49 protein-coding genes and 2 tRNA genes (2 of these 51 running past the window's edge) are annotated in these 57,105 nt (G+C 70.3%); 35 read left to right on the forward strand and 16 right to left on the reverse strand.

Annotation, left to right across the window (positions count from 1 at the left end; genetic code table 11):
* The 3 genes in view from ACIQWX_RS25735 to ACIQWX_RS25745 are tightly spaced (at most 23 nt apart) and all read left to right on the forward strand, a layout consistent with a single transcriptional unit that may run on beyond the window.
* Positions 1–648 carry the 3' portion of an LLM class flavin-dependent oxidoreductase gene (locus ACIQWX_RS25735; protein ID WP_400876058.1) on the forward strand. Its footprint begins 459 nt before the window's first position, so 648 of the gene's 1,107 nt are visible here — the last part of the coding sequence; the start codon falls outside the window, past its left edge; the stop codon is at positions 646–648.
* 7 nt (positions 649–655) lie between these two features.
* Complete coding sequence (locus ACIQWX_RS25740) at positions 656–1,678, forward strand: amidohydrolase family protein (protein WP_400876061.1); 1,023 nt, start codon at positions 656–658, stop codon at positions 1,676–1,678.
* A gap of 23 nt (positions 1,679–1,701) precedes the next feature.
* Positions 1,702–2,169: a flavin reductase family protein gene (locus tag ACIQWX_RS25745; RefSeq protein WP_400876064.1), complete on the forward strand. Its 468-nt coding sequence runs from the start codon at positions 1,702–1,704 to the stop codon at positions 2,167–2,169.
* Between the two features lie 253 nt (positions 2,170–2,422).
* On the opposite strand, the gene ACIQWX_RS25750 is transcribed toward ACIQWX_RS25745, so the two are convergent.
* On the reverse strand, positions 2,423–3,325 hold the full coding sequence (locus ACIQWX_RS25750; protein WP_400876067.1) for a LysR family transcriptional regulator: 903 nt from the start codon (positions 3,323–3,325) through the stop codon (positions 2,423–2,425).
* Positions 3,326–3,429: 104 nt separating this feature from the next.
* Between ACIQWX_RS25750 and ACIQWX_RS25755 the strand changes: the two genes are divergently transcribed.
* The 6 genes from ACIQWX_RS25755 to ACIQWX_RS25780 are packed head-to-tail and all read left to right on the forward strand — an operon-like array spanning position 3,430 to position 9,513.
* Positions 3,430–4,398, forward strand: coding sequence for a cyclase family protein (locus tag ACIQWX_RS25755; protein WP_400876070.1), 969 nt, complete (start codon positions 3,430–3,432; stop codon positions 4,396–4,398).
* Positions 4,399–4,412: 14 nt separating this feature from the next.
* The gene (locus ACIQWX_RS25760; RefSeq protein WP_400876073.1) at positions 4,413–5,537 is read left to right on the forward strand and encodes an FAD-dependent monooxygenase; all 1,125 of its coding nucleotides are present in this window, start codon (positions 4,413–4,415) and stop codon (positions 5,535–5,537) included.
* Between the two features lie 20 nt (positions 5,538–5,557).
* Positions 5,558–6,484, forward strand: coding sequence for a VOC family protein (locus ACIQWX_RS25765; protein ID WP_400876075.1), 927 nt, complete (start codon positions 5,558–5,560; stop codon positions 6,482–6,484).
* Entirely contained in the window at positions 6,484–7,383 is a 900-nt protein-coding gene (locus ACIQWX_RS25770; protein WP_400876077.1) for a fumarylacetoacetate hydrolase family protein, read from the forward strand. The genes ACIQWX_RS25765 and ACIQWX_RS25770 overlap by 1 nt, the downstream gene beginning before the upstream one ends.
* Positions 7,384–7,394: 11 nt before the next feature.
* A complete protein-coding gene (locus ACIQWX_RS25775; protein WP_400876080.1) occupies positions 7,395–8,561 on the forward strand; it encodes an alpha/beta hydrolase family protein in 1,167 nt (388 codons plus the stop codon).
* Positions 8,562–8,565: 4 nt separating this feature from the next.
* On the forward strand, positions 8,566–9,513 hold the full coding sequence (locus ACIQWX_RS25780; protein ID WP_400876082.1) for a LysR family transcriptional regulator: 948 nt from the start codon (positions 8,566–8,568) through the stop codon (positions 9,511–9,513).
* Positions 9,514–9,758: 245 nt separating this feature from the next.
* Here the strand turns inward: ACIQWX_RS25780 and ACIQWX_RS25785 are convergent, their stop codons facing one another.
* Positions 9,759–10,034 carry an ANTAR domain-containing protein gene (locus ACIQWX_RS25785; protein ID WP_400876084.1) on the reverse strand — a complete coding sequence of 92 codons (276 nt, stop codon included), beginning with the start codon at positions 10,032–10,034 and terminating at the stop codon, positions 9,759–9,761.
* Between the two features lie 258 nt (positions 10,035–10,292).
* Between ACIQWX_RS25785 and ACIQWX_RS25790 the strand changes: the two genes are divergently transcribed.
* Positions 10,293–10,727, forward strand: a complete 435-nt coding sequence (locus tag ACIQWX_RS25790; RefSeq protein WP_400876086.1) for an STAS domain-containing protein — start codon at positions 10,293–10,295, stop codon at positions 10,725–10,727.
* A gap of 90 nt (positions 10,728–10,817) precedes the next feature.
* The gene (locus ACIQWX_RS25795) at positions 10,818–11,615 is read left to right on the forward strand and encodes an ANTAR domain-containing protein (RefSeq protein ID WP_400876089.1); all 798 of its coding nucleotides are present in this window, start codon (positions 10,818–10,820) and stop codon (positions 11,613–11,615) included.
* Between the two features lie 149 nt (positions 11,616–11,764).
* Here ACIQWX_RS25795 and ACIQWX_RS25800 read toward each other — a convergent pair whose 3' ends face one another.
* Complete coding sequence (locus ACIQWX_RS25800; protein ID WP_400876092.1) at positions 11,765–12,682, reverse strand: SDR family NAD(P)-dependent oxidoreductase; 918 nt, start codon at positions 12,680–12,682, stop codon at positions 11,765–11,767.
* Positions 12,683–12,781: 99 nt separating this feature from the next.
* On the opposite strand from ACIQWX_RS25800, the gene ACIQWX_RS25805 reads away from it, so the two are divergent.
* On the forward strand, positions 12,782–13,447 hold the full coding sequence (locus ACIQWX_RS25805; RefSeq protein ID WP_400876094.1) for a TetR/AcrR family transcriptional regulator: 666 nt from the start codon (positions 12,782–12,784) through the stop codon (positions 13,445–13,447).
* 509 nt (positions 13,448–13,956) lie between these two features.
* On the opposite strand, the gene ACIQWX_RS25810 is transcribed toward ACIQWX_RS25805, so the two are convergent.
* The 4 genes from ACIQWX_RS25810 to ACIQWX_RS25825 form a co-directional block, all read right to left on the reverse strand.
* Positions 13,957–15,138 (reverse strand): hypothetical protein, encoded by a 1,182-nt coding sequence (locus ACIQWX_RS25810; protein ID WP_400876096.1) that lies wholly within the window; start codon positions 15,136–15,138, stop codon positions 13,957–13,959.
* Positions 15,135–15,896, reverse strand: coding sequence for a TIGR02391 family protein (locus tag ACIQWX_RS25815; RefSeq protein ID WP_400876098.1), 762 nt, complete (start codon positions 15,894–15,896; stop codon positions 15,135–15,137). Before ACIQWX_RS25815 ends, ACIQWX_RS25810 begins: the two co-directional genes overlap by 4 nt.
* 286 nt (positions 15,897–16,182) lie before the next feature.
* Complete coding sequence (xerC, locus tag ACIQWX_RS25820; RefSeq protein ID WP_400876101.1) at positions 16,183–17,178, reverse strand: tyrosine recombinase XerC; 996 nt, start codon at positions 17,176–17,178, stop codon at positions 16,183–16,185.
* Between the two features lie 102 nt (positions 17,179–17,280).
* Positions 17,281–17,354, reverse strand: a tRNA-Pro gene (locus ACIQWX_RS25825).
* Between the two features lie 79 nt (positions 17,355–17,433).
* Between ACIQWX_RS25825 and ACIQWX_RS25830 the strand changes: the two genes are divergently transcribed.
* Positions 17,434–17,507, forward strand: a tRNA-Gly gene (locus tag ACIQWX_RS25830).
* On the opposite strand, the gene ACIQWX_RS25835 is transcribed toward ACIQWX_RS25830, so the two are convergent.
* Positions 17,459–22,120, reverse strand: a complete 4,662-nt coding sequence (locus ACIQWX_RS25835; protein WP_400877575.1) for a HAMP domain-containing protein — start codon at positions 22,118–22,120, stop codon at positions 17,459–17,461. The two genes, ACIQWX_RS25830 and ACIQWX_RS25835, sit on opposite strands and share 49 nt — an antisense overlap.
* 139 nt (positions 22,121–22,259) lie before the next feature.
* On the opposite strand from ACIQWX_RS25835, the gene ACIQWX_RS25840 reads away from it, so the two are divergent.
* The 3 genes from ACIQWX_RS25840 to ACIQWX_RS25850 all read left to right on the forward strand — a co-directional run bounded on the left by ACIQWX_RS25840 (position 22,260) and on the right by ACIQWX_RS25850 (position 24,719).
* Entirely contained in the window at positions 22,260–23,813 is a 1,554-nt protein-coding gene (locus ACIQWX_RS25840; RefSeq protein ID WP_400876104.1) for a SpoIIE family protein phosphatase, read from the forward strand.
* 75 nt (positions 23,814–23,888) lie between these two features.
* Positions 23,889–24,431: a type 1 glutamine amidotransferase domain-containing protein gene (locus ACIQWX_RS25845; RefSeq protein ID WP_400876106.1), complete on the forward strand. Its 543-nt coding sequence runs from the start codon at positions 23,889–23,891 to the stop codon at positions 24,429–24,431.
* 123 nt (positions 24,432–24,554) lie between these two features.
* Positions 24,555–24,719 (forward strand): hypothetical protein, encoded by a 165-nt coding sequence (locus tag ACIQWX_RS25850; RefSeq protein ID WP_400876109.1) that lies wholly within the window; start codon positions 24,555–24,557, stop codon positions 24,717–24,719.
* A gap of 58 nt (positions 24,720–24,777) precedes the next feature.
* Here ACIQWX_RS25850 and ACIQWX_RS25855 read toward each other — a convergent pair whose 3' ends face one another.
* Positions 24,778–25,194 carry a hypothetical protein gene (locus ACIQWX_RS25855; RefSeq protein WP_372666549.1) on the reverse strand — a complete coding sequence of 139 codons (417 nt, stop codon included), beginning with the start codon at positions 25,192–25,194 and terminating at the stop codon, positions 24,778–24,780.
* Between the two features lie 148 nt (positions 25,195–25,342).
* Between ACIQWX_RS25855 and ACIQWX_RS25860 the strand changes: the two genes are divergently transcribed.
* The 3 genes from ACIQWX_RS25860 to ACIQWX_RS25870 all read left to right on the forward strand — a co-directional run bounded on the left by ACIQWX_RS25860 (position 25,343) and on the right by ACIQWX_RS25870 (position 28,195).
* The gene (locus ACIQWX_RS25860; protein WP_400876111.1) at positions 25,343–25,765 is read left to right on the forward strand and encodes a helix-turn-helix domain-containing protein; all 423 of its coding nucleotides are present in this window, start codon (positions 25,343–25,345) and stop codon (positions 25,763–25,765) included.
* Positions 25,766–26,129: 364 nt separating this feature from the next.
* Positions 26,130–27,224 (forward strand): hypothetical protein, encoded by a 1,095-nt coding sequence (locus tag ACIQWX_RS25865; protein ID WP_400877576.1) that lies wholly within the window; start codon positions 26,130–26,132, stop codon positions 27,222–27,224.
* A 131-nt stretch (positions 27,225–27,355) separates the two neighbouring features.
* Positions 27,356–28,195 carry an SAM-dependent methyltransferase gene (locus ACIQWX_RS25870; protein WP_400876113.1) on the forward strand — a complete coding sequence of 280 codons (840 nt, stop codon included), beginning with the start codon at positions 27,356–27,358 and terminating at the stop codon, positions 28,193–28,195.
* Positions 28,196–28,252: 57 nt separating this feature from the next.
* Here the strand turns inward: ACIQWX_RS25870 and ACIQWX_RS25875 are convergent, their stop codons facing one another.
* Both ACIQWX_RS25875 and ACIQWX_RS25880 read right to left on the reverse strand, forming a co-directional pair.
* The gene (locus ACIQWX_RS25875; protein ID WP_400876116.1) at positions 28,253–29,086 is read right to left on the reverse strand and encodes an aldo/keto reductase; all 834 of its coding nucleotides are present in this window, start codon (positions 29,084–29,086) and stop codon (positions 28,253–28,255) included.
* Positions 29,087–29,109: 23 nt separating this feature from the next.
* On the reverse strand, positions 29,110–30,294 hold the full coding sequence (locus tag ACIQWX_RS25880) for an MFS transporter (protein WP_400876118.1): 1,185 nt from the start codon (positions 30,292–30,294) through the stop codon (positions 29,110–29,112).
* Positions 30,295–30,430: 136 nt separating this feature from the next.
* Between ACIQWX_RS25880 and ACIQWX_RS25885 the strand changes: the two genes are divergently transcribed.
* Positions 30,431–30,892 carry a MarR family winged helix-turn-helix transcriptional regulator gene (locus ACIQWX_RS25885; protein ID WP_400876121.1) on the forward strand — a complete coding sequence of 154 codons (462 nt, stop codon included), beginning with the start codon at positions 30,431–30,433 and terminating at the stop codon, positions 30,890–30,892.
* A gap of 140 nt (positions 30,893–31,032) precedes the next feature.
* Here ACIQWX_RS25885 and ACIQWX_RS25890 read toward each other — a convergent pair whose 3' ends face one another.
* The gene (locus ACIQWX_RS25890) at positions 31,033–31,875 is read right to left on the reverse strand and encodes a transposase family protein (RefSeq protein WP_400876124.1); all 843 of its coding nucleotides are present in this window, start codon (positions 31,873–31,875) and stop codon (positions 31,033–31,035) included.
* 374 nt (positions 31,876–32,249) lie between these two features.
* Between ACIQWX_RS25890 and ACIQWX_RS25895 the strand changes: the two genes are divergently transcribed.
* From ACIQWX_RS25895 to ACIQWX_RS25940, 10 genes are all read left to right on the forward strand, one after another.
* Positions 32,250–33,521 (forward strand): ROK family protein, encoded by a 1,272-nt coding sequence (locus ACIQWX_RS25895; protein ID WP_400876126.1) that lies wholly within the window; start codon positions 32,250–32,252, stop codon positions 33,519–33,521.
* Positions 33,522–33,740: 219 nt separating this feature from the next.
* Positions 33,741–34,862 (forward strand): inositol-3-phosphate synthase, encoded by a 1,122-nt coding sequence (locus ACIQWX_RS25900; RefSeq protein WP_400876130.1) that lies wholly within the window; start codon positions 33,741–33,743, stop codon positions 34,860–34,862.
* Complete coding sequence (locus ACIQWX_RS25905; protein WP_400876133.1) at positions 34,847–35,686, forward strand: SCO3242 family prenyltransferase; 840 nt, start codon at positions 34,847–34,849, stop codon at positions 35,684–35,686. Before ACIQWX_RS25900 ends, ACIQWX_RS25905 begins: the two co-directional genes overlap by 16 nt.
* Positions 35,683–36,504, forward strand: coding sequence for a sugar phosphate isomerase/epimerase family protein (locus tag ACIQWX_RS25910; protein WP_400876136.1), 822 nt, complete (start codon positions 35,683–35,685; stop codon positions 36,502–36,504). The genes ACIQWX_RS25905 and ACIQWX_RS25910 overlap by 4 nt, the downstream gene beginning before the upstream one ends.
* On the forward strand, positions 36,501–37,046 hold the full coding sequence (locus ACIQWX_RS25915) for an EboA domain-containing protein (RefSeq protein ID WP_400876139.1): 546 nt from the start codon (positions 36,501–36,503) through the stop codon (positions 37,044–37,046). Before ACIQWX_RS25910 ends, ACIQWX_RS25915 begins: the two co-directional genes overlap by 4 nt.
* The gene (locus ACIQWX_RS25920; RefSeq protein ID WP_400876142.1) at positions 37,046–37,897 is read left to right on the forward strand and encodes a TatD family hydrolase; all 852 of its coding nucleotides are present in this window, start codon (positions 37,046–37,048) and stop codon (positions 37,895–37,897) included. Before ACIQWX_RS25915 ends, ACIQWX_RS25920 begins: the two co-directional genes overlap by 1 nt.
* The gene (gene eboE, locus ACIQWX_RS25925) at positions 37,894–39,021 is read left to right on the forward strand and encodes a metabolite traffic protein EboE (RefSeq protein ID WP_400876145.1); all 1,128 of its coding nucleotides are present in this window, start codon (positions 37,894–37,896) and stop codon (positions 39,019–39,021) included. The genes ACIQWX_RS25920 and eboE overlap by 4 nt, the downstream gene beginning before the upstream one ends.
* Positions 39,018–40,385, forward strand: coding sequence for a nucleotide pyrophosphatase/phosphodiesterase family protein (locus ACIQWX_RS25930; protein ID WP_400876148.1), 1,368 nt, complete (start codon positions 39,018–39,020; stop codon positions 40,383–40,385). Before eboE ends, ACIQWX_RS25930 begins: the two co-directional genes overlap by 4 nt.
* Positions 40,386–40,405: 20 nt before the next feature.
* On the forward strand, positions 40,406–41,407 hold the full coding sequence (locus ACIQWX_RS25935) for a sugar phosphate isomerase/epimerase family protein (RefSeq protein ID WP_400876151.1): 1,002 nt from the start codon (positions 40,406–40,408) through the stop codon (positions 41,405–41,407).
* Positions 41,408–41,510: 103 nt separating this feature from the next.
* The gene (locus ACIQWX_RS25940; RefSeq protein ID WP_400876154.1) at positions 41,511–45,386 is read left to right on the forward strand and encodes a carbohydrate-binding protein; all 3,876 of its coding nucleotides are present in this window, start codon (positions 41,511–41,513) and stop codon (positions 45,384–45,386) included.
* Positions 45,387–45,432: 46 nt separating this feature from the next.
* Here ACIQWX_RS25940 and ACIQWX_RS25945 read toward each other — a convergent pair whose 3' ends face one another.
* The gene (locus ACIQWX_RS25945) at positions 45,433–45,822 is read right to left on the reverse strand and encodes a VOC family protein (protein ID WP_400876157.1); all 390 of its coding nucleotides are present in this window, start codon (positions 45,820–45,822) and stop codon (positions 45,433–45,435) included.
* A gap of 16 nt (positions 45,823–45,838) precedes the next feature.
* Entirely contained in the window at positions 45,839–46,987 is a 1,149-nt protein-coding gene (gene xylA / locus ACIQWX_RS25950) for a xylose isomerase (RefSeq protein WP_400876160.1), read from the reverse strand.
* A 97-nt stretch (positions 46,988–47,084) separates the two neighbouring features.
* Here xylA and ACIQWX_RS25955 point away from each other — a divergent pair, with 97 nt between their 5' ends.
* Entirely contained in the window at positions 47,085–48,248 is a 1,164-nt protein-coding gene (locus tag ACIQWX_RS25955) for an ROK family protein (protein ID WP_400876163.1), read from the forward strand.
* On the opposite strand, the gene ACIQWX_RS25960 is transcribed toward ACIQWX_RS25955, so the two are convergent.
* Both ACIQWX_RS25960 and ACIQWX_RS25965 read right to left on the reverse strand, forming a co-directional pair.
* Positions 48,236–49,633 carry a discoidin domain-containing protein gene (locus tag ACIQWX_RS25960; RefSeq protein ID WP_400876165.1) on the reverse strand — a complete coding sequence of 466 codons (1,398 nt, stop codon included), beginning with the start codon at positions 49,631–49,633 and terminating at the stop codon, positions 48,236–48,238. The two genes, ACIQWX_RS25955 and ACIQWX_RS25960, sit on opposite strands and share 13 nt — an antisense overlap.
* 132 nt (positions 49,634–49,765) lie before the next feature.
* Complete coding sequence (locus ACIQWX_RS25965; RefSeq protein WP_400876167.1) at positions 49,766–52,999, reverse strand: S8 family serine peptidase; 3,234 nt, start codon at positions 52,997–52,999, stop codon at positions 49,766–49,768.
* 268 nt (positions 53,000–53,267) lie between these two features.
* On the opposite strand from ACIQWX_RS25965, the gene ACIQWX_RS25970 reads away from it, so the two are divergent.
* The 4 genes from ACIQWX_RS25970 to ACIQWX_RS25985 form a co-directional block, all read left to right on the forward strand.
* Positions 53,268–53,882, forward strand: a complete 615-nt coding sequence (locus ACIQWX_RS25970; protein ID WP_400876170.1) for a TetR/AcrR family transcriptional regulator — start codon at positions 53,268–53,270, stop codon at positions 53,880–53,882.
* Positions 53,879–54,793 carry an ATP-binding cassette domain-containing protein gene (locus ACIQWX_RS25975; RefSeq protein ID WP_400876173.1) on the forward strand — a complete coding sequence of 305 codons (915 nt, stop codon included), beginning with the start codon at positions 53,879–53,881 and terminating at the stop codon, positions 54,791–54,793. Before ACIQWX_RS25970 ends, ACIQWX_RS25975 begins: the two co-directional genes overlap by 4 nt.
* Entirely contained in the window at positions 54,790–56,343 is a 1,554-nt protein-coding gene (locus ACIQWX_RS25980; protein ID WP_400876176.1) for an ABC transporter permease, read from the forward strand. The genes ACIQWX_RS25975 and ACIQWX_RS25980 overlap by 4 nt, the downstream gene beginning before the upstream one ends.
* Positions 56,344–56,594: 251 nt before the next feature.
* Positions 56,595–57,105, forward strand: the beginning of a protein-coding gene (locus ACIQWX_RS25985) for an amidohydrolase (protein ID WP_400876179.1). It continues 938 nt past the right edge of the window; 511 of the gene's 1,449 nt are visible here — the first part of the coding sequence; it begins with the start codon at positions 56,595–56,597; its stop codon lies off the right edge, out of view.

A 57,105-nucleotide genomic window follows, 5' to 3' on the forward strand; every position in this document is an offset into this window, starting at 1 on the left:
ACTGAATGGGACAAGGGTTCTTTGATCGGCCGGCTCATGCCCGTGTCCTACCGGCGTGACGGCGCCCAGCTCGCCGTCGGCACCAACACCCCCGAGACGGTCCGCGCCACCGGCGAACGCGGCTGGCCGGTGTTCCTCGGCCCGTGCCGCCCCGAAGTCGCCGCCGACCTGCTTCGGCAGCACCGGGAAGCGCTCTCCGCGGCCGGTCACGCAGCTGAGATCGTCGAGGACGCCGCGCGCAAGTCGATGGTGACCCGGCACGTGTTCGTAGGCGCGACCGACAACGAAGCCTGGGAGCTGGCCGAAAAGCTGGCGGGGCGCAACCCGATGATGGACCGTAGTACGGACTCCCGCTCGATGCGGGAGCTCGCGAGCGCCCCGGCCGACGATCCGAACCCGCGGAACACGAACTACGTGGCGTCGTGGATCATGGCGGGCTCGCCGGAGCGGGTCGTCGAGCAGATCCGCCACTACGCCGGCCTGGGTGTGCAGCACCTCAACATCCGCTTCACCGTCGGCGCCTACCAGCCGGAGCTGTGGACCAGTTCCTTCGACCTGTTCGTCAAGGAAGTGCTGCCCCACGTCGACTCCCAGCTGTTTCCCGCGCTGACGGCCGAGCAGATCGCCCCCGAACACCAGGAAGGCTGACCGATCCATGCGCATCGACGTGCACGCCCACTACTGGCCCGCGTCCTACCTGGACAAGCTGGTCGAACTCGGCCGCCGGGACCTCGTCCACGCCGGACGGCAGCGCGACGACTTCGACGATCGGCTGGCCGAGATGGACAGTGTCGGAGTGGACATCCAGCTGCTGTCGGCGATCGGGTTGAACACGGAAGTCGCCGAGCGGACCGGTGCCGTGGAGGCGGCCCGGCACATCAACGACGTCTACGCCGAGGTCGTCGCCCGCTACGGCGGCCGGTTCGGGGCGTTCGGCAGCGTGCCGCTCCCGTTCGTCGACGAGGCGATCGCCGAGAGCACGCGGGTGCTCGACGACCTCGGGTTCGCCGGGATCGCGCTGCCCTGCGTCGTCTACGGCAAACCCCTCGACCACGCCGACTTCGCGCCGTTCTGGGCGCACCTGGCAGAACGCGACGCCGCGATCTACGTGCACCCGGTCGGCTCCGACTCCCGCGGCCACCCGGGTCTCGACGCGTTCGGGCTGGAATTCGCCCTGGGCAGCACTGTGCAGATCGCGATGGCACCACTGCGGGTGGCGCTATCCGGCCTGTCCACCCGGCATCCCTCGCTGCGCTTCGTTTTCGCGCTCTGCGGCGGAGTGTTGCCATATCTGTGGCACCGCTACGAGCGTAACCTCCGCCGTGGCCTGGAAATGAGTGCCGTCGCGGCGGTAGGAGCACACTACTTCGACTGGATCAAGGAGCTGCCGCTCGATCCGGACGACCCGATGAGCCTGCTGCGCCACTTCTGGTACGACACGTCGGTGCAGGACATCCCGCAGGCCGTCCGGTTGTCCAAGGAATCGGTCGGTGTAGAACGAATCCTGCTCGGCAGCGACGCGATCTTCGCCTCCCTCACCGAAGCCGTGCAGATGATCGAGAAGTCGCCGGACCTCACCGACGGTGAGCGAACGGCGGTCCTGGACCGCAACGCCCAGGACATGCTGAACCTGCCGGCGCCGACCGCTCCGCATCCATCTGCCGGGACGCGCCGATGAACCAAAAGCTCTTCTTCGAGGCGATGGCGTCCTTCCCCGCCGGGGTCACCGTCGTCACGACGACCGACGCGAAGGGAACGTGGCACGGGTTCACGGCAACCTCCTTCTGCTCGGTGTCGAAGGAACCGCCCTTGGTCTCGGTGTGCCTGGCACACACGGCGGCGTGCCACGACGTGTTCACCGCCGCCGGGCGGTGGGCGGTGCACGTCCTGCGAAGCGAGGATTCCGGTCTCGCCGTGCTGTTCGCTACCCGGGGCGCCGACAAGTTCGCCGGCGGACGGTTCACGCCCGATCGGAACGGTCTGCCCGTACTCGACAAATCGGTGGCGCGATTGACCTGCCGGACCGACGCCGTGCACCCGGCAGGGGATCACACGATCCTGGTGGGCCGGGTGGAAGACCTCGATACCTCTGCCGGGGAGTCCGCGGTCTATTACCGCCGAGGCTTCTATTCCTTGCGATCGGCGAAGGAGGCGGCGTGTACGTCCTAATCGACAACGGATCCGTGGTGGTGCGGGAAACCGATGACCTCACCAACCTGTCGGTGCAGACGAGCGGCCAAGATCTGCCATCCGGCTTCGCCGAGCCGGACGGCGCCGACCACGTCCTGCTCGACCTCGCGAGGTTACGGAAGTTGGCCGAATCGGCAGGGGTGGGCGTGGGCTGGAACGACAGATGGCACCGCATGATCGCCTACGCCCGCACCCAAGGATGGATCTCAGCGGACGGCCATCGCGTTCGGGCTCACGTAGAGAGGGAGCCAGCGAGCCGGACCAGCAGCTCGCGAAGGTAGACGTGTTCCGGGTCGTGCTCGTACATCGGGTGCCACCAGGCCGCTTCGACTAGCGGGCTCACCTCGAACGGACAGGGCAGCGCCCGCACCAGCCCGGCCGGCGCCCGGTCGGCGAGACGGCGCTGCAGCAGCGCCACGCGGTCGGTGCCCGCGACCAGGGCCGGCACGGTCAGGAAGTTTTCGGTGACGACCTGGACGTGCGGCTCGATGCCGAGCATCCGCATCTGCCGCGTGGCCGGTGTCGATGCCGTGGGGCCGTGGTAGGTCACGACCCACGGCATCGTGCGCAGGCGGTCCACCGTCAGCTCCTCGACGTCGCTGCCGGCCGAGACCAGGCAGACCCAGTCGTCGCGGTAGAGGTCGGCGTGGGGCAGGCCGTCGACGAAGCCGTGCGGCATCACCAGCAGGTCGATCCCGGTCAACGCCTGCGTCGCGTGGTCGACCACGCTCGGGGTGTTGGCGATGAACCGGACGCGCGTGTGAGGCGCCTCGCGCGCGAGCGTCGCGGCGAGATCGGAGCCGAGGACGGCGACGCCGTAGTCGCTCATCACCAGCGAGAACTCGCGCTCGGACACCGCCGGGTCGAAGTCGGGTTCGGCGGCGAAGACGCGCTCGACGCCGTTGACCGCGGTGCGGACCCGCCCGCGGAGCTGAACGGCCAGGGGCGTGAGCCGGTACTGGTTGCCGAACCGGGCCAGCAGCTCGTCGCCGAAGTGGCGGCGCAGCCGTGCGAGCTGCGCGGACACCGCGGGTTGGCTGAGCCCGACCTGCTCGGCGGCCCGGCTCACGCTGCGTTGGTCAAGCAGCGCATCCAGCGTCACCAGGAGGTTGAGGTCGAGGCGTGCAAGGTTCACCGGCTCAGCGTATCCACCACGTCGATACCCCACATCACCGATTTCGTCTTCCCGGATGTCGGCGGGTGCCCGACGGTAGAGGGGTCGCTCAAGGAGGAACCGGCATGCACCTGGACCGCACCAACCCCGAAGGCGCGATCGCCGCCGCGGCGAAGCGCTGCTCGAACTGGGGACGCTGGGGTGAGGACGACGTGCTGGGCACGCTGAACTTCCTTGACGACGCCAAACGCCGCGAGGGTGCGACCCTGGTCAAGCGGGGCGTGAGCTTCTCGCTGGCGCAGTCGTTCGACACCGACGGACCGCAGAACGGCTGGCGGCGGCGCACCAACCCGGTGCACACGATGCTGGACACCGGTTTGGACGCCGAGCGTGGCACACAAGGGTTCCCGCACGGCTTCGGCGGCGCCGACGACGTGGTGTTCATGCCGCTGCAGGCCTCGACCCAGTGGGACGGCCTCGGCCACATCTTCGACCACGGCCGCGCCTGGAACGGCCGCCGCGCCGGCGACGTCGTCACCAGCGAAGGCGACCGGGTCACCGGGATCGAGACCGCCGCCGGCCGGATCGCAGGCCGCGGGGTCCTGCTCGACGTCGGCCGCGTCCTCGGCGACGACGGCGAGCTGCCCGACGGGTTCGCGATCACCACCGAGCACCTCGAAGCCACCATCGCCGCCCACGGTGAGACCGCCCGCGTCGGCCGCGGCGACCTGCTGCTGGTCCGGACCGGCCGGCTCACCCGCGCCCGGCGCGAGGGCTGGGGCGGCTACGCCGGCGGGCCGTCGCCGGGGCTGTCGTTCACCACGGCGGACTGGCTGCACGATACGGAGGTCGCGGCCATCGCGACCGACACGTGGGGTTTCGAAGTGCGGCCCAACGAGTTCGACGACGCCTTCCAGCCCCTGCACCAGGTCGCGATCCCGCACATCGGGCTGTACCTCGGCGAGCTGTGGGACCTCGACGCCCTCGCCGCGGACTGCGCGGAAGACGGCCGCTACGAGTTCTGGTTGACCGCCGACCCGCTGCCCGTCACCGGCGCCGTCGGCGCGCCCGTCGCCCCCATCGCCATCAAGTAGCCGGAGGAGCCCTCATGCCCGCTGTGCACACCGTCCTCGTCGTCGGTGGCGGTCTCGCCGGCACGGCCACCGCGATCCACCTCGCCGCCGGGGGTGTCGCCGTCGACCTGGTCGAGGTCGAACCCGGGATCACCGCCCTCGGTTCCGGTATCACCCTGCAGGGCAACGCCTTGCGGGAACTCCGCGACCTCGGCGTGTGGGAGGAAGTGCGGGGGAACGGGTTCGGGTTCGACAGCCTGGGCCTGCGCGCACCCGACGGCACCTTGCTCGTCGAAATGCCGGACGTCCGGACCGGTGGCTCTGACCTCCCGGCCACGCTCGGTATGCCCCGCCCCGACCTCGCCCTGATCCTCCACGATCGGGCGGCGTCCGCCGGTGCGAAGATCCGCTTCGGCGTCACCGTGGCCGAACTGGCACAAGACGGCGGCCGGGTGGACATCACCTTCACCGACGGGACAGCAGGCCGGTACGACCTCGTGGTCGGCGCCGACGGGATCCGCTCGGCGGTCCGGGGAATGCTCGGCATCGAGCTGAAGACCCGGTCGACGGGCATGGGGATCTGGCGGGCGTTCGGCCCGCGGCCGGCGTCGGTCACCCGCACGGACCTCTTCTACGGCGGACCCTGCTACATCGCGGGCTACTGCCCGACCGGGGAGGACTCGCTGTACGCCTACGTCGTCGAGGACGCGCAGAACCGCAGCTTCCTCACCCCGCAGCGGCGCCTGGGGACGATGCGCAAACTCGCCTCGGCCTACCACGGGCCGTGGGACGACATCCTGCCCACGCTGACCGACCCGGCCCGCGTCAACTACACCTGGTTCCAGACGCACGTGCTGCCTGCGCCCTGGCACCGCGGCCGCGTGGTGCTGATCGGCGACGCCGCCCATGCCTGCCCGCCCACCCTGGCCCAGGGCGGCGCCCAGGCCCTCGAGGACGCCGGCGTCCTCAGTGAACTGCTGCTCGACGCCGACGTCCTCGACGATGCGCTGTGGACCGCCTTCACCGAGCGGCGCGTCGCGCGCGCGACCGCTGTGGTCGACGCCTCGAACCAGCTCGGCCAGTGGCTGCTCGACCGCGAGCAGGGCGACGTCCCCGGCCTGATGGCCCGGGTCGCCGCCCTCGTCAGCCAACCCGCCTGAACCCCGCCCGGAGGAAACCCGTGATCACCCACCTGCGGCACGTCGACCTCGCCGTGCCCGACCTCGCCCGCCAACAGGACTTCTACACCGGCGCGTGGGGCCTGACCACCGAGCACACGGACACCGGCATCGCCTTCCTCGCCGCGGAAGGCTCGCCCGAGCAGTACGTCGTCCGGCTGCGCCAAGCCGAGGACAAGCGGATCGACCTCATCGCCTTCGGCGTGGCGACCGCGGCTGACGTCGACACGCTCGCCGCCCGGCTGGCCACCGCGGACGTCACGCTCGTCCACGAGCCGCGCGCCTTGCACACCCCCGGCGGCGGCTACGGGTTCCGGTTCTTCGACAACGAAGGCCGCACCATCGAGATCAGCGCCGACGTCGCGGCGAGGACCCACCGCAAGGTCGATGCGGGCGAGGCCATCCCCGTCCGCCTCTCCCACGCCGTCATCAACTCGGCCGACCCCGACGGCACCCGGCAGTTCTACGAGCGCCACCTCGGGTTCCGCCTGTCCGACACCCTGATCCACCCGAAGATGGGCGGGATGATGTGGTTCCTGCGCATCAACGCCTGGCACCACAGCCTCGCCATCGCCCGCGGCCCGCACCCGTCGCTGCACCACGCGTCCTTCGAGATGCGCGGGATCGACGAGTACATGCGCGGCACCGGACGCCTTCTGCGCGCCGGCGTCGAAAAGATCTGGGGACCCGGCCGGCACCTGGCCGGCAACAACACCTTCAGCTACTTCCTCGACCCGCACGGCAACACCGTCGAGTACACCACCGAGCTGGAGCTGATCGACGAGGACACCTGGCACCCACAGCTCTACGACTTCACCCGGCCCGAAGTCAGCGACCAGTGGGGGACCGCCAATGCGATGAACGAGTTCGTCGCTTCCCGGTCGTTCAACGACCCCGACCGGGGCCTGTTCGTGGCTCCTCCAGTCTGATGCGCCTCGCCACCTACGAACGCGCCGGGCACGTCCGCGCCGGCGTCGTGTCCGAGGCCGGGATTCACGCCCTGTCCGCGGAGGTCACCGTCCTCGACCTCGTGCGGGCCGGGCTTCCCGCGGCACACGAAGCCGGCCAGGAGGCCTTGGCGAGCCCGGCCGTCCCGCTCGACGACGTCCGGCTGCTGCCGCCGCTCGAGCCACCGAGCGTGCGGGACTTCGTCGCCTTCGAGGAGCACGTCGAGGGCATGGTCGCGCCGGGTCCGGTGCCGCCCGAGTGGTACGAGGCCCCGACGTTCTACTTCACCAACCCCGCCGCGCTCGTCGGCGCGCACGACGACGTCCCGGTCCCGCCCGGCTCTACGCTGTTCGACTTCGAGCTGGAGGTCGCCGCGGTCGTGGGATCCGAGGGGATCTTCGGGTACACGATCTTCAACGACTGGTCCGCCCGCGACCTGCAGCGCCGGGAGATGAAGGTCAACCTCGGCCCGGCCAAGGGCAAGGACTCGGCGACGACGCTGGGCCCGTGGCTGGTCACCGCCGACGAGCTGGAGTCCTACCGGGACGCCGACGGCTTCCTCGCCCTGGACATGCGCGTCTCGGTCAACAGCGTCGAAGTGGGGCACGACCGGCTGTCCAACATGGGCTGGCCGTTCGAGGAACTGGTCGCCTACGCCGCACGCGGCACCCGGGTGCGGCCCGGGGACGTCTTCGGTTCCGGCACGTGCGGCAACGGCGGCTGCCTGGCCGAGCTGTGGGGCCGCGGCGGCACCCACGCGCCCCTGAAGCCGGGCGACGAGGTCGAGATGACCGTCGAAGGCATCGGGACCATCCGCAACACCGTCGTGGCCGGCGAAACCCTGCCGCCGGTGCGCCCGGCGCGTCCCCGACAATCCTGAAAGGACAGACCGTGTTCGAGTACTTCCCCGGCAATTACGTGTGGAACCTCGGCGTCGTCGCCGCGCTCAACTCCGGTGGCCTGATCGACGAGGTCGACCGCGCCTGCCGCCCGATCCGCGAGGCCGCCGCGCAGGGCTCCGACGCGGGCACGCCGGACTTCCTGCGGGCGTGGACGGCGCTGACCGACCAGCTCGTCGCGCAGGCCGAAGAGGCCGAGAAGGCCGGGCATGCGCGGACCGCGGGGCAGCTGTACTTCCGCGCCACCGACTACCTCTGCCAGGCCGAACGCATGCTCGCCCACTCGAACCCCGACCGGATCCCCACTTACCGCCGAGTGCTGGCACTTGCCGAGAAGTCGTTCGAGCTGCGCGATCCGCGCGTGTCGCGGGTGTCGATCCCTTATGGAGAAACGACTCTGCCCGCCTACTTCAGTGCAGGGAGCTCCGTTCCGGCGCCCGTTGTCGTGCTGGTCAACGGCCTTGATTCGACCAAGGAGCACATGTACGGCTCCGCGCACTGGGAAGAGCTGGCCGCCCGCGGCATCTCGTGTCTCATGCTCGACCAACCCGGAACCGGGGAAGCCCTGCGGCTTCAGGGGATCACGGCCCGGATCGACAGCGAGGCGTGGGCCGGCGCCGCCGTAGACTGGCTCGAACAGCGTGACGACGTCGACCCAGCGCGGATCGGCATCGTCGGCTGGTCGCTGGGCGGCTACTACGCGCCCCGGGCCGCCGCCTTCGAGAAGCGCTTTGCGTTGTGCGTGGCCTGGGGTGCCAACCACAACTGGGGTGCGGTGCAGCGCCGCCGTCTCGAACGCGAGGGCGAGCGCCCGGTCCCGCACTACTGGGAGCACGTGCTGTGGGTGTGGGGCCACGACGACCTGGACACGTTCATCGCCTTCGCCGACGACATCCACCTCGACGGCGTCGTCGAGAAGATCACCGTCCCGTTCCTCGTCGCCCACGGTGAGAACGACCGCCAGATCCCCTTGGAATACGCGCACCGCTCCTACGACCAGGCCGTCAACTCACCCCAGCGCGAGCTGCGGGTGTTCACCCCCGAAGAGGGCGCGACCGAGCACATCGGACTCGACCACCTGCCTCACGTGAGCACCTACATCGCCGACTGGGTGGCCGACACGTTCGCCGGGCGCGGCCGCTCGGGAGACCTATCCTGACGAGGTGAACCTCCGCTCGCTCGACCTGAACCTGCTGGTCGCGCTGGACGCGCTGCTCGTCGAGCGGAGCGTCACGCGCGCGGCGACCCGGCTGGCGATCAGCCAGCCGTCTATGTCGGCGTCGCTGTCCCGGCTGCGGCGCCACTTCGGCGACGAGCTGCTGCACCGCGTGGGCAACCAGTACGAGCTGACGCCGCTGGGCGGCCGGCTCAATCGGATGGTCGGCGACGTCCTGCACGGCGCCGAGCGGGTGTTCGGCAGCCAGGCGACCTTCGACCCGGAGACGTCCGAGCGGCAGGTGACGGTCGTCGCGTCCGACTACGCGATGGCGGTGGCGATCCAGGCGCTGTGTGCCGACCTCGACCGGCACGCGCCCGGCATGCACGTCCGGGTCCGGCACATCACCCCGGAGTTCGTCGGCCAGGGTGACGAAGGGTTCCGCGCCGTCGACGGCGTCTTCATGCCCCACGGCTTCCTGCCCGACCTGCCGCACACCGACCTCTACCAGGACCGCTGGGTATGCGTGGTCGCCACGGAGAACCCTGAAGTGGGGGAGCGGCTCACGCTGGCCGACCTCGCCCGGCTGCCTTGGGTGGACGCCTTCGGCGGCCCGCGCGGGTCGACGCCGGCCGCGCGTCAGCTGCAGCTGCTGGGCGTCGAGCCGGTGGTGCAGGTGACGGCGGACAGCTTCCTGGGCGTGCCGTTCCTCGTGGCGGGCACGCGGCGGATCGCGCTGCTGCAGGAACGGCTGGCCCGGCGCATCGCGGATCGTCCGGACCTGCGGATCCTGGACTGCCCGTTCGAGGCGGTGCCGCTGGTGGAGGCGTTCTGGTGGCATCCGGTCTACGAGCACGACATCGAGCACGCGTGGCTGCGCGAGCGGCTCGCCGTGGTGGCGAGGGAACTCGACGGGGAGGTCCTCGACCAGCCGGTGCCCGGCCGATCCGGGTGAGGCCGCGGTCGGTGTCCACCGCACGCAAAGCCGAGCCGGTGACCCGGATTCTGATCGAGTCTGGGCTCTGTACCCGGTATTGGCCCGCTCCCGACCTTAGGCCTGGTGATCGTCGTCGCTGTGACAAGCGAATTTTTTCGGAACTCGGCGACAAGGTGCTGCGCGCAGAGCACACTAGTTTCGTTCTCCGCCGGAGGGCAGCCGGCGGAGAACGACGTTGCCGGTTGACTGTCTTCGACAGAGCGTTACCAGACCGAGGCACTGCCAACGTGAGTGCGGAGTGCGACAAGCACAGCACGCTCGACCTCAAGATCGCCGATCCCGTGCCCGGCGCGGCTGCCGGCGGACACGACAATCTTGGCGACGTCGTGCAGTTTCACGTTGGTGTGTTGCGACACGACGACCAACGCCTCGAACGCTTGGTCGGCGGTCCAGCTGCGCAGCAGCATCAGCATGCCCTTGGCCTGCTCGATCACAGGCTGGGTCGCCAACGCCTCACGCAGCTGCTCGTTCTCAGTCACCGGATCGGCATCACCGGCTGGTTCTCCGGAAGAATCGCACTCCACTGCCGTATCTCAGCACACCGCTTTCCCATTCCTGAAAAGGCCCTCGCAGGAACCTGCTTCATCCTCGTCCTTTATGGAGCTTTCTCCAGCTGCGCGTCGTCGAAGTTACGCCAAATGCGCAAGGTGGGACGTGGCTCGTGAGCGTATCCTCGGCCTGGCTGCAGCCGTTCCCAGACGAGGTCATCGCTGCCGCACACGAACGGGAGTCGGGCGATGACTTTCACCATGCGGCTCCGACCCACCGCCGACCGGCACCTCGAGCTCGATCTGACGGGCGAGATGCTCGGGAACGCACCCGCTCGCCTCCAGTCTCGGATAGCGAGCCTGATCGCCGAGGACCACCCTGAACGCCTGGTGGTCGACTTGGCGGAGTTGACGGCATTGAGCAGCGACGGGATACATGCCTTGCTGTCCGGCTACTCGACCGCGGTCGGCCACGGCGTCCACTACCAAGTCCGCCATGCCCACGGCGAGGTCCGCCGAGTGTTGCAACTGGCGGATGTGCACGACGTGCTGGCCGACAGCAACGACCATGGTGCGCTGGCCGCCGCCGTGCGCCGGCTCGACAAACCGGTTCCACCACCACGCACCTGCTGGGGCTGGGACGGTGACCCCGCCGGCCCTGCTTCTAGAGCCGGCGGGGTCTAGGTCCGCGGCTCTCAGACGAGCCGATCAGACCCGCGCTCTCCCTACCCCGCCCAGGTCTGCTGAAACCTTCCCTCGTCGAGGACTGACGGCATGACCAGTGAGCAGGATTGGCAGCTCGACAGAAAAGCGTTCGCGTCGGACACCGACCGGACCCGGCCCGGTCCCGGACCGCTGGCCGAGCAGTTCGCCAAGCTGACGGCCACGTTGCTCGCCGCTCCCTCGGTCAAAGACGTGCTCCAGCGCGTGCTCGACGCCACGACGTTGATGATCCCGGCGGCCGACCTGGCCAGCTTCACCCTGCTCGACGACGACGGCGGCTTCCACACCCCGGCCGAGACCGACGACGTCGCCACGGACCTCGACGTGCTGCAGTACCGCTTCCGCGAAGGCCCATGCGTCGAAGCAGCCGTCCCCGGCGGCCCTGCCGTAGCCCTGTGCCGCGATTTGGCCGATGAACCGCGTTGGCCGCGGTGGGCGCCGGCCGCGATGGATCTGGGCGTGCGGTCGGTTCTCGCCACCGCGCTGATCCCAGGCCCGCCGGACGGCCGGTCCATCGGGGCTCTCAACGTCTACTCACGGGTCGTCAACGGGCTCGACGAGGCCGATCGCGACGTCTTGCTGCTGCTGGCCACGCACGCCTCGCTGGCCCTGGCCACCACCGACGCCGTGACACGCGCCGAGCTGCAGGCTGCGCACCTGCGCAAGGCGATCGAGAGCCGGGACGTCATCGGCCAGGCCAAGGGCATCATCATGGCTCGCCGCGGCGTGTCGGCCGACGCGGCGTTCGACGTGCTGCGTCGGACGTCGCAAGATCTGAACGTCAAGCTGGCCGAGGTGGCGTCGACGCTGGCAACGCGGCACGCCGAGATCGACCTGCCCACCGGCTAGCCGATGGACGGCGCGTCCGGCCGGGCAATACGAGTTCGGTCCGGTCACCGTCGTGCGCGACTTCCGGGCCGTGGTGCATCGCCGCCGCATCTGCTCGCAGGTCGTCCGGCTAGGTGGCGTGACGAAGTGTGGCGCTCCCTCGGTGCTGCTCAGGCCGTGGCGGCTGCCTGGCCGACGGGGAATCGCACGCCGGTGAGGTCTTCCGAGACGGCCCAAAGGCGTTGCTGCACGGTGAAGTCGTAGGAGTCCGGGCTGGAGGTGACCAGCTTCGGGGCGCCGCGCCGCTCGGCCAGACCGTCGGGCCCGTAGTACTGCCCGCCGAGGACGGACGGGTCGGTGGCGGCCCGCAAAGTTGGGAGCGCGCCCGCCGTCGCGGGCTGGGCGAGCACCGGAGCGAGCCAGGTGATCAGCCGGCGGGCGACCGCTGGGGTGTTGCGGACCAGGTCGGTATTGGAGACGCCGGGGTGTGCGGCCACGGCGGCGGTGGTGCTGCCGTGCGCGGCGAGCCGGCGTTGCAGCTCGTAGGTGAACATCAGGTTGGCGAGCTTGGACTGGCCGTAGGCGGCGGCCCGGCTGTAGGAACGTTCCCACTGCAGGTCGTCGAAGTGGATGGCGGCGCGGATGCGGTGACCGGTGCTGCTGACCGTGACCACCCGCGAGCCGGGCACCGGCAGCAGCGAGTCGAGCAGCAGCCCGGTGAGCGCGAAGTGGCCCAGGTGGTTGGTGCCGAACTGCATCTCGAAGCCGTCGTGGGTGGTCTGTTTCGGGGTGTACATCACGCCGGCGTTGTTGATCAGCAGGTCGATGCGCGGGTGGGTGGTGCGCAGGGCGGCCGCGGCGGCGCGCACCGAGTCCAGGGAAGTCAGGTCCAGTTCCTGCACGGAGACGTCGCCGTCGATCCGGGCTGCGGCCTGCTTGCCTTTGTCGGTGTCGCGCACGGCCAGCACGACCGCCGCCCCGCGCTCGGCGAGCCGCCGGGCGGTCTCGAAGCCCAATCCGGTGTTGGCGCCGGTGATCACGGCGACGCGGCCGTCCTGGCGGGGGATCTGCTGCTCGGTCCAGTTCATCGCAAGCTCCTAATGTACCGTCGGTAACTTATGTGGCGACGGTAATGTACCGCCGGTACCGTGTCAAGGTACCGGCGGTACACAAGTTAGGGTGGGTGCATGACGTTCCAGCGGGCACGCACGGAAGAGCAGCGCGAGGTGCGGCGCCGGGCGATCCTGGAGACGGCCTCGGCGATGCTCGACGAGATGCCGGTCGCCGAGGTGACCTTGAACGAGCTGAGCCGGCGGGTCGGCCTGGCCAAGACGGCGGTGCTGCGCTATTTCGAATCCCGCGAGGCGGTGCTGCTCGACCTGATGGACGAGCGGACGGCGGCCTGGCTGGCCGACCTGGAGCAGGAACTGGCCGGCGGTGTCGACCTGGGGCGGTCCGCGGTGGACCGTGCCGAACAAGCGGCCGACGTGCTCAGCCGGTCACTCGCCGCCCAGGCGGTGCTCTGCGACCTCTACGGCGCGCAGGGGGGAGTGCTCGAGCACAACGTCTCGGTCGAGGTGGTTCGCCGGCACAAGCAGGCTTCATTGGGCAATCTCGCGGTGATGGCCGGCCTTGTCCTTCGATACCTGCCCGAAGTGGGCGACCACGCAGAACAGTTTTGCTTGACTGTTCTGCTGGTGGCCGGCGCATTGTCCGGCTACACCTCGCCGCCGCCCAGCCTGCTGGCCGTCTACGAGTCCGAGCCGGCCCTGGCGGTTCACCGCATCGACCTGCCGGCCGCCCTGCGGCTCGCGATCATCACCTCACTCGTGGGCTTGTTGCCCCGTTCCTGAGTCCGACGTGGGGCAGCCGCTCAAGATCTGCGCGCACTGCCGCCTGTTGTGTTCGCAGCTGAACCCGTCGGCGCGTCGAGCCGGGCGGCGCTGGCGAGGCCGTGCTCGCCGACGTTATCACCGCTCGTACCAAGGTCCCCGATGCGAGCTTGATCGCGGCGCATCGGTGAGTTGGGGCTACGCGGACCGAGACCGAGATCCGCGAACTGCCGCAGGGTTTGCAATTGGTGGAGCCGGAGATCTTGTTGCCGGCGAACTGGCGAACCACGCCTGCTGGGCAGCGACCGAGCCGGATGAGTAGATGTAGACCGGTTCGCCGTTCGTGCTCCACCGCTGGAAAGCCGGTGGAACGTCGTCGTAGACGTGGGCCGTCAGTTCTCCGCGTTCGTAACCTGCCGCCCAGATCATGCCCTGCAAAGTCTTCAACGGGGACCGACTTCCCTTTCCCTCCGGTGAGGAGGTGCTGGTCGATTTAGATGACCCAGCGGTCGCATCGAGGCTGAGTCGGCTCACAGTTCTTCCAGCAACGAGTGAAGGTTTCGATGTACGTGTCCTACGCGCCCCAGTCGGCGAAGGCCGTTGGTGAGGTGGGACGCGTGTGATCGCTCGCCGACCACTTGGTCGCAATAGCCGGCCGCCGCCGTCAGGTACATCATGTCGATTAGGTCGTTCTCTTCCCATCCGAGGCCGGTGCTAACGAGTTTCTCGTGCAGTACCTCACGAAACACGCCGAGTGCCGGCATGCGCCTGACGTCCTCTTCACTGTGCTCGAGCAACCACGCTGAAAAATTTTCAGACGTGATGCCGGATCGGGCGGCCGCCATGGCTATTTCGCCACGCGTGTCCGCCATGAACTTCGCGTGGGTCCGACGCCGCTTCAGTTCCTTCTCGCTAGGATTGTCGTGAAGGAAGTCAGCAAATCCCTGGTGGCTCGCCACCCAAGCAGCCACTGGGTTCATCGCCACGTGCTCGTCGTCCAGCATGGTGTCGGCGATGCTACTGATGCTGCTGACGGCGTGGATCGTCCATCTCGCCTCAGGCGGCAGTTGCGAGTTGATCTTTTCAAGGCGCTCTTCTTGCTCATCCTTTATGGCATTGGGCTCGAGGGTGATCGCTGCAGGAGGAAGGAGGCAGCGGCCTCGAAATCGGGAGGTCATAGCCTGCGTCAGCTCGAAGTTGCGGAGGCTCAGGGGTGCCCGGAGTTGCCAGCCGGCCGATAGCCGCAAGATCGTCAACGCGAGCCAGTATCGATCATTTGAGTCGACTTGCTTGCATGTCTCCGCTACATGCCCAAATGACATCGGCAGAAGCACCTGCCGGTCTGTGACCAGCGCGATGAGCTTCTTCGCAGCCGCACGCTCACGCTCATCGCGCACTCGCTCAGGTGAGTGGAGCGTCTTGGCCAGCGTGCTCCAATGGTTCTGGTCCAGGTAGACGGTCGGGCGGCCGTCCACGGGCGACAGATCGTCAGGCCGCGGCAATTCGACGATGACGTTGTGCCCTCGAAGAGTTTGCAGGTGCAATTGGCGTGAGTGTGGGTGATGTGTAGACGAAGCGAGGGCGCTGGTAGGTGTGAAAACTTCGTGCTTGCCGGCTGCCGCAGCGACGCGACCGTCCTTAAATACGATGGACATCGTTCCGTCCCGATCGAGACGCATCGCCGATATCCGAGCAAACAGCGACCCGGTCACTGGCCCTCGATCGCATCCGCCTGGTCCACGAGGTGGGCGACATAGCTCAACGTGGCCAGCATCTCCAACGCCTCACGAGGACTCGGATCCGGCCATCCTGGGTGCGAAACCAGGTTCCGCACGCCCATGAACGTGCCTCGCACCAGTGCGGCAGCGCCCTCGTGCACCGAGTTCCAGGTCTTCGAGCTAGGGTCCAGCTTTCGGATTCTCAGCCGTGGCGATCCGGCGGCTGGATCCTTCGTCGAGAAGAGGAGGCCGAGGTTCTCGCCGGAAACGTTCGGGCCCGCCACGCTCTGTAGTAAACCCTCAAACGCAGTTGCTGCAGTTTGGACGGCTGCGCGGTGGTGACCATCATCCCAGAGTCGCGCGGCTGCACCCCAGATCACCGGGTGCAGCTCGGATGCCGACAACCGCGGTCCGACCGGACCGACGATCTCAGCGAGTTCGGCACGCTGTGACAGAATTGCCAGTGCTTCGACGATAGCCAAGCGGGCTTGGGTGAAGGGATGCCCGTGCATGCCTTCACTCTTCTCGACAACCTTGTCCGCAAGGGGGGTCTCACCCATCGCGGCGATCACATCGCGCGCCAGCCTGGTTCGCTCTCGTACCTTGTCAACAAGGTCTTCGAGTTGTGGGTCAAGTCCAGGCTGCTCCTCGTATGGATGTCGGTATCCCCAGCGTCGGTCGTACAAGCTTCCCCACCTGTCGATCAAGCCGAGGATTTCGCTGAGGCGTTCATGCGCGAGAGCATCGTTCACATCAGGTACCGTACATCGAGCTACCGACAATCCGAGCCAGTCGGGCCGTGCACCTCGATGGCCTTCCGGCTCCCACTGCTGTGCGACTTCGCTTCGTCTCCGGGATGCGACTGGATTGCGACATCGCGAATAAGTCTATGATCGAAACTTGTCGTCCGCGCTTGCGACCGTCGCACCTGTGGCGGCGGCTATATTTTCCGCGGACACGCTAGCCCGTAAGAGCTGTTGATGCGGCGTTAGGTGGCCGAAGCTCTCACGCTGGCTAGCGTAGTCCATGGCTGTCGTCTTACAATAGGTCGCCGACGCGGATGCGCTGCGCAGACTCATGTGCGCGCGAGGTCGCTGCGCTACGTCCATACCGTCGCGCCATTTGTGGCGTGGTCCAGCCATTCAATAGCATGAGGTCGCCCTCATTGCCGCCCTCGGCGAGGAAATTGTGCGACTGGAAGTGTCGGCCGAGGTGTGCATGCAGATTCCGTCCTAGGGCTTCCGAGGCGCCTGCGGCGCGCCCCCGTCGGCGAAGCATGATTTTTATGCCGTTGTCCGAAAGTGGTGTCCGGCGACGGAACTCGCCGAGCCACAACCGATTTGCGTCGGCGGCGTGAGGATGTCGGGAACGCGCGCGGAGATAGCGAGCCAACGCCTTGCCGGTCATTGGGCTGAACGGCAACCCTCGGCGTTTCCCGCCCTTGCCAACGACCTCGACGACACGCCGTTGCAAATCGACGTCAGCTACATCCAGGTTCGCGATCTCGGCGAGTCGCCCGCCAGTGTCCCAGATCAGCCGAATGATCGCCTCGTCGCGCCGACTCATGAAGTCCTTGCCCTGGCAATCCTTGAGCACGTTCTTCATGAAGTCGACGGGTGTCACGGGCGGCGGCTGATCCGGGACGTGCGGGGGTTTGAGCTTCGCCATCGGGTGCACGTCGAGCTCGTCTTCGTCCATTAGCCAGACCCCCCAAGCGTGGAGCGCGCGGTAATTGTTGTGCGCGTTGCCGGGGCTTGTCGTGGCGATTCGGTAGGCGATCCAGCGCTTGTAGTGGTTCGGCTCGTAGTCGGCCGGTTCGGCAGGCTCCGCCGGGACCAGGGCGAGCCACGCGATGGGGTCCTCAACGTTCGGGGGCGCGACGGGGTCAGCCAGCCAGAGGTGGAAGAACCGGACGGCGTCGGTGTAGCCGCGGATCGTGCGGGGGCTCTTGTTCTCGGCTTCGAGTGTCATAGCCCACTCGTCGATCAGTGCTTGCCATGCTGGCGGGGCTGGCACGAGGACTCGGTTGCGCATGTCCACACCTTCAAATAGGAGTGTCACTGAGCGCTGTGCTAGCTCCCGAGCCGCGTCGGACGGCACGAAAAAGGGCTGAACCCGCAGGTCCAGCCCTGTCCGTCGGGATGACAGGATTTGAACCTGCGACCCTCCGCTCCCAAAGCGGATGCGCTACCAAGCTGCGCCACATCCCGTGACACCCCCAGGGGGGTGTGTGATCAGCCTAGCGGGTCCCGCTAAGCTACCCTCGCACCCGGGTACCGACGGGGGCACGCGGGTGTAGCTCAATGGTAGAGCCCTAGTCTTCCAAACTAGCTACGCGGGTTCGATTCCCGTCACCCGCTCCACCGTACGACGCGGCGTCCGCCTCCAAGGATGCCGCGATGACGTCCAGTAGTTTGTCCGTGTCCACCGGCTTGGTGATGTAGTCGTCCGCGCCGCTGGCCAGGGTCCTGGCTCGGTCCTCCTGTGTTGCCTTGGCTGTGACCGCGATCACCGGCAGGTCCGCGTTGGTCGCTTCCGCCCTGATCGCCGCGATCGTCGCGTTGCCGTCGAGCTCCGGCATCATCACGTCCATCAGGACCAGTGCCGTGTCCTCGTGGCGCTCCAGGGCCCGGATTCCGTCCACGCCCGTCTCCGCGTAGACGACCTCCAAGCCGGCCTGCTCCAGGACCGCGGCCAGTGCGAACACGTTGCGAAGGTCGTCGTCGACGATCAGGACCTTCTCGCCGTGGAAGCGCTTCGGTGTCACGTCCGGCGCTGCCACCAGCACCGTGCTCGGCACAGACGGCAGCCTCGGCGACGACAGCGCTGTCACCGGGTCCACCAGGTTGGCCGCCGCCACCGGGAGGTACAGCGTGAACGTCGAACCCACTCCCGGCTCGCTCACCACCCGCAGCTCGCCGCCGAGCAGCTCCGTCAGCTGCTGGCTGATGTTCAGCCCCAGGCCCGTGCCGCCGTACTTGCGGCTCGTCGTGCCGTCCGCCTGGCGGAACGCCTCGAAGATGACCGCCAGCTTCTCCTCGGGGATGCCGATGCCCGTGTCCTCGACCGCGAACGCGATGATGCCCGGCGCCCCGCGCAGCGACTCCTGCTCCACCTCGGCCGGGTCCGCCGCCCGGATGTGGAGGCGGACGCGGCCCTCGTCGGTGAACTTCGCCGCGTTCGACAGCAGGTTCCTGAGGATCTGCTGGAGGCGGTGCTCGTCCGTGTGGACGCTCCCGGGCACCGGCGGGTCGATGTGGACCGCGAACTCCAGGCCCTTGTCCGCCGTCAGCGGGCGGCACAGCGACTCGACGTAGTCCACCAGCTCCGGCAGCGTGATGTCGGTCATCTGCAGGTCGAGCCGGCCCGCTTCGACCTTCGCCAGGTCGAGGATGTCGTTGATCAGCTGCTGCAGGTCCGACCCGGCCGCGTAGATCGTCTTCGCGAACTGGATCTGCTTCTCCGTCAGGTTCCCTTCCGGGTTCTCCGACAGCAGCTTCGCCAGGATCAACGCGCTGTTCAGCGGCGTCCGCAGCTCGTGCGACATGTTCGCCATGAACTCGGTCTTGTACTGCGACGCCACCGTCAGCTGCCCGGCGCGCTCCTCCAGCTCCTGGCGGGCCTGCTCGATCTCGCTGTTCTTGACCTCGATGTCGCGGTTCTGCTGGGCCAGCAGCGCCGCCTTCTCGGCCAGCTCGGTGTTGGACCGCCGCAGCTCGCCCTGCTGGGCCTGCAGCTGCTCCGACCGCGCCCGCAGCTCCTGCGCCAGGCGCTGCGACTCGGTCAGCAGCGCCTCGGTCCGCGAGTTCGACAGGATCGTGTTCACGTTGACGCCGATGGTGTGCCGCAGCTGCTCCAGCAGGTCCTGGTGGACCGTGCTGAACTCGTTGACCGACGCCAGCTCCAGCACGCCGAGCACCTCGCCCTGGAACAGCACGGGCAACACGATCAGGTTGACCGGCGAGGCCGAGCCGAGCCCGGACGACACCAGCGCGTACTCCGGGGGAGCGTTGTGCACCAGGATCGTGCGGTGGTCGACCGCGGCCTGGCCGATCAGCGACTCGCCGATCGCGAACCGCAGGCCGGCGCGGGACTGGGCGAGCCCGTACGCGGCGATGCACTCGAGCACCGTGCCGTCGCGGTCGTCGTCGCGGGCCAGGAAGAACGCGCCCTGCTGGGCCCGGACCAGCGGCGCCAGCTCGGACAGGATCAGCGCCGCCACCGACGCCAGGTCGCGGTGGCCCTGCATCCGCCCCGACAGCTGCGCGAGGTTCGTCTTCAGCCAGTCCTGCTCGCGGTTGGTCCTCGTCGTCTCCTTGAGGTTCGCGATCATCTGGTTGATGTTGTCCTTGAGGTCGGCGACCTCGCCGGACGCGTCGACCGCGATGTGCCGGGTCAGGTCGCCCGCCGTCACCGCCGTCGCGACCTGCGCGATCGCCCGGACCTGCGTGGTCAGGTTGCCGGCCAGCTGGTTCACGCTCTCGGTGAGCCGCTGCCAGGTGCCCGACACGCCGTCGACCTCGGCCTGGCCGCCCAGCTTGCCCTCGGTGCCGACCTCGCGCGCGACACGCGTGACCTCCGAGGCGAACGCCGAGAGCTGGTCGACCATCGTGTTCATCGTGGTCTTGAGCTCGAGGATCTCGCCTCGGGCGTCGACGTCGATCTTCTTCGTCAAGTCGCCCTTCGCGACCGCAGTGGTCACCTGCGAGATGTTGCGCACCTGGCTGGTCAGGTTGTGCGCCATGAAGTTGACGTTCTCGGTCAGGTCCTTCCAGGTCCCGGCGACGCCCGGCACCCGCGCCTGGCCGCCGAGGATGCCTTCGGTGCCGACCTCGCGCGCCACACGGGTGACCTCGTCGGCGAACGCGCGCAGCGTCTCGACCATCCCGTTCAGCGTCTCGGCCAGCGCCGCGACCTCGCCCTGGGCCTCGATGCGGATCTTCTTCGACAGGTCGCCGTTGGCCACCGCGCTCGCCACGGTGGCGATGTTGCGGACCTGGTCGGTCAGGTTGTCGGCCATGACGTTGACGTTGTCGGTGAGGTCCTTCCACGTGCCCGCGACGCCGCGGACGCGTGCCTGGCCGCCGAGGATGCCTTCGGTGCCGACCTCACGCGCCACTCGGGTGACTTCGTCCGCGAACGCGGACAGCTGATCCACCATCGTGTTCAGCGTGGTCTTGAGCTCGAGGATCTCGCCGCGGGCGTCGACGGTGATCTTCTGCGTCAGGTCGCCCTTCGCGACCGCCGCCGTCACCTGGGCGATGTTCCGGACCTGGTCGGTCAGGTTGTTCGCCATCGAGTTGACGTTGTCGGTCAGGTCCTTCCACGTCCCGGCGACGCCGGGCACGGTGGCCTGGCCGCCGAGCTTCCCCTCGGTACCGACTTCACGCGCCACACGGGTGACTTCGTCCGCGAACGCGGACAGCTGATCCACCATCGTGTTCAGCGTGTCCTTTAGCTCCAGGATTTCGCCACGCGCGTCGACCGCGATCTTCTGCGTCAGGTCGCCCCGCGCGACGGCCGTCGCGACCTGGGCGATGTTGCGGACCTGGGTGGTCAGGTTGTTCGCCATGAAGTTCACGGACCCGGTGAGGTCGCGCCACGTGCCGGCGACGCCGGGCACCTGCGCCTGACCGCCCAGCTGACCCTCGGTGCCGACCTCGCGCGCCACTCGGGTGACCTCGTCCGCGAACGCGGACAGCTGGTCCACCATCGTGTTCATCGTCGTCTTGAGCTCGAGGATCTCGCCGCGCGCGTCGACGGTGATCTTCTGCGTCAGGTCGCCCTTCGCCACGGCCGTGGTCACGTGCGAGATGTTGCGGACCTGGTCGGTGAGGTTGTCGGCCATGCCGTTGACCGAGTCGGTGAGGCTGCGCCACGTCCCGGCCGCGCCGGCCACCTCGGCCTGCCCGCCCAGCTTGCCCTCGCTGCCGACCTCGCGCGCGACACGGGTGACTTCGCCGGCGAACGCCGAGAGCTGGTCGACCATCGTGTTCAGCGTGTTCTTCAGCTGCAGGATCTCGCCGCGGGCGTCGACGTCGATCTTCTTCGTCAGGTCGCCGTTGGCCACTGCGGTCGCCACCTGCGAGATCCCGCGGACCTGGTCGGTCAGGTTGTCGGCCATCAGGTTGACGGAGTCGGTGAGGTCGCGCCACGTCCCGGCGACGCCCGGGACCTGGGCCTGGCCGCCGAGCTTGCCGTCCGAGCCGACCTCGCGGGAGACGCGGGTGACCTCGTCGGCGAACGAAGACAGCTGGTCCACCATGGTGTTGATGGTGTTCTTGAGCTCGAGGATCTCGCCGCGGGCGTCGACGTTGATCTTCTGCGTCAGGTCGCCGCGCGCGACGGCGGTGGTGACCTGCGCGATGTTGCGGACCTGCTCGGTCAGGTTGTCGGCCATGAAGTTGACCGAGTCGGTCAGGTCGCGCCAGGTGCCGGACACGCCCGGGACGACCGCCTGGCCGCCGAGACGTCCCTCACCCGCGATCTCGCGGGAGAGCCGCGTCACTTCGGCGGCGAAGCGCGACAGCTGCGCGATGAGGCCGTTGACCGTCTTGGCCAGGGTCGCGTACGCGCCCTGCAGCGGGCGCCCGTCCAAGGTCAGCGTCATCGGCTGGGAGAGGTCGCCCTCGGCGACGGCGCCGAGCACCCGGTCGAGCTCGATCGTGGGCCGCGTGAGGTCCTCGACCAGGCCGTTCACGCTGTCGACGGCCGTGCTCCAGCCGCCGGGACCGACCTCGGTCTCCAGCCGTTCGCTGAGCCTGCCGTCCTGGCCGACCGCCGCGCGCACCCGCAGCAGCTCGCTGACCAGCCGCTGGTTGCGCTCGGCGATGTCGTTGAACGCAACCGCGAGCTGCGCCGAGATGCCGTCGCCGTGCGGCACGAGCCGCCGGCGGAAGTTGCCGTCCCCGAGATCCCGCACCGCCACGAGCAGCCGCTCCAGCGCCGCCGCCTCGCTCTGGGATTCCGTTGTCATGTGTGCCGACCCTCTCCACCACGCATGCGCCAGCCATGGTCCACGACCCAGCGTGTCATGATTCGCCCTACACTTCGAGCCAGTCCGCCCGCTCACGCGGTAGCCGTGCGATAGCAGTCCGGAGGCAGGAGGTCCGTGCATGGTGTCACGTCCGGCCCCGGCGTCGGCGGCCCTGCCACCGATGTCCGGTGAGGACGCGCCGCCGGGCTTCGACGCCTTCGGGCGGGCCGTCCTCGAAGACGTGCGCGACGCGGTGTTCCTCGCCGACGCCGAGGGCGTGCTGCGCTGGGCGAACCCGGCCGCGCGGACGCTGACCGGCGGCGCCGAACCCCGGCTGCACCCGCTGGCGGAGACTTCCGGCCACGTCGAGGTGGCCGGTAATCGTCGTCCGGCCCGCGTCCGGGCCCTCCCCGGTGGCTGGCACTCCTGGACCGTGCCCGCGGAGGACGTCCCGCAGCGGCACGTCGGCGACTTCCTCGCCGAGGCCGGCCCCCGGCTGGCGGCCGCGCGCGGGCGCCACGGCACCGCGCGGGTGATCGCCGAACTGGCCGCGTCCGCGCTGGCCGAGACCGTCTTCGTGCTGCTGCCGACCACCCGCGGCCGGTGGGAGTGGTGGAGCTGCGAGCGCCCGTCGGCGCACGGCCACGGCCGGATCCGCCGGGTCCCGGCGCAGGTCGCCCCGGTGCTGGCGGCGACGTTCGCGGCCACCGGCAAGCCGGAGTCCGCCCCGGTTCCCGCGCCCGAGCTGGCGACCCTGCCCCCGGTCGTCGCCGACCGCTTCGCCGGGCACGCCGAGGTCGCGGTGGTGTCGCTGGGCCCGAACGCCGGCGCCGGCGTCACCGGGGCGCTGCTGCTGGGCCGCCGCGCCGACCCGGAGTTCGGCGCCGAGCAGGGCCGCGCGGTGGGCGAGTTCGCGAAGGCGGCCGGCACGGCGCTGGCCAACGCGCAGCGCTACGCCCGCCAGGAGGAGGCCACCCGCGGCCTGGAGACCACGCTGCGCCCGGTCGACCCGCCCGAGCTGGACGGCGCGCGGTTCGAGACCTGGTACGAGCCGGCCGGCGGGGTGCTCGCGGTCGGCGGCGACTTCTTCGACGTCCTCGCGCACGACGACGGCAGCGCGTTCCTCGTGCTCGGCGACATCTGCGGCAAGGGCGCCGAAGCCGCGGCGCTGACCGGGCGGGTCCGCCACGCGCTGACCGCGCTCGCCATGGTCGAGCGCGACGGCCGGACGCTGCTGCGGCTGCTCAACGAACTGCTCATCGCCGGCGGCAGCAGCCGGTTCGCGACGCTGGTGCTGGGCTCGGCCCGGCCGTCCGACGGCGGCGTCGACCTGACGCTGGCCTCCGGCGGGCACCCGGCGCCGCTGATCGTGCGCGGCGCCGGCCACGTCGAAGAGGTCACCGTCCCGGGGACGCTGGTCGGCATCTCGCCGCAGGCCCGGTTCGCCGAGGCGCAGGTGCGGCTCGAGCGCGGCGACGTCTGCCTGCTCTACACCGACGGCATCACCGAGGCCCGCAACCGGCACGACCCGACGGAGCTGTTCGGCGACGACCGGCTGCGCGCGGTGCTGGCGACCGCGGCGGGGCAGCCGGCCCGCGAGGTCGTGCGGCGGCTGCGTCAGGCCGTGCGCGACTGGCTGGGGAGTTCGGCCCACGACGACATCGCGGTGCTCGCGGTCGAGTGCTCCGACTGAGTCCATTGTGGACGTGGTTTGGCCCGGTTTCGAGCGGGTAATTCCTCCGTGCATTGATCCCGACGGAGGAGTCCCATGGCGAACTCACTGCAAGGTCGCCGCGTCGCGATCCTGGCCGCGGACGGCGTCGAACAGGTCGAGCTGGAGAAGCCGCGCCAGGCCGTCCTCGACGAGGGCGCGACGGTGGAGCTGGTGTCGCTCGACACCGGCGAGATCCAGGCGATGAACGGCGACATCGACAAGGGTGACCGGTTCCCGGTCGACCGGAAGGTGGCCGACGTCGAGGTCGGCGACTTCGACGCGCTGCTGCTGCCGGGCGGCACGATGAACCCCGACAACCTGCGCACGGACGGCGCGGCGGTCAAGTTCGCCGGCGACTTCGTCCGTTCCGGCAAGCCGGTCGGGGTGATCTGCCACGGTCCGTGGACGCTCGTCGAAGCGGATGTCGTGCGTGGCCGCACGCTGACGTCGTACCCGAGCATCCGCACCGACCTGCGTAACGCCGGCGCGACGGTTGTCGACGAAGAGGTAGTAGTCGACAACGGCCTGGTGTCCAGCCGCAATCCGGACGACCTGCCGGCGTTCTGCCGGACGGTCGTGCGGGAGTTCGCGGGCTGAAGTCCTTTGTAGACGTTCACCCGGCCGTGTGTTAAGTCCCGCTTAAATCTGTTGGCTTTCGGTGCCCCGGCGGAGGACGCTGAGGGTGTGACCAGGATCGCCCGTGGAGAGGAGGTGGACGCGATGACAGTGCAGGCCCGCCGTTACGGCCGCTGGTGCCGGGAGCACTTCGACGTGGTCGCCGCCGCCCAGGGCGTTCCCGCACCGCGGGGTGCCGATTCCGCCGAGGTGCGGCCGGAGCCCGAGGCGCAGCCGGACGAACCGGTCGTCGAACAGCCTCGGAGCTGATTCTCCAGAACTGAAGAAGGCCTCCCCGGTCGTACCGGGGAGGCCTTCTTTTGTACCGTCAGTGGTAGCGGTAACCGCGGCGGTACCAGACCCGCCTCGGGCCCGGCACGCCGATCCGCGTGATCACGTCCGTCAGGATCGCGCCGATGACCAGCCAGATCACCGCCGCGAGGCCGTCGTTCAAGAACGTCGCCAGTTTTTCCGAATCCGGCGTGAACAGGTTGCGCAGGCCGAGGGAAACGCCCGCCGACCATTCGTTGATCAGGTGCGCGAAACCGTTCGCCATGTTCGCTTCGCCCAGCACCAGCACGATGTGGACGGCGAGCACCAGCGCGAACACCGCGCACACGAGGTGGATCAGGGCGTTGACCGTGCGCACGATCCGGATGCGCGGATGGGTGCGTTCCACGACTTCTTCGGCTTGAGCCTCTTCGTACCGCGGTTCGTACGGCTCCTGGGGAGGGGGATACGGCATCGTCGGCGCCGTCCTTTCGACTGTCCGATGTGGACGTATCTGGGCGAGCGGAAGCAACGATGGTGAATACCCGCGACCCGGCCGCGCGAACCCCGTGTTCCGCAAACTGCCCTGACGGGTAGCCTGATAGGGCAATTTGAGGAGGCACATGGAGGTCTACTCCGTCGAACAGGTCGCGGCGAAGCTCGGGCTGCACGTCCGGACGGTCCGCAACTACGTGCGGGACGGGCGGCTCAAGGCCGTCCGGATCGGCAAGCAGTACCGGATCGCCGCCGACGACCTCGAGGCCTTCACCGGGTTGTCGGTGACGGATCCACGGCCGGAGCGGCCGCTTGCCGAACTTTCGAGCGTCGCGGAGGTGTCCGGGGTCGACCGGGCGACCGCCGACCGGATCGCGACCGTGGTCGTGGCCTCGGTGAACGGCCCGCGCGACGCCGGCGAGCGGCCCCTGCGCGTCGAGACGATCTACGACCCGGACCGCGCGACGGTGAAGATCATCGTGCTCGGCGACCTCGCCGCCGGCGCCGACCTGCTGCGGTTCGTCGCGTCGTTCGCCGAGGGGCTGGCGTGACGCGCTGAGCCGCGCGGCGGTTCAGAGCCCGGCTGGGGCGGCGGTCGCTCGCCTCGGTCGCCGAGCCGGCCCGGTGGTATCCGGTGGCTGGGGAGTCTTTGCTTGGTCGCTGAGTCGGCGCGGTGGCGTCCGGTGGCCGGGGAGTCTTTGCTTGGTCGCTGAGTCGGCGGGGCGGTGTCCGGCGGCCGGGAAGTCTTCGCTTGCTTGCCGAGTCGGCGCGGTGGTGTCCGGCGGGCCGGGAAGTCGTCACTCGGTCGCCGAGCCGGCCCGGCGGTGTGCGGCCGGCCGGGGGAACCACCACCCGCTGAGCCGCGCGATGGAACCTCGCGAGACCGCGCAACCCCGCCCCGCGCGACACGTCCAGGTGATCATGAGAATCCCGGCGCTGCTGGCGTCCGTCCTCACCCTCCTGGCCGTGTCCGTCTCGCCCGCGACCGCGGAAACCGCTGTCCCGCAAGGGTTCCGGCCCGCCTCGACGAGCTGGCTCACTCCCGCCACCGGGTACGTCCTGGGCTACTCGCCTTGCGGGAAGACCTGGTGCCCCGCTTTGCTCGGCACCAGCGACGGCGGGACGCACTGGCGACGCCTCGGCGCGCCGCCGATGGCGTTGCCCGACAACCACAACCACGTCGCGCTGACCGTCGCCGGTGACCGCGTCGCCTACGTCAGCGACGGCGTCCACGTCCTCACGACCCGCGACGGCGGCGCGCACTGGCACCCGGTCGGGCTCGTCGGCGCGCGGGAGCCGTACTACCTCTCGAAGATCACCGAAACCGGCGGCCGCGTCTTCGCCGTGCTCACCACCCACGGCGACGGCCGGGGTTCGACGCGGCTGTACTCCGGTGCCGCCGGCTCGCCCGTGCTGGTCCCCGTGCCCGGGTTCGCCGTCACCGGCGGGCTCACCTACGGCGACCTGGCCGTCGGCGGCGGCCTGCAGGTCGCGCTCGGCGCGGACTACGGCACCGAGGAGTACTGGACCTCGCGCGACGGCGTCCGCTTCACCCCGGCCGCGCCGCCGTGTCCGGCCGGGACCGTCGCGTCCCTTTCCGGGGTGCGTGACCGGCAGGTCGTCGCCCTCTGCAGCAGCGGCCCCGGCTCCCCGCAGCCCGGCTCTACCGAACGGCGGCTGCGGCACGCGGCGCAGCTCGGCGCGCCGTTCAGCGGTGAGGACGCCGTGCCCTACCTCGGGATCAACCAGGGTTTCGCCGCGGCGTCGCCGGCGTCCGCGACCGTCGCGGCCGAGGGCGGCGGTACCGGGTTCCTGCACAGCACGACCGACGGCGGCCGCACCTGGACCACGACCGAGCTGCCGGACCGCGGGCTCAGCCTGACCGATTTGGACTTCCCCGGCGGCGGCACCGGTGTGGTCGTCGACGGCCAGCCGGACGCCGACGGCGGCTCGGCTCTGTACCGCACCACGGACGGAGGACACCACTGGCGTGAGCTGTCGTTCGGGTAGTTGTGCCTGGCAGGCAAGGCCCTTCGGCCCGGTTCACTTGGTGCACGGCATGTCGTAGTCTGAGCACGGTCCGTTGCCGGACACACGTGGACGGGCCCGGGCAGGGGCCCCACGACGAGGGAGAACAGCCGATGACGCCTGGCGACCTGCGGTCCGGAACCGAGGGGGGCTCCGCGTCCCTCGATTTCTCCAAGGCGAGCCTGGCCCGGTTGTCGGACGCACTGCTGGGCGGCCACGACCACTACGAGGTCGACCGCGAAGCGATGCGGCGCCTGCTGGCCATCGCGCCCGGCGCGCGCGCGATGGCGAAGGAGCACCGCGACTGGCTGGTGCGCGCGGTGCGGTTCCTGGCCGGGAAACGCGGGATCGACCAGTTCCTCGACCTCGGTTCCGGCATGCCCACGGCGGAAAACACGCACGAGGTGGCGCAGCGGTACAACCCGGACGCGCAGGTGGTGTACGTCGACAACGACCCGGTCGTGCAGGTGCACGGCCGGGCGCTGCTGGAAGAGAACTACCTGACCCACGTGACGGGCGCCGACCTCACCAAGCCGGCGGAAACGCTGACCGACGACGTCGTGACGGAGTACCTCGACTTCACCCGTCCGGTGGCGTTGATCCTGACGTCGATCGTCCACCACATCGACGACTACGAGCGCGCGAAGTCGATCGTCGCGGAGTACGTGGCGGCGCTCGCACCCGGGTCGTACCTGCTGCTCACGCACCACTTCGACCCGGAAGAGGACTCCCCGCGCCAGGAGCTGGCGCGGCTGCTGGAGACGAGCTTCCAGGGCACCGGGCTGGGCAGCGTGCACCGCACGCGCGAGCAGATCACGGCGTTCTTCGACGGCACCGAGCTGCTGCGGCCCGGGCTGGTCTACCTGCACGAGTGGTGGCCCGACGGCCCCCGCATCCACCCGCTGAGCGAGCTGAACTTCCTGACGCTCGGCGGGGTGGCCCGCAAGCAATGACGTGAATGACTCATTCATGTCGTCCGGCGACATGAATGAGTCATTCACGTCATTCGGTCAGGCGGCGTTGAACGTGTCCGGGTCCGGGCCGGTGCGCTCGCCGCGGTCCAGCGGCGACAGCGACTCCAGCTCCTCCTCCGACAGGGTGAAGCCGAACAGGTCGAAGTTCTCCGCGATCCGCGACGGCGTCACGGACTTCGGGATCACCACGTTGCCCAGCTGCAGGTGCCAGCGCAGCACGATCTGCGCGGGCGTCCGGCTGTGCTTGACCGCCAGGTCCGCCACCACCGGGTCGCCCAGCAGCGAGCCGCCCTTGGCGAGCGGGCTCCACGCCTCCGTCGCGATGCCGTGCTTCGCGTCGAACTCGCGGACGTCCTGCTGCTGCAGGTACGGGTGCAGCTCGATCTGGTTGACCGCCGGGACGACGTCGGAGGCGTCCATCAGCCGTTCGAGGTGCGCGGGCTGGAAGTTGGACACGCCGATCGCGCGGACGCGGCCGTCGGCGTACAGCTTCTCGAACGCCTTCCAGGTGTCGAGGTACTTGTCGCGCTCGGGCGTCGGCCAGTGGATCAGGTACAGGTCGAGCTGCTCCAGGCCGAGCTTCTTCATGCTCTCGTCGAACGCCTTGAGCGTCGAGTCGTAGCCCTGGGCCGAGTTCCACAGCTTGGTGGTGACGAACAGTTCGTCGCGGGCGACACCGGCTTCGGCGATGGCCTGGCCGACGCCCTTTTCGTTGCCGTAGACGGCGGCGGTGTCGATGCTGCGGTAGCCCGCTTCGACGGCGGCCTTCACGGCGGCGGTGGTCTCGTCGTCCGGGACCTGGAACACGCCGTAGCCGAGTTGCGGCATCCGCACGCCGTTGTTGAGTTCGATCACGGGCACGCTGGTCACGAGGGTTCCTTTCGGTGGGTGGTTCATCGGGCGGGTACCCGTTCCCCGGCTTCGAAACTAGCCGGGGTCCTGCGGTCGAGCAGGCCGGAGACGAGCGCCACGGCGAGGCCCGCCGCGGCGAGCACGGCGCCGATCCAGTTGGGGGCGGTGTAGCCGAGGCCGGCTTCGATGGCCTGGCCGCCGAGCCACGCGCCGCCGGCGTTGCCGAGGTTGAACGCGGCGATGTTCGCCGCCGAGGCCAGCGCCGGCGCGCCCTCGGCCTTGGCCAGCACGCGGGCCTGCAGCGGCGGCACGGTCGCGAAGCCCGCCGCGCCGAACAACGCGATGGTGATCGCGGCCGGCACCTTCGCGTGCGCCGTGAAGACGAACGCGACCAGCACGATCGCCAGCGCGGCGAGGATGACGTAGAGGCTCGGCATGAGCTTGCGGTCCGCGGCCCGGCCACCGAGCAGGTTGCCGGCGAAGAGGCCGCCGCCGAACAGCACGAGCAGCCAGGTGACGGCCCCGCTGGAGAAGCCGGCGACCTCGGTCATCATCGGCGCGATGTAGGTGAAGGACGCGAACACGCCGGCGAAGCCGAGCGCGGTCATGGCCAGCGCGAGCCACACCTGCGGGCGGCGGAACACGGCCAGTTCGCCGCGCAGGCCGACGTTGCCGCTCGTCGGCTGGTGCGGCACGAGCGCGAGGATGCCGATGGCGCCGACGACGCCGAGCAGGCTGACCACCCAGAACGTCGAGCGCCAGCCGAAGGCCTGGCCGAGCGCGGTGCCGGCCGGGACGCCGAGGACGTTGGCCACGGTCAATCCGGTGAACATCAGCGCGATGGCGCCGGCCTGTTTGGCCGGGGCGACCAGCGACGCGGCGACGACCGAGCCGACGCCGAAGAACGCGCCGTGCGACAGGGCCGCGACGACCCGGCCGGTCATCAGCAGGCCGTAGCTCGGGGCCAGCGCCGAGAGCACGTTGCCCGCGATGAACAGGCCCATCAGGGCGACGAGCACGGTCTTGCGCGGCACCCGCGAAGCGAGCGCGGTGAGCACGGGCGCACCGACGACGACGCCGAGCGCGTAGCCCGAGATGAGCAGGCCTGCGGACGGGATCGAGACACCGAAGTCGGCCGCGACCTCGGGCAGCAGGCCCATGATCACGAACTCGGTGGTGCCGATCCCGAAAGCGCTGATCGCCAGTGCGAGCAGAGCGGCGGGCATGGACTTCCTTCTTCCGGAGGTAGACTGAGGGCGTTGGCAACTACGAGCGTCCGAGATAGTTGCAGACGCCGTATATTGCACAGGCTTGATGGTGCAGCGTGCAAGGGAGTACGCGCAAGCCGGGGAGAGGTGAACCGTGTCACTGGACGACGACGCCGTCGAAGCACGCGCACAGGGCTGGCGCACGCTGGCCGCACTGCACGCGCGGATCGAGGACAGGCTGCAACGCGCGCTGGAGCGCGACCACGAGCTTTCGGTGAGCGAGTACAGCGTGCTGGACGCGCTGGCCCGCCAGGACGGGTTCCACCTGCGGATGAACCAGCTGGCCAACGCGGTGGTGCTGAGCCAGTCGGCGACGACCCGGCTGGTGACGCGGCTGGAGGGTCGCGGGTTGCTGGCGCGGTATCTGTGCGCGGACGACCGCCGGGGGATCTACACGGAGGTCACGCCGGCGGGCCAGGCGTTGCTGACGGAGGCACGTCCGACGCACGACGCCGCGCTGGCGGAGGCTCTCGCGGACGCGGAAGGCTTGCCGGAACTTTCGCCGCTGGTCGCCGCTCTGGGCGCACTGTCTTTCCCGCAGGTGCCCTCGGCCTGACGGAAACTTGCGCAACCCCGCTGCTCTGAGCACTCACTGCCCGCGCTGACCAAGCGCCCCAATGTGGCCTTCGGTGCGTCAGACGCACCGAAGGCGGCCTTGGGTGCGTCTGACGCAACCAAGGCCACATTGAGGTTTTCTCAGTAGCGTCCTTGGTGCTCGTGGTGGGTCAGGACGAGGGCGGCCCGGGTGATGTGGCCGATGCGGTGCGGGCTCAAGCTGATGCGCTGAAGGGCCCGCCAACGGGTCTTGAGGACGGCCACGGCACGTTCACCGAGGGCCCGGGCTCGGGCGTGCAGCAGGTTGTAGACCCGTTGCCGGGCGTTGAGGGGCGGCTGACCAGCGTTTTTCTTGAACGGTGTGCGAATGCCGATGCCGGCGGCGTGGTAGGCCTTGTCCGCCAGCGTCACCAGACCGCGGCCGGCCGCGGCGGTCAACGCACCGGTGATGCCCAGGTCCCGGGCGGCGGAAAGGTCGTTGCGCGAGCCCGGCAGCACCGCAGAGACCCAGAGCGGAAACCCGTCGGCGCTGGCCAGGAACTGCACGTTGCCGCCGAAGCTGCGGTGTTTGCCGGAGTACCACAGATGCACCGTGGCTCCCCGGTTTTTGCCTTTGGTTTTGACCGTGGTCGCCGCGACCCGGGTGGTGTGGATCAGGGTGCCGTCGAGGATGAGGTGGGTGTCTCCGGCGGCGCGGCGTTGGGTCAGGACCTGGTGCAGGTCCGGGGCGCAGGCGGCGAGGGCGGTGATGGCTTCGTGCAGGTAGCGGTAGGCGGTGGCGAGGCTGATGCGGTGGTCGCCGGCGAGGCGGTGGATGGGGGTGGCGTCGCGGAACCAGCGCAGCACCAGCATCGCCTGCCGGTAGGGGGTCAGGGCGCGCCGGCCTCGGCGGGTGCCACGCCGTAGCCGCTCGGCCCGCAGGACACCGGCGACGAACCAGACCAGCTCATGCGCCACATCGAGCGTGGCACCATAATTGATCACGTGGGGCCTCTGGAACCTCGGACTTGATCTTCGCAAATCCAGTCCTACCAGGGGCCCCACGCCTGATCGTGGGTCAACACACGCCCGCCCCGGCCTTACTGAGAAAACCTCATTGGGGCGCACGGCCTGACGGAAACTTGCGCAACCCCCTCGAAACTCCCGCTGAGCGGTACGGGTCCGATCGGCGGGCGGATTACGGCGTCCACCCGCCCGAACCCCTGCTCCATCCGTGGGACACTTTTGCTTCCCGCGTGCGATAGTTTCGCTGGTCAGCACCGTTTGTCCGGCTTTCGTCCGGTCCCCGGCCGCGTTGACCGGATCGTTTCGCCCGCCTTAATTTGTTGTTCCACCAGACGAACCGGGGCGGTGTCGACGTGGACTCCTCCTTCTCCCTCAAGCCGGTGCGCCCGGCCGACCAGGCCGCCGTCCGCCGGAGCAACCTGGCGCTGGTGCTGCGGCACCTGCGGGACGCCGGTCCCCGGTCGCGCGCGGCGATCGCCGCCGACACCGGGCTGAACAAGGGCACCGTCTCGAGCCTCGTCTCCGAACTCGTCGGACGCGGGCTGGCGCGGGAAGGCGAACGGGACCGCGCCGGCGCCGTCGGGCGGCCGGGCACCATCGTCGAACTCGACGGGCGGGGCGTCGGCGGCATTGGGGTCGAGATCAACGTCGACTACCTGACCGCGCTCGCCCTCGACCTCACCGGCACCGTCCTGTTCGAGCAACGCGTGGCGCTCGACGTCCAAGCGCTCCCCGTCGCGAAGGTCCTCGACGCCGGCGCGGAACTGACCGCGCGGGCGCTGCGGGAGTGCCGTCGACTGGGCGTGATGCCGGCCGGGGTGACCGTCGGCATCCCGGCGCTGGTCGACGTCGCGAGCGGCACCGTCGCCTTCGCGCCCAACCTGCACTGGACCGACGTCCCCGTGGTCCGCGGCATCACCGACCGGCTGACCCGGCGGCTCGGCCCGCCGTCGTTCCCCGTCCGCACGGCCAACGACGCCAACCTCGGCGCGCTCGGCGAGTACGCCATGGGCAGCGTCGCCGGCACCGCCGACCTGGTCTACCTGACCGGCGAAATCGGCGTCGGCGGCGGGGTGATCTCCGGCGGGCGGCTGCTCGGCGGCGCCGAGGGGTTCGCCGGTGAGATCGGGCACATCCAGGTCGACCCGGCCGGGCGCCTCTGCGGGTGCGGGCGGCGCGGCTGCTGGGAGACGCTCGTGGGGCTGGCCGGGATGCTGCGGCTGGCCGCGTCGCCCGCCGATCCGGTGCACGACCCGTCGCTCGACCTCGAACAGCGGCTCGACATCATCCGCCGCCGCGCCGAGCGCAAGGACCGGCGGACCCTCGACGCGCTCGCGCGGGTGGGCACCGGCCTCGGCGTCGGCGCGGCCGTGCTGGTCAACGTCTTCAACCCGCGGGTGGTACTGCTCGGGGGGTACTTCGCCCAGCTCGGCCCGTACCTGCTCGGCCCGATGCTGGCCGAGCTCGAGACCCGCGTGATCGCCCCCGGCATCGGGGGCTGCCGCGTCGAGCTGTCGTGGCTCGGGTTCTCCGCGGCTTCGCGCGGCGGGGCGCACGTCGCGCTCCAAGCGGTGTTCGACGACCCGGCGCTGGTGCCGGTGCGAGCGGAAAGGGACAGCGGATGAACGCCCCTCAACCGGCCCGCGAGCTGGAACGTGTCAGGGCCGTACGCGGCAGGCAGACTGGGCCGCGTTCACGGCTGGGTGGAAACACGTGATCGACTCCGGCGATGTAGCTCTGGCGGGCACCCGCACGCGCGGCGACACGAACGCCGCGTGCGGTGCCCCGCCCCGCGGCACCGGAGGAGCTTTCGGCGCGGGCTGAACCGAACAGGTGGAGGAAGCATGGGGAAGATCGGTGTCTGGCTGATCGGGGCCCGCGGGTCGGTGGCCACGACGGCCATCGCCGGGGCGGCCGCGATGCGGGCGGGACTCGCCGCGCGCACGGGGTGCGTGACCGAGCAGCCGGACTTCGCGGGAGCCGAGCTGCCCGGTCTGGGGGACCTGGTCTTCGGGGGCCACGACGTCGTCGACACGCCGCTGGTCAAGCGGGCCGAGCACCTGGTGGCGGCGGGCGTGCTGCCCGCGATGCTGCCCGGCCCGATCGCCGCGGACCTGGAGGCCGCCGAGGCGCGGCTGCGGCCGGCGCCCGACGGCGGTGGCCGCGCGGCGATCGACCGGGTCGTCGCCGACCTGACGGCGTTCGGCGAAGGACTGGACCACGTGGTCGTCGTCAACGTGTCCTCCACCGAGCCGCCCTGCGCGCCGCACCCGGCGCACGCCTCCCTGACGGCGCTGGAAGCCGCGCTGGACGCCGGTGAGGACGTGCTCCCCGCGAGCGCGCTGTACGCCTACGCCGCGTTCCGCGCCGGGTGTGGCTTTGTCGACTTCACCCCGTCCACGGGCGCGCGGCTGCCGGCGCTCGACGAGCTCGCCCGCGCGACCGGGCAGCCGTACGCGGGCCGGGACGGCAAGACCGGCGAGACGCTGCTGCGGGCGGTGCTCGCGCCGATGTTCGCCCAGCGCGCGCTGAACGTCCTCGCCTGGTCGGGCACGAACCTGCTCGGCGGCGGCGACGGCGCCACGCTCGCCGACCCCGGCGCGGCGTCGAGCAAGAACGCGTCGAAGCAGCAGGTGCTGGAGCAGAACCTCGGGCACCCGGTCGACGGCGAGGTCCACATCGACTACGTCCCGGCCCTCGGGGACTGGAAGACCGCCTGGGACCACGTGCTGTTCGAAGGCTTCCTCGGCACGCGGATGACGCTGCAGCTGACCTGGCAGGGCTGCGACTCCGCGCTCGCGGCGCCGCTGGTGCTCGACCTCGCCCGGCTGACCGGCAAGGCGTGCCGCGACGGTGTCGCCGGGCCGGTGGCCGAGTTCGGGTTCTTCTTCAAGGATCCGGTCGGGGACGGCCCGCACGACCTCGCGTCGCAGTACGCCGCGCTGCGTGAGTGGGCGAACCGGTGAAGGCGCTCGTCGAACTCGTCCGCGCGCCCGCCGCGCTGACCGTGCCCGGGGACGCCGTCGCCGGAGCCGCCGCGTCGGGCTGGCCGTTCGGCCGCCGCACGCTCGCCCTGACCGGCGCGTCCGTCTGCATCTACTGGGCGGGCATGGCGCTCAACGACTACGCCGACCGCCACCTCGACGCGATGGAACGGCCCGAGCGGCCGATCCCGTCGGGCCGGATCTCGCCGGGCACCGCGCTCGGCGTCGCGACCGGGCTGACCGCGGGCGGGCTGGGCATCGCCGCGGCGGCGGGCGGCAAGCGGGCCCTGCGCGTCGCCTTGCCGCTGGCCGCGACCGTCTGGGCGTACGACTTCGTGCTCAAGGAGACCGTGTTCGGGCCGGCCGCGATGGCCGCGGCCCGGGCGCTCGACGTCCTGCTCGGCGGCGGCGGGGCCCGGGCGGCCGTGCCCGCCGCTCTGACCGTCGGGGCGCACACCTACGCCGTGACGGCGTTGTCGCGGTCCGAAGTGGACGGTGCGAAGCCGGCGCTGCCGGCGGCCACCCTCGCCGCCACGGCCGGGGTGCGCGTCGCCGCGGGCCGCGTCGGGCCGCTGGCCTCGGCGCTGCTCGGGACGTACGCGCTGACCACCGGGCGGGCGCAGTACGACGCCGTCCGCGACCCGGCCGCGCCGAAGATCCGCCGCGCGGTCGGCGCCGGGATCCACGGCATGATCCCGTTGCAGGCCGGGCTGATCGCCCGCACCGGGGCGTGGCGTTCGGCGCTGGCCGTCGCCGCCGCGTTCCCGATCGCGCGGGCGCTGAGCCGGAAGGTGTCGCCGACATGAGGTTCGGGTACGGCACCAACGGCTTCGCCAACCACCGCCTCGGCGACGCCCTGCGCGTCCTGTCGGACCTCGGCTACGACGGCGTCGCGCTGACGCTCGACCACCAGCACCTCGACCCGTTCGGGCCGGACCTCGCCCGGCAGGTCGCGTCGCTGGCCGCCGAGCTGGACCGGCTCGGGCTGGCCGTCGTCATCGAGACCGGCGCCCGGTTCCTGCTCGACCCGTGGCGCAAGCATTCGCCGACGTTCCTCGACCCCGATCGCGCGCGGCGCGTCGAATTCCTGACGCGAGCGGTCGAGATCGCCGCGGACCTGGGTGCGGAGGCCGTGTCGTTCTGGAGCGGGAACAAGCCCGCGAATCTGTCCACTGAGGACGCGTGGGCGCACCTCGTCGACGGGTGCGCCGAGGTGCTCAAGGCGGCCGACGAACACGACGTCAAGCTCGGCTTCGAGCCGGAGCCGGGGATGCTCGTCGAAGACCTCGACGGGTACTTCGAGCTGTCCCGGCGGCTCGGCGATCCGGAGCGGTTCGGGTTGACGCTGGACATCGGGCACTGCCGGTGCAACGAGTCCGCGTCGGTGCCCGACTGCGTCCGGCGGGCGCTGCCGCGGCTGGTGAACGTCCAGATCGACGACATGCGCCGCGGCACGCACGAGCACCTGGAGTTCGGGCGGGGTGAGATCGACTTCCCGCCGGTGCTGGCGGCGCTGGCGCCGTACACCGGGCTCGTCGCGGTGGAACTGCCGCGGGACAGCCACGCGGCGCCGCGGATCGCCCGCGAGTCCCTCGAATTCCTGCGGAAGGCGGTGACGGCGTGAACGCCTGGCTCGACGAAACCTTGACCAAGGTGGCGGCCGATGCGACCGCGTTGCGCACAGCGTTCCCGGGCGTCGGCCGCCGGGTCGGCCGGGGTCCGTCGGACACTCCCGGGTGGACGGTCGACGACGTGGCGCGCGTGGAGCTGCTGAAGGCGGCTCCCGGGGCCGCGGCGGAGATGCCCGACCTCTACCGCTACGGCGACGCCGCCGAGAAGCGGGCCGTCCTGCGTGGACTGTCCGTTGTGGACACCGGTGACGCCGGGCTGGAGCTGGTCGCGGACGCCCTCCGCACCAACGACACCCGGCTCGTCACCGCGGCGATGGGGGAGTACGCCGCCACGCACCTCGACGACGCCGCGTACCGCCACGGCGTCCTCAAGTGCGTCTTCATGGGCATCCCCCTCGCCGAGGTCGCCGGGCTCGACCGCCGGACCGACGAAGAACTGCTGCGCATGATGCGGTCCTTCGCCGCCGAGCGCACCGCCGCGGGCCGCGACGTCCCCGCCGACCTCCGCCCGCTGCTGAACGAACAGGACGCCTGATGCGCATCTTCGACCCGCACATCCACATGAGCTCCCGGACCACCGACGACTACGCGGCCATGCACGCCGCCGGGGTCCGCGCGCTCGTCGAGCCGGCGTTCTGGCTGGGCCAGCCCCGCACGAACGTCGGCAGCTTCACCGACTACTTCGACGCGCTCGTCGGCTGGGAGCCGTTCCGCGCGAGCCAGTACGGCATCGCCCACCACTGCACGATCGCGTTGAACCCCAAGGAGGCCAACGACCCGCGCTGCGCGCCGGTGCTCGACCTGTTGCCGCGTTACCTGGAGAAGGACGGCGTCGTCGCGGTCGGCGAAATCGGCTACGACTCGATGACCGCCGAGGAGGACAAGGCGTTCGCGGCGCAGCTGGCGCTGGCGATCGACCACGACCTGCCGGCGATGGTGCACACCCCGCACCGCGACAAGGCCGCCGGCACCGAACGCAGCATCGCCGTCGTCCGCGAGTCCGGCATCGCGCCCGGGCGCGTGGTGCTCGACCACCTCAACGAGGTGACCGTCGGGATGGTCAAGGACTCCGGCTGCTGGATGGGATTTTCGATCTACCCGGACACCAAAATGGACGAAGAGCGGATGGTCGCGATCCTGCGCGAGTACGGGACCGAGCGCGTGCTGGTGAACTCGGCCGCCGACTGGGGCAAGAGCGACCCGCTCAAGACCCGCAAGACCGGCGACGCGATGCTGGCCGCCGGGTTCACCGAGGACGACGTCGACCGGGTGCTGTGGCGCAACCCGGTCGAGTTCTACGGCCAGAGCGGGCGGTTGTCCCTCGACGAAACGGCTCCGGAAGCCGAGTTCGCGGGCAACTCCATTCTGCGGGGTGCGCGCAAGTGAGGTTCCGGCACCGCGACGGCTCGCTCGTCCACCTCGCCTACTGCACCAACGTGCACCAGGCCGAGGACCTCGACGGCGTGCTCGCCCAGCTGGCCCGCTTCGGCGAGCCGGTGCGCGAACGCCTGGGCGTCGACCGGCTCGGGCTCGGCCTGTGGCTGGCTCGGCCGGTGGCTGCCGAGCTGACCGCCGACCCGGGGGCCGTTTCCTCGCTCCGCAAGGAACTGGCGGCCCGCGGACTCGAGGTCGTCACGCTCAACGGGTTCCCGTACCAGGGGTTCCACGACCCGGTCGTCAAGCACAAGGTGTACCGGCCGGACTGGTCGACGCCCGAACGGACGCAGTACACCCTCGACCTGGCCCGGCTGCTCGCCGAGCTGATGCCGGACGACGCCGTGCGCGGCAGCGTGTCGACGTTGCCGCTCGGCTGGCGCACCGAATGGCGGGACGACCGCGGTCAGCTCGCCTTGCTCGCCGAAGGGCTGGCGAAGGGGGACCGTCCGGTGCGGGTGGCGTTCGAACCGGAACCCGGGTGCGTCATCGAGACGACCACGCAGGCGGCGACACTGCTGTCCGATGTGGACAAAGAGTGGCTCGGCGTCTGCCTGGACACGTGCCACCTCGCGGTCGGGTTCGAGGAGCCGGCCGCCGCTTTGGCGCGGCTCGAAGCCGCCGGGCTCGACGTCGTCAAGCTCCAGGCGTCCGCGGCCTTGGAGGCTGACTCGCCGAAGGATCCCGCGACCCGGAAGGCGCTGGAATCCTTTGTGGAACCGCGGTTCCTGCACCAGAGCAACGAAGGTGCCCCGCCGGGCGCCGACGACCTCGATGAGGCTCTGGCCGGCGGCCTGCCCGGCGAGGCGCCGTGGCGCGTGCACTTCCACGTCCCGCTGCACGCCGACCCGGCGCCGCCGCTGACGTCGACCCGGCCGGTGCTCGCCGGCACCCTCGCCGAGCTGTTCGGCGGCGCATCCGCGCGCACCGACCACGTCGAGGTAGAGACCTACACCTGGCAGGTGCTCCCGGACGCACCCGCCGACGACGCCGGACTGGTCGCGGGCATCGCGGCCGAACTGGACTGGACCCGGCGTTCCCTGATCGCACTAGGCTTGGAAGAGGTTTCGGAATGAGTTTGCTCGTCCTCGACGTCGTCGGGCTGACCCCGCGGCTGCTGCCGCACATGCCCAACCTGCGCAAGATGGCCGAGCCCGGCTTCACCGCGCAGCTCGACACCGTGTTCCCCGCGGTCACGTGCTCGGTGCAGTCGACGTTCCTCACCGGCCTGCAGCCGGCCGAACACGGGATCGTCGGCAACGGCTGGTACTTCCGCGACCTCGGCGAGATCTTCCTCTGGCGCCAGCACAACCGCCTCGTCCAGGGCGACAAGTTCTGGGACGCCGCGCGCCGCGCCCAGGCCGGCCACCGCGTGGCCAACGTCTGCTGGTGGTACGCGATGGGCATGGACGTCGACCTGACGGTCACCCCGCGGCCGATCTACCACGCCGACGGCAAGAAATCCCCGGACGCCTACACCCACCCGCCGCAGCTGCACGACCGCCTGGTCGGCGCGCTCGGCGAGTTCCCGCTGTTCACCTACTGGGGGCCGACCGCGGCGATCACGTCGTCGAAGTGGATCATCGCCGCCGCGCAGAAGATCATGGCCGAGGACAAGCCGGACACCACGCTCGTCTACATCCCGCACCTCGACTACGACCTGCAGCGCTTCGGCCCGGACGCACCCCAGGCCGCGGCCGCCGCGCGCGAGATCGACGCGGCCCTGAAGCCGCTGCTCGACCAAGCGGCCGCGGGCGGGCACACCGTCGTCGCACTCTCGGAATACGGCATCACGAACGCGAGCCGGCCGGTCGACATCAACCGCGCGTTGCGCCGCGAGGGCCTGCTCAACGTCTACGTCCAGGCGGGCATGGAGTACCTCGACCCGTGGACGTCGCGCGCGTTCGCGGTGGCCGACCACCAGGTCGCGCACGTCTACGTCGCCGACCCGGCGGACATCCCGCGCGTGCGGGACATCGTCGCCGGACTGTCCGGAGTGGACGCCGTCCTCGACCGCGAAGGGCAGGCGGGCATCGGGATCAACCACGAACGCGCCGGGGAACTCGTCGCGATCGCCGATCCGGACGCCTGGTTCACGTACTACTACTGGCTGAGCGACGACCGCGCGCCGGACTTCGCGAAGACCGTCGAGATCCACCGCAAGCCCGGCTACGACCCGGCCGAGCTGTTCTTCGACCCGAACGACCCGGCGGTGAAGCTGAAGGCGGCGTCGGCGTTGGCGCGCAAGAAGCTCGGCCTGCGGTACTCGATGCAGGTCGTCCCGCTCGACCCGGCGCCGGTGAAGGGCAGCCACGGGCGGCTGCCCGACGCGCCCGAGGACGGGCCCGTGCTGCTGTGCTCGGATCCTGCGCTCGCGCGCGAAAAGATCCACGCCACCGAAGTCAAGGAGCTGCTGCTAGCGGCTGTCCGCACCGAGTAGGACGCACCTGGAGGTCAGACATGGCACGACCGTTGACCCTGTTCACCGGGCAGTGGGCCGATCTGCCGTTCGAGGAGGTGTGCGAGCTGGCGAGCGGCTGGGGCTACGAAGGCCTCGAGATCGCTTGCTGGGGCGACCACTTCGAAGTGGACCGCGCGCTGGCCGACGACGGTTACGTCCCGGCGAAGCTCGAAACGCTGGCCAAGTACGACCTCAAGGTGTGGGCCATCTCGAACCACCTGGTGGGCCAGGCCGTCTGCGACCACCCGATCGACGAGCGGCACGAAGCCATCCTGCCCGCGCGGATCTGGGGCGACGGCGAACCCGAAGGCGTCCGGCAGCGGGCGGCGGCCGAAATGCAGGCCACCGCCCGTGCCGCGGCGAAACTCGGGGTGTCCACAGTGGTCGGGTTCACCGGCTCGTCGATCTGGCACACGGTGGCGATGTTCCCGCCGGTGCCGCCGTCGATGATCGAGCGCGGGTACGCCGACTTCGCCGCGCGGTGGAACCCGATCCTGGACGTCTTCGACGAGGTCGGCGTCCGGTTCGCGCACGAGGTGCACCCGAGCGAAATCGCCTACGACTACTGGAGCACCGTCCGGACGCTGGAGGCGATCGGGCATCGCGAGGTGTTCGGGCTCAACTTCGACCCGTCGCACTTCGTCTGGCAGGACCTCGACCCGGCCGGGTTCCTGTGGGACTTCAAGGACCGGATCTACCACGTCGACTGCAAGGAGGCCCGCAAGCAGCTCAACGGCCGCAACGGGCGGATGGGGTCGCACCTGCCGTGGGCGGATCCCCGCCGCGGCTGGGACTTCGTCTCGACCGGTCACGGCGACGTCCCCTGGGAGGACGTCTTCCGGATGTTGAACGCCATCGGCTACGACGGCCCGATCTCCATCGAGTGGGAGGACGCGGGCATGGACCGGCTCATCGGCGCGCCCGAAGCGCTCGAGTTCGTCCGCAAGCTCAACTTCACCCCACCCACGGCGGCGTTCGACGCCGCTTTCTCTACGAAGTAACGCTTCTGTTCAACGGGTGACCGCCAGCCCCGTCGGAAGGTGATCGAAACCGGCTTCGCGCCACACCGGGGCGAAGCACGCTCAAAATCAGGAAGGACCCCGCATGTCTCCGTCCCCACCGAAGTGGGCGAGGCTGTTCGGCGCCGCACTCTTGAGCGCCGGCCTCCTGCTCACCGTCGACACCCCGGCCCGCGCGGACATCCCACCCGCGGACTACCAGCAGGTCGCGCTCGCCACCGGCGCGGCCGAGCTCGGCGGCGAGGCGATGTCGCTCGCCGTGCTGCCGGACCGCTCGGTCGTGCACACCTCCCGCGACGGCACCGTCCGCGTCACCACCGCGACCGGCGCGACGTCGATCGCGGGCAAGCTGAACGTCTACACCCACGACGAGGAAGGCCTCCAGGGCGTCGCCGCCGACCCGGGCTTCGCTGCGAACCGGTTCGTCTGGCTGTACTACTCACCCCGGCTGTCCACACCGGACGGTGACGCGCCGACCGACGGCACCGAGGCGGACTTCGCGCCGTACAAGGGCGAGCTGCACCTGTCGCGGTTCGTGCTGAAGACCGACAACACGCTCGACCTGGCCAGTGAGAAGGTCGTGCTGAAGGTCGCCAACGACCGCGGCCAGTGCTGCCACGTCGGCGGCGACATCGACTTCGACGCCGCCGGCAACCTGTACTTGACGACCGGCGACGACACCAACCCGTTCTCCTCGGACAGCTACTCGCCGATCGACGAGCGGACCACGCGCAACCCGCAGTTCGACGCGCAACGCTCGTCCGGCAACACGAACGACCTGCGCGGCAAGCTGCTGCGGATCCACCCGCAGGCCGACGGGACGTACACGGTCCCGTCGGGGAACCTCTTCGCGCCGGGCACCGCGAACACGCGGGCGGAGATCTACGCGATGGGCTTCCGCAACCCGTTCCGGATGAGTGTCGACAAACCGACCGGGGTCGTCTACCTCGGCGACTACGGCCCGGACGCCGGCACGACCGACCCGAACCGCGGGCCGCAGGGCCAGGTCGAGTTCGACCGGATCACCGGGCCGGGCAACTTCGGCTGGCCGTACTGCACCGGCTCGAACACGACGACCGAGACGTACAACCACTTCACGTTCCCGACCGGACCGTCGGGTGCGAAGTACGACTGCGCGGGCGGGCCGACGAACTCCTCGTTCCGCAACACCGGCCTCGCCAAGCTGCCGGTGCCGAAGCCCGCGTGGATCAAGTACGCGGGCGACGAGGGCTCGCCGCCGGAGTTCGGCAGCGGCTCGGAGTCGCCGATGGGCGGCCCGGTCTACCGGTACGACGCCGCTTCGACGTCCACGGTCAAGTTCCCGCAGTCGTTGGACGGCAAGTACTTCGCGGGGGAGTACGGTCGCAAGTGGATCAAGGCGGTGACCGTCAACGGCGACGGGACCCGCGGCCCGATCGAGAACTTCCCGTGGTCCGGCACGCAGGTGATGGACATGGCGTTCGGCCCGGACGGCGCCCTGTACGTCCTCGACTACGGCACGGGCGAGGACAACCAGGCGCTCTACCGGATCGAGTACCTGGCGGGCACGAACCGCAACCCGGTCGCGAAGGCGGCGGCGGACAAGACGTCCGGACCGAATCCCTTGACGGTCACCTTCTCCTCCGCAGGGAGTGCCGATCCCGAAGGTGGGGCGCTGACCTACCGCTGGGACTTCGGCGACGGCTCGTCGTCGACGGCGGCGAACCCGGCGCACACCTACACCACCAACGGGACGTACTCGCCGACGTTGACGGTGTCCGATCCGGAGGGGCTGACCGGCACGGCGAGCCTCGTGGTGACGGTGGGGAACACGGCGCCGTCGGTCACGCTCGGGTCCCCTGTGGACGGTCAGCTGTTCTCTTTCGGTGACACCGTGCCGTTCCAGGTGACCGGCAGCGACCCGGAGGACGGGCCGCTGGACTGCTCGAAGGTCAAGGTGACGTACCTGCTCGGGCACGACAGCCACGAGCACCAGATCACCCAGGCGACCGGGTGTTCCGGGTCGATCGCGGTCCCGGTCGACGGTGAGCACGACGCCGCGGCCAACATCTACGGCGTCTTCGACGCGCAGTACACCGACAAGGGCGGGCTGACCTCGCACAGCGTCCGGAAGCTGCAGCCGCGGCACCGGCAGGCCGAGCACTTCGCGGCGCAGTCCGGCATCCAGCTCGCGAGTCACGGCGCGGCGGAGGGCGGCCGGACGGTCGGGTACACCGACAACGGCGACTGGATCTCGTTCAGCCCGTACGCATTGGGCAACGCCACGGCGATCAGCGCACGGGTGTCCTCGGGTGGTCCGGGTGGCACGCTGGAGGTGCGCGCGGGCTCGCCGACCGGCACCCTGCTCGGCTCGGCGGCCGTGGCGAACACCGGTGACTGGGACACGTTCACCGACGTCACGGCGAACCTCGCCAACCGGCCCGCCGGGACGACGACGTTGTACCTGGTGTTCAAGGGCGTGACCGGGCAGGGCAACCTGTTCGACCTGGACGCGTTCACGTTCACGACCGCGTCTTCGGCGATCGAGGGCGAGTCGTTCACCTCCGGCTCCGGCGTGCAGATCGCGCCGCACGCCGCGGCGAGCGGCGGCAACACCCTCGGTTACATCGAAAACGGCGACTGGGCCGGGTACGCGTCGGTGACCACCGCGGGCGCGCGGACCTTCACCGCGCGGATCTCCTCGGCCGGCGCGGGCGGGACGATCGAGATCCGGTCCGGGTCGGCGACCGGGACGCTGCTGGGGTCGGTGGCCGTGCCGTCGACCGGGGACTGGGAGACGTTCCAGAACGTGACGACGTCGGTGTCGAGTGGATCGGGTCCGCTGGTCCTGGTGTTCCGCGGCGGTTCCGGTTCCCTGTTCGACGTCGATTCCTTTACGCTGAGCGGTATGCCGACCCAGGTGGACCCGTCGTACGACGTGCTGGTGTTCTCCAAGACGGCGGGCTTCCGCCACGACTCGATCCCGGCGGGCATCCAGGCTCTGCGTGAACTGGGTGCGGCGAACGGCTTCAGCGTGACGGCGACCGAGGACGCGTCGGTGTTCACGGCGGCTTCGCTGGCGTCGTACGAGGCAGTGGTCTTCCTTTCGACGACCGGCGACGTCCTGGACGCGGCGCAACAGACGGCGTTCCAGTCCTATGTGGAAGGTGGCGGTGGCTACCTGGGCGTCCACGCGGCGGCCGACACGGAGTACGACTGGCCGTGGTACGGGCAGCTGGTCGGGGCGTGGTTCAAGAGCCACCCGGCGATCCAGCAGGCCCGGTTCGTCACGGAGGACAGTGGTCACCCGGCGACGGCTCAGCTGCCCGCGGTGTGGACGCGGACCGACGAGCTGTACAACTACCGCACGAACCCGCGCGGCAGCGTCCACGTGCTCCAGACGCTGGACGAGTCCAGCTACTCGGGCGGCGAGATGGGCGCCGACCACCCGATCGCGTGGTGCCACCCGCAGGGGAGCGGCCGGGCGTTCTACACCGGCCTCGGCCACACGATCGAGTCGTACTCGGACCCGGTGTTCCGGACGTCGTTGCTGGGCGCGGTCCGGTACGCGGCGGGCGTGGCCCCGGCCGACTGCGGCGTCGCTCACTCGTCCACAGTGGAGGGTGAGTCGTTCACGTCGGGCTCGGGCGTACAGGTGGCCCCGCACGCCCCGGCGAGCGGCGGAAACACGCTGGGCTACATCGAGAACGGCGATTGGGCCGGGTTTGCGTCGGTGAGCACGGCGGGGATCTCGCGGTTCAGCGCGGTGGTGTCGTCAGCGGGAGCGGGCGGCACGATCGAAATCCGCGACGGCTCGGCCACGGGTGCGTTGCTGGGCACGGTGACCGTGCCGAACACGGGTAGCTGGGAGACGTTCCAGACGGTCTCGACTTCGGTTACCGCCGGCTCGGGTCCGCTCCACCTCGTCTTCCGGGGCGGCTCAGGTTCACTGTTCGACATCGACACGCTGACCGTGTCCTGATGCCATGGAGGGCACCCTCATGACTCGAAAGCCATGAGGGTGCCCTTCACGGGGTCACTTCGGCGATGCCGAGCATGTTGCCCTCGCTGTCGCGGAACCACGCGGCGCGCTCGCCGCGGCCCTTGCTCGGGTAGTTGCCGCGGATCTCCATGATGCCGTTCACGCAGCCGTCGTACTCCTCGAACACCACGCCGCGCGCCCGCAGCCCGGCGACCGCCGCTTCGATGTCGTCCACGTAGAAACCCATCTGCGTGAACGAACCATCGGACGCGCCGGCCGAGGCGAACAGGCAGAAGACGCCCGACGCGCCCTCGTAACGCAGGCCGCCTTCGCGCTCTTCGGCCGGTTCGAGCCCGAGCTTCTCCGAGTACCACCGGCGGGCCCGGGCCAGGTCCCGGGTGGGGATGCGGGCTTCGAACTTCGCGTCGCTCAGCATCCCCCCAGGCTAGCCGTCAGCGGACGCCGAGCAGGTGCTCCAGCGCCAGCTGGTTCAGCCGCGTGAAGTGGTACCCGCGCTGGGCCGCCGCATCCGCGTCGAAGTCGTCCTTCAGGAGGTCGTCGAACGACTCGCCCGGGGCCAGCGTCGGGGTCGACAGCTCCGGGACCCGGGACGCCGCCAGCGCCTCCACGACCTCCGGGTCCGCGCGGAACTTGCGGGACTTCTCGCGAAGGATCAGGTACGTCCGCATGTTCGCCGCCGCGGACACCCACACGTCCGACGGGTCCTCCGTGCGCAGCGGCTTGTAGTCGAAGTGCCTCGGGCCCTCGTAGCCGCCGTTCTCCAGCAGGTCGACCAGGAAGAACGCGCTCTTCGTGTCGCCGTGGCCGAAGATCAGGTCCTGGTCGTACTTCGGGCCGTGCTGGCCGTTCAGGTCGATGTGGAACAGCTTGCCCTGCCACAGCGCCTGCGAAATGCCGTGCACGAAGTTGAGGCCGGCCATCTGCTCGTGCCCGACCTCCGGGTTCAGCCCGAACATCTCCGGCCGCGAAAGCTGCGAGATGAAGCCCAGAGCGTGCCCGATCGTCGGCAGCAGGATGTCGCCGCGCGGCTCGTTCGGCTTCGGCTCGAGCGCGAACCGCAGCGAGTAGCCCTTCTCCACGACGTAGTCCGCCAGGAGGTCGAGGCCCTCCTTGTAGCGGTCGAGCGCCGCGCGGACGTCCTTCGCGGCGTCGGACTCCGCGCCTTCGCGGCCGCCCCAGACGACGTACGTCTCGGCGCCCAGCTCGGCCGCGAGGTCGAGGTTGCGGCGGACCTTCCGCAGCGCGTACCGCCGGACGTCGCGGTCGTTGCTGGTCAGGCCGCCGTCCTTGAACACCGGGTGGGTGAACAGGTTGGTCGTCGCCATGGGCACGCGAAGGCCGGTCTCGGCGAGGGCCTTCTTGAACCGCTCGATCGCCTTGTCGCGGTCGGGTTCGGTGGCCAGCAGGTCGTCGTCGTGGAACGTCACGCCGTAGGCGCCCAGCTCCGCCAGCCGGTGCACGCTCTCCACCGGGTCCAGCGGCGGCCGCGTCGCGACCCCGAACGGGTCGTTCGCGGGCCAGCCCACGGTCCAGAGGCCGAAGGTGAACTTGTCGGCCGGCTGGGGAGCGTAGTCGCTCATGACTGTCCCTTCATTTAGTTCACGTTGTAGACTAAATATGCGCCGCGGGGGTCCCGGGCGTCAAGGGGCCGGTTAGAGTGCTTCGCAGGAGGACGCGATGACCCAGGCCGTGCGGCACGAGGAGATGCGCGCCCGCAACCTCGAGGTCGTGCTGGGCGCGGTCGGCCGCGGCGGCCCGCTGACCCGCGCCGCTCTCGCCGAACTGACCGGGCTGACGAAGTCGACGGTCTCCAAGCTCGTCGGCGACCTCGTGGACGCGGGTCTGCTGGCCGAGACCGGTCCGGCACGCGCCGGTGAACGCGGCCGGCCGGGCGTCGAGGTCGTGCTGAGCGGGGCACGCGTGGCGTCGCTGGGGCTGGAGATCAACGTCGACTACCTCGCGGTGCGCGTGCTCGACCTCACCGGCGGCGTCCGGTTCGCCGCCCGCCGCGAGCGGGACAACCGCGGGTCGCGGCCGAAGAGGGTCCTTTCCGAGCTGCACGCCCTGGCGTCGGACGCGCTGGCCGAGACGCACCGGCTCGGGCTGGAGGTGGCGGGCGCGGTGCTGGCGGTGTCCGGCCCGGTCGGCGACGGCGTCCTGTTCAGCGCCCCCAACCTCGGCTGGCAGGACGTCCGCCCGGCCGACCTGCTGCGCCTGCCGATCCCGGTCGAGCTGGACAACGAAGCGAACCTCGCGGCGCTGGGCGAACTCTGGTACGGCGACGGCGAGCGCGACTTCCTCTACGTGTCGGGCGAAGTCGGCATCGGTGCGGGCCTGGTCGTGAACGGCACGCTATTCTCCGGCGCCCGCGGGCTGGCCGGCGAGCTGGGCCACGTCGTGGTCGCACCCGAGGGCCCGCTCTGCCGGTGCGGCGGCAGTGGCTGCCTGGAGACGTTCGCGGGCCAGGAAGCCTTGCTGGCGGCCGGAAACGCGCCGACGCTGCCCGCCCTCCTGACGGCCCTCGAGGCCGGCGACGCCACCGCCCGGCAGGCGTGCGCGGCGGCGGGGCAGGCCCTCGGCGTCGCCCTGACGTCGGCGGTGAACCTCCTGGACCTGGACCGGATCGTGCTGGGCGGGGTGTTCACGCAGCTGTACCCGTGGCTGTCCGGCCCGGTGTCGGAGGTGCTGACAACGCGGCTGGGCGGCCTCCGCGGCGAGCCACCGGTCCTGACGGCGTCACGTCTCGGCGGCGACGCGGCGACGCTGGGTGCGGCGGGCCGGGTCGTGCACCGGGTGCTGGCCGACCCGGCGCCGTTCGTGAGCCGGGCTCAGGAGGCGTAGGCCTCCACCTCGGCCGCCTGGCCGGCGGGCCACCCGGTGTTGCCGGTGAACGTCAGCCGCAGGTACCGGTCCGTCGACGACACCGGGATCGTGACCGTGTTCCCGGTCGCGGGATCGAACACGTACCCCGCGGAACTCCCGCCGCCGACCGCGATCGTCTGCGTGCGCCGCCCCCAGGACGGCGGCAGCTTGAGCACCACCCGCCCGACCGTCGTCGCCGCGCCGAGGTCCACCGTCAGCGTCTGCGGGAACGCGTTGTTCGCGCTCTCCCAATAGCTCGACGCGTTCCCGTCGACGGCGTTGCCCGCCGGGTACCCACCCTGTGCCCCGCTCGCGGTGACCGCCTTGCCCTGCGCCAGGTTGACCGTCGCGGGCGGCGGGCCGCCGAGCTGGGCGGCCCAGTACCGCGTCCGATCCAGGTAGGCCGTCTCCGACGCCGCACCGGAAGTCCCGTACGCACCGGCGAAAGTCTCGTAGGCCGGCGAAGGCGGCGACGACCGCGCCGGCTCGATGACCGACCCCTCGTGCCACTCGTTGAACGACGTCACCGAAACCCAGTCGGCGCCCGAGGAAAGCGCGTTCTGCCACTCCCGGTCGTAAGTGGCCCCGTTGTCCCGGCCCAGCGTCGGCGTCGTGTTGCCCGGCACCGCGCGGTCGTCGTTGTACCCCGGACCCACCGAAGGCGCCCACACCAGGCCGTTCGCCTCGCAGTACGCCCCGGCCTCGCGCCAGCCCGGCGCCGTCGCCCCGGCGATCGCGTCGTAGGTGTACATGCCGCCGAAGTGCGCGACCTTGCTCGTGTCGGTCGTCTGCGCCAGCACGATCGCCGACGACCGCACCTGGTCCAACGCGGTCCAGTCGGTGATCCGCAGGCTTTCGAAGACGTAGAACGCACCGCGGCCGCCCTCGCGGTAGAACGCGGGACTCGACCCGTACCGGCCCGTGAGGTAGTTGACGTCCGAGACCGTGGAGGCCGCCGTCCGCCCGCTGTAGGGCTCCAAGTGCCACGCGACGCGAATCCCGTGCCGCGCCGCCGCTTCCAGCACGCCGGCCGCCAGACCGTCCTCATAGGACCCCTGACCCCACCAGCTGTAGACGATCACCCCGGCGCCGGACTGCTCGATCCACCGCATGTGCTGCTCGACCGCGCCGGTGAAGTCGCCGGAGTCGTACGGCCCCAGCACCGGGTAGAAGTTCGCCCCGACGTCGTTCGGCGGGGTGTGCCCGCCCTGCACCCAGTGGCGGTAGCCGGTGGAGCTGCCGCCGTACCACGGGTAGTAGAACAGGTGGGTGCGGCCCGAAAGCGCCGCCGCCGCGTGCGCGACACCGGGCAAAGTGGCCGCCAGCAAGAGAAGCGCGGCGAAGAACGTCGAAATCCGGCGCATGTTCGGAGACCATACGGACACGCACCGAAAGAGGACAAGGGTTCACCGCACATACGCAAACTTGCGTCGGAAACCCACCAATACAGCGAAAACCGCCCCGGGCGAACCCGGGGCGGTTTCCGATGAGCGGGACTAGCTGACGGAGTTGACCAGCACCAGCGAGGAGCCGACCGTGACACCCGTGTCGGTCTGCACGGTCAGCTGACCGCGCAGGATCCGGCCCGCCGCAGGGGCGGCCGAGGCCGTCACCGTCGCCGGCACGGTCCACGACGTGCCCGAGGCCCGCGCCGCGTTCGCGTCGGTCACCGCGACCGAACCGAACGCCGGGTTGGTGAACACGTCGAGGTAGTCGTACTCGGTGGTGCCGGCGGGCACGGCGTACCCGTCGACGAGCGCGACCCACACACCGGCCGCCGGGTTGGCGATGGTCACCGACTCTTCCGAGTCACCGTCGGCGCTCTGGCCGGCCACCACGCAGGTACCGGTCGTGCAGTTGTACAGCACCAGGTCCAGGTCGGCGCCGACGTCGGACGTCCTGCCGATCGTGGCGGTCAGCGACGTCGAGCCCGGCGTCACCGCGATCTGGTACTGCGCCTGCGCGCCCTCGACGATCGACGGCCGTGCGACCTTCGCGCTGCCCAGCGTGGCGCCGTTCAGCTTGCCGGTGAACGCGCCGAGCGTGTTGGACACCGTGTAGGACCGCGCGATCGGCGTGCCCAGCGTGGCCGAGGCGATCGTGTCCGGGTTCGGCGTGATCGCCGTGCCCAGCACCGACGCGCTCAGCTTGTACGCCGCGTTGTCCACATCGGACGTCCGGCGTGCTTCGACGACGATCTCCCACACACCCGGCAGCGGGTTCGCGAACGTCCGGCTGGTCGGCGTGCCGCCCGGGCAGCCGGCCCCCGCGTCGGGGAGGTAGCAGTACGTCGTCGAGGTGCTCGCCTCGGCCGGCACGCCGGTCGGGTCGTAGCGCAGGAACCGCACCTGGCCCTTGCCCGGGGCGCCGGCACCGGCGTCCAGGTCCACCTTCAGCGCGCTGGCGCCCTGCGGCACCCGCACGAAGTAGCTGGTCGCCTGGTTGCGGGCGATCTTGCCGGCCACGTCGACCTGGAAGCCCTTGGCGGCGGTGAACTCCTGCGGCGCGAAGACCGTGTTGAGGGTCTGCACGTCGATGCCGATGGTCAGCGGGTTGTCCAGGTACAGCAGCGCCGAGTGGACGCCCGCGTTCTTCGGGTTCACCTTGACGTCGAACTTCACCGGCGTGTTCAGCGGCAGCACCACCGTCGACGCCGAGGAGAACGTCCCGTCGTTCCCGGTCCACCGCGCGAAGTACGGCACCGGCTTGGCCGAGCCCGTCGTGCGGGTGATCGTGTACGTGCGGGTGTAGGCCTTGCCCGTGGTCACGCCCTCGCGGTCGTGGATGCCCACGCCGGTGTTCGGGGTGGCCAGCAGGCCCGACAGCGCGGTGTGCACCTCGACCGACGTCGAGACGGCGTCCGGCTTCGGGTTCAGCGACAGCGCGACGAACGCGGCCGGGACGTTGAACAGGCCCGCGCCCTGGGCGTACGCGCCGATGCCCGGCACGAACCGCGCGGTCGACTTGATCGCCGAACGCAGCTGCGCCACCGGCGGCCGCTGGCCCTTGTGCGTTGCCTTGTACGCGCTCACCAGCAGTGCCGCCGCGCCGGTCGCCTGCGGCGCCGCCATCGACGTGCCCTGCAGCATCGCGTACCCCGCGGGCAGGCTGTACGTGCCGGCCACCGGGCCCCCCGCCGTCCAGCGTGGGACGGTGGCGATGGCCGCGCCGGGCGCGATGATGTCCGGCTTGAAGCCACCGTCTTCACGCGGGCCGCGCGAGGAGAACGGGTGCATCGACTCGGGGTTCTGGGTCTTCGAGCCGTAGTTCGAGAGCCAGGTCTCCTTGGTTATGTAGGAGCCGACCGAGATCGCGTCCGTGGCCACCGACGGGTCGCCGACGGTGTTCGCGCCGTAGCCGCTGTTGCCGGCCGAGATGAAGATCTGGACGTTGTACTCGGCGATCGTGCGGTTGTAGAGCTCCGCGCGCGCGTTGTTGCCGTCGTTGAGGGCCGGCAGGCCGCCGATCGAGATGTTGATGACGTCGGCGCCGTGGCTGGCCGCGTAGACGACACCGTCGACCAGGCCCGACGAGGTGCAGGCGGTGCCGGTGAGGCAGACCTTGACCGCCAGGACCTTCGCGCCCGGGGCCGCGCCGTCCATCTTGCCGCCGAACAGGTCGTTGCCGGTGGCGATGCCCGCGACGTGCGAGCCGTGCTCGGCGCCGGCGATGCCGATGCCGACGTAGCCCGGCTTGTCGGTCTGGACCACGAAGGCCATCCGCTCGGCGATGTCGGTCGCCGGGTTGTCCGTGCCGAAGTAGCCGTAGTCGTACTTCTTGGCGTAGTCGGTCATCGGCTTCTCGTCGGTGAAGTCGCCGTTGCCGTTGAGGTCGACGCGGACCTCCTTGGTCGCGCTGTCGAGCAGCACGCCCCAGGAGTCGGCGCGGTCGCCGTCGCGGTTGACGTCACCGCCGGTCTCGCTGTCCGCCGCGCCCAGGTCGCCGGCGGTTTCGCCGAACACGCCGAAGGTGTACGGGCCGCCGGTCGCCGGAGCCGTCCAGCTGCGGCCGTTCGCGGTGAACGTCCCGGTGTAGGTCTCGGTGGACTGCTTGACCCAGGTGCCGTCACCGGAGTTGGTGGCGTTGGCGTTGTACCAGTCGACGATCTTGCGCTCGCCGTGGCTGGTGGTGGCCAGCGCGGGGGAGTCGAGGTCGACGCCGGAGTCGAGCACCGCGACCGTGGTGTCCTTGCCGTCCCAGTTGGGCAGGACCTGCCCGAACTGCGCCGCGTAGGTGTCACCGGTCGGCAGGTACGGGTTGACGCGCGGGGTGTTCTTGCCGGGCGCGGGCTGCGGCGCCGGGTCCTGCGCGCCCTCGGGCTTCGGGTCGTCGCGGTAGACGAGGCCGTCGACGTCGACGGCGTTGACCGCCTTGAGCTTCGCGGCCTTCTCCGCCTTCTCGGGCGGGATGGTGACCTTGACGTAGTCGAGCTTGGTGTCGGTGGACTGGACGACGCCACCGAGCGCCTTGAGCTGGTCGACGGCCGCGCCGGTCTGGCCCTTCTCGGCCGCGATCAGCAGCGTGACGTCGGGCTTGCCGGCCTTCTCGGCTTCGGCGACGAGGGCGCGGTCGTGCTCGTCGAGGGTCTTGCCGTCGGCCGCGCCCGAGGTCGGCGGGGCGGTCTGGGCGGCGGCCACGGGAACGGCGACGCCGAGGACGGAGGCGCCGAGTGCGGTGGCGAGGACGGTGATCCCGGCCCGCCGTCTCCAGCGCGATCTGAGCTGTGTCACAGAGAACGACCCTTCGTGAAGAGATGCGTCCGAGAAGTACACATCGTGGGATCTGCGTCAGCAATCAGACAGTTAGCCCATCAACCGCAATTGGTTGTAGGCCGAACGGCCCAACGTGATCACCGGTTAGGCGGCCACCCGAAGCGGAGCTTTCCCGTGAAAGCTCCGCCGAAGACCGAACTTTCCCTACGAAAGCTCCGCCTTGCTATACGTGCGTGTAGCGAGCTATATTTACGTGCAGTCGGCTACACGCACGTATAGGACGCTCATGAGCACCGAAGACTTCACCGCACGCGCCCGGATCCGCGACGCCGCCATCAAGCTCTTCACCGAGCGCGGCATGGAGAAGACGTCGATCCTCGACATCGCCAAGGAAGCCGGGGTGTCGGGCGGGCTCATCCGCCACCACTTCGGCTCCAAGGACGGGCTGCGCGAAGCCTGCGACACCTACGTCTTCGACGAGCTGGTCGAGTTCAAGGAGGACGTGCTGGCGAAGGGCGCCGCGAACCCGGGGTTCCTCCCCGTGTTCGACGCCCGCCAGCTGCTCTACCGCCGGTACATGGGCCGCGCCATGGTCGACGGCTCGCCCGCCGCCCAGGCGCAGTTCACCGAGATCGTCGACGAGACCGAGCGCTACTTCCGCGGGCAGGACATGGACATGCCGGACCCGCGTGGCGTCGCCGCCGCCCTCGCCGCGATGACCGGCGGGCTGATGATCCTGCAGGACCACGTCGCCAGGGCCCTCGGCGAGGAGCCGGGCACGAACGAGGCGATGCTGCGGATGTCGGCGGCCGCCGGGCACCTGTTCATGAACCCGCTCGCCACCCCCGAAGTCCTCGAAAAGGCCCGCGAAGCGCTGGCCGCCCACCAACGGAAGGAATGACGATGGCCGAAGCGATCACCGCGACCGGCCTCACCAAGGCGTTCGGTTCCGCGAAAGCCCTCGACGGGCTCGACCTGACCGTCCACACCGGCGAGGTGCACGGGTTCCTCGGACCCAACGGCGCCGGCAAGACCACCACGATCCGCGTCCTGCTGGGGCTGATGCGGGCCGACGGCGGCCGCGCCACCCTGCTCGGCGGCGACCCCTGGACCGACGCCACCGAGCTGCACCGCCGGCTCGCGTACGTCCCCGGCGACGTCACGCTCTGGCCCAACCTCACCGGCGGCGAGGTCATCGACCTGCTCGGCCGGCTGCGCGGTGGCCTCGACAACCAGCGGCGCGCGGAGCTGATCGAACGCTTCGACCTCGACCCGCGCAAGAAGGGCCGGACGTACTCGAAGGGCAACCGGCAGAAGGTCGCGCTCGTCGCGGCGCTCGCGTCCGATGTGGAGCTGCTGGTCTTCGACGAGCCGACGTCCGGGCTGGACCCGTTGATGGAAGAGGTGTTCCGGCAGGTCGTCGAGGAGGAGCGGGAACGCGGCGACCGGACCGTGCTGCTGTCGTCGCACATCCTGTCCGAGGTCGAAGCGCTCTGCGACCGCGTCACGATCATCCGGGCCGGGCGGACCGTCGAGTCCGGGACCCTGGACGAGCTGCGCCACCTGGGCCGGATCACGATCGACGCGTCGCTCGCGCACGTTCCCGAGGACCTGGCTTCGCTGCCGGGGGTGCACGACCTGAGCTCGTACGGCTCGCACGTCCACCTGTCGGTCGACCAGACCGCGCTCGACGACGTCATGCGGCACCTGGCCGGGGCGGGCCTGCGGAACCTGGTGAGCCGGCCGCCGACGCTCGAGGAGCTGTTCCTGCGCCACTACCGGCACGACGAGCCGGTCGGAGCGGCGCGATGACCGGGACGTGGTCGCTGCTGCGGCTGGTGCTGCGCCGCGACCGGCTGCTCATGCCGCTGTGGGTCGTCTGCCTGGCGGTCGCGCCGATGGGCTACCTGTCGTCGATCAAGGCGGCCTACCCGGACGCGGCGGCGAGGCAGCACTTCTACGACCTCAACGCGTCCAGCGCGACGTTCGTGGTCCGCAACGGCCCGCTGTACGGCTCTTCCGTGGGCAACCTCCTGGCGTGGCAGTGCGGGTTCGTCCCGGTCGTCGTCGGGCTGATCGCGCTGCTCACGGTGGTCCGGCACACCCGCACCGAGGAGGAGGCCGGCCGCCGCGAGCTGACCGGCGCGACGGTCGTCGGCCGGCACGCGGGTCTCGCGGCCGCGGTGCTCCTTTCGTGCGGCGCCTGCCTGGTGTACGGGCTCCTGGTCGGACTCGGCGTCGCCGCGCAAGACGTGCCGGCCGCGGGGGCGTTCGCCTTGGGGCTGGGTTTTTCCTTGACGGGCTGGGTGTTCGCGGGCGTGGGGGCGGTCGCGGCGCAGCTGACGTGGGGCGCGAGCGGCGCGCGGGGCGTCGGGATCGGCGTGCTGGTGCTGGCGTTCCTGCTGCGGGCCGCGGGGGACAGCGGCTCGGCGGGGTGGCTCGCGTGGCTGTCGCCGATCGGCTGGGCGCACCGGATGCGGCCGTTCGCGGGAGAGCAGTGGTGGGTCCTGCTCCTGGCGGTCTTCGCCACGGCGTTGCTGGTGGTCCTGGCGGTCGCGTTGTCGGCGCGTCGCGACCTCGGTGCGGCGCTGCTCCCGGCCCGGTTGGGGCGTTCCGGCGCGCGGGCGTCGCTGCGGTCGCCGCTGGCGCTGGCGTGGCGGCTGCAGCGGGGGACGCTGCTGGTCTGGACCGTCTGCCTGGCGCTGGTCGGGCTGCTGATGGGCGGGGTCGGGAAGAACGTCGCGGAGATGATGCGCGACAACCAGGCCGTCGCGGAGGTGTTCTCGCGCGTCGGCGGTGGCGGCGCGGTGACGGACGCGTACCTGGCCGGGACGATGACGCTGTTCGGCCTGGCAGCGGCGGGCTACGCGGTCCAGGCGACGCTGAAGCTGCGTGCGGAGGAGGCGGCGGGCCGGGCGGAGCCGGTGCTGGCGACGGCGGTCGGCCGGACCGGCTGGGCGCTCGGGCACTTGGCGTTCGCGCTGCTGGGCTCGGCGTTCCTGCTGGCTGTCACCGGTTTGGCGACGGGGGCGGCGTATGGCACTTCGCTGGTCCCGGCCGCGTTGGCCCAGTTGCCGGCGGTGTGGGTGCTGGCCGGGTTGTCGGCGTTGCTGATCGGTTTCGTCCCGCGTTTCGCGGCGGCGTCTTGGGGACTGCTGGGTGCGTTCCTGCTGTTGTCGCTGGTGGGATCGGCTTTGCAGTGGAACGACGTGGTGCTGGGGATTTCGCCGTTCCAGCACTTGGCGCGGTTGCCGGGCGGGACGTTCGCGGTGACGCCGGTGGTCTGGCTGGTGGCGATCGCTTTGGTGGCCGGGATCGGCGGCCTGGCAGCGTTGCGACGGCGGGACGTGCCGGTGGGCTGAAGGGCACCTTCGTGGCACAGACTGTGCTGAAGGGCACCTTCCTCGCATCAGATGTGCGGAAGGTGCCCTTCAGCTCGCGCGGCAACCGAGGGAGTCGAACCCTGCGCGGCTTGTGAAGGCGGCGCCCCTGACCGGCCCTGACCCTTCGGCGGGCGACGGCTGCCATCTCTTACAACGGTAGCTAGTACCCATCTCATTCCCATCTCACTCCGTGCTTCACCCGGACGAGCTCGCCTGGCAGGCTGGTCCGCATGGATGATCTACTGCTGCGCCGCGTGCGGGTCGGGCTCGGCGGGGAGCTCGCGGACGTCCGCGTCAACGACGGCCGCGTCACGGCGATCGGCGAGCCGGGGTCGGCCGGGTTCGCCGCGCGGGTCGTCGACGGGCACGGCGGGACGCTGCTGCCCGGCCTCGTCGACGCGCACGTCCACCTGGTGCAGTGGGCGACGTCCCGCCGCCGGATCCCCCTCGACGCCGCGCGGTCGGCGGGCGAGGCGATCGAGCTGCTGCTGGCCCACCTGCTGGCGACGCCGGCGCAGCAGTCGGAACTGGTCGTGGGCGCGGGCTTCCGCGACGGGCTCTGGCCGGACAAGCCGCACAAGGACCTGCTGCAGCGGGCGCTGCCGGGCCGGGCGGTGGCGTTGTTCAGCGCGGACCTGCACACGCTCTGGCTGAGCCCGGCGGCGCTGAAGCTGATCGGCCGCGACCACCCGACGGGTGTGCTGCTGGAGAACGACTGCATGAGCGCGACGGCCCAGCTCC

Source organism: Amycolatopsis sp. NPDC098790, assembly GCF_044759945.1.
In the GTDB taxonomy this organism is placed as follows: domain Bacteria; phylum Actinomycetota; class Actinomycetes; order Mycobacteriales; family Pseudonocardiaceae; genus Amycolatopsis.

Bases quoted from the DNA above. Each gene is read 5' to 3' on its own strand.
- ACIQWX_RS25805 (WP_400876094.1), top strand. From the start codon at position 12,782: ATGACGTTCCAGCGGGCACGCACGGAAGAGCAGCGCGAGGTGCGGCGC.
- ACIQWX_RS25740 (WP_400876061.1), top strand. From the start codon at position 656: ATGCGCATCGACGTGCACGCCCACTACTGGCCCGCGTCCTACCTGGAC.
- ACIQWX_RS25850 (WP_400876109.1), top strand. From the start codon at position 24,555: ATGACAGTGCAGGCCCGCCGTTACGGCCGCTGGTGCCGGGAGCACTTC.
- ACIQWX_RS25845 (WP_400876106.1), top strand. From the start codon at position 23,889: ATGGCGAACTCACTGCAAGGTCGCCGCGTCGCGATCCTGGCCGCGGAC.
- ACIQWX_RS25960 (WP_400876165.1), bottom strand. From the start codon at position 49,633: ATGCGCCGGATTTCGACGTTCTTCGCCGCGCTTCTCTTGCTGGCGGCC.
- ACIQWX_RS25955 (WP_400876163.1), top strand. From the start codon at position 47,085: ATGACCCAGGCCGTGCGGCACGAGGAGATGCGCGCCCGCAACCTCGAG.
- ACIQWX_RS25855 (WP_372666549.1), bottom strand. From the start codon at position 25,194: ATGCCGTATCCCCCTCCCCAGGAGCCGTACGAACCGCGGTACGAAGAG.
- ACIQWX_RS25870 (WP_400876113.1), top strand. From the start codon at position 27,356: ATGACGCCTGGCGACCTGCGGTCCGGAACCGAGGGGGGCTCCGCGTCC.
- ACIQWX_RS25940 (WP_400876154.1), top strand. From the start codon at position 41,511: ATGTCTCCGTCCCCACCGAAGTGGGCGAGGCTGTTCGGCGCCGCACTC.
- ACIQWX_RS25920 (WP_400876142.1), top strand. From the start codon at position 37,046: ATGCGCATCTTCGACCCGCACATCCACATGAGCTCCCGGACCACCGAC.
- ACIQWX_RS25970 (WP_400876170.1), top strand. From the start codon at position 53,268: ATGAGCACCGAAGACTTCACCGCACGCGCCCGGATCCGCGACGCCGCC.
- ACIQWX_RS25745 (WP_400876064.1), top strand. From the start codon at position 1,702: ATGGCGTCCTTCCCCGCCGGGGTCACCGTCGTCACGACGACCGACGCG.
- ACIQWX_RS25935 (WP_400876151.1), top strand. From the start codon at position 40,406: ATGGCACGACCGTTGACCCTGTTCACCGGGCAGTGGGCCGATCTGCCG.
- ACIQWX_RS25860 (WP_400876111.1), top strand. From the start codon at position 25,343: ATGGAGGTCTACTCCGTCGAACAGGTCGCGGCGAAGCTCGGGCTGCAC.
- ACIQWX_RS25835 (WP_400877575.1), bottom strand. From the start codon at position 22,120: ATGACAACGGAATCCCAGAGCGAGGCGGCGGCGCTGGAGCGGCTGCTC.
- ACIQWX_RS25945 (WP_400876157.1), bottom strand. From the start codon at position 45,822: ATGCTGAGCGACGCGAAGTTCGAAGCCCGCATCCCCACCCGGGACCTG.
- ACIQWX_RS25910 (WP_400876136.1), top strand. From the start codon at position 35,683: ATGAGGTTCGGGTACGGCACCAACGGCTTCGCCAACCACCGCCTCGGC.
- xerC (WP_400876101.1), bottom strand. From the start codon at position 17,178: ATGCGCAACCGAGTCCTCGTGCCAGCCCCGCCAGCATGGCAAGCACTG.
- ACIQWX_RS25770 (WP_400876077.1), top strand. From the start codon at position 6,484: ATGCGCCTCGCCACCTACGAACGCGCCGGGCACGTCCGCGCCGGCGTC.
- ACIQWX_RS25900 (WP_400876130.1), top strand. From the start codon at position 33,741: ATGGGGAAGATCGGTGTCTGGCTGATCGGGGCCCGCGGGTCGGTGGCC.
- ACIQWX_RS25930 (WP_400876148.1), top strand. From the start codon at position 39,018: ATGAGTTTGCTCGTCCTCGACGTCGTCGGGCTGACCCCGCGGCTGCTG.
- ACIQWX_RS25790 (WP_400876086.1), top strand. From the start codon at position 10,293: ATGACTTTCACCATGCGGCTCCGACCCACCGCCGACCGGCACCTCGAG.
- ACIQWX_RS25800 (WP_400876092.1), bottom strand. From the start codon at position 12,682: ATGAACTGGACCGAGCAGCAGATCCCCCGCCAGGACGGCCGCGTCGCC.
- ACIQWX_RS25795 (WP_400876089.1), top strand. From the start codon at position 10,818: ATGACCAGTGAGCAGGATTGGCAGCTCGACAGAAAAGCGTTCGCGTCG.
- xylA (WP_400876160.1), bottom strand. From the start codon at position 46,987: ATGAGCGACTACGCTCCCCAGCCGGCCGACAAGTTCACCTTCGGCCTC.
- ACIQWX_RS25755 (WP_400876070.1), top strand. From the start codon at position 3,430: ATGCACCTGGACCGCACCAACCCCGAAGGCGCGATCGCCGCCGCGGCG.
- ACIQWX_RS25880 (WP_400876118.1), bottom strand. From the start codon at position 30,294: ATGCCCGCCGCTCTGCTCGCACTGGCGATCAGCGCTTTCGGGATCGGC.
- ACIQWX_RS25975 (WP_400876173.1), top strand. From the start codon at position 53,879: ATGACGATGGCCGAAGCGATCACCGCGACCGGCCTCACCAAGGCGTTC.
- ACIQWX_RS25840 (WP_400876104.1), top strand. From the start codon at position 22,260: ATGGTGTCACGTCCGGCCCCGGCGTCGGCGGCCCTGCCACCGATGTCC.
- ACIQWX_RS25760 (WP_400876073.1), top strand. From the start codon at position 4,413: ATGCCCGCTGTGCACACCGTCCTCGTCGTCGGTGGCGGTCTCGCCGGC.
- ACIQWX_RS25980 (WP_400876176.1), top strand. From the start codon at position 54,790: ATGACCGGGACGTGGTCGCTGCTGCGGCTGGTGCTGCGCCGCGACCGG.